Consider the following 57,671-nt stretch of genomic DNA (forward strand, 5'->3'; position numbering starts at 1 on the left):
TGGGAGAACGAGCAGGTCGACGACGATCAACGCCATCAAGACCAGGTTGATCTGGCCGAGCAACAGGTTGCGGATGACCGGCTCGAGGGCGGCCGCGCACACGGCCAGCCATGCCATGACCCAAGGGCTCACCCGCAGGCGGCGACCCACCACGAGGATCGTGATTGCCAGGGCAACAAGCGAAAGGCTGGTCAGAACGCACCTGGACACCGCGGCGGGCAACAGCGCAAGCGGCAAGAACACTGCTGCGGCAAACGGTGAGTAGGTGAAGCGTAGGTCGGCCGCGCTGGCGTCTCCGTAGAGGTCGCCCCCGCGCATCAAAGTGCGGGCGCCCATGACGTAGACGTCGCTGTCGGCCCAGATGCCTCGTGTGACGCCCCGCCACTGCATCCAGGCCAGCGCAGCCGTCGCAAGGATGGCAAGTAGTAGGGCCGGAGCTGTGACTGCGCGGCGTGGCGCGGAGTTGATCAATGCTGTTCCCGAGTTCGAGGGCGTGCACGGCGCGTGGGACACGCGCCCCCGCCATTGTCGACGAGCCAGTGCGACATTTTCGGCAATCCGCCCTTTTGCCTCTAGAGCTCGGCCAACACCTGCTCGCCTATGCGGCGCATGCCGCGGAGGACGGCCCAAACCGTCAGATGGTCGAGGGTGGTGCCGGGCGTCGGGTCCCAGTTGGCGATGACAGCCCACGTGACGGTCCGGGCATCGGAAGTCACGGCGCCGACGTCGGCCCGGACGCCGTCGTCAGTTCCGGTCTTGTTCCAGAACCCGGTCGGTAGACCAAGAGACGTGTGGTGGGCGATGGGGTCGAGGCCACCCTGCTCGACGAGGGCCGCACCGACCATCGACTGGTCGACGTTGGCCGAGAGCCACTGTCGGACCATCCGGTCTGCCGGACCACCCGCTGCCGTGCCCGCGGCCAGACGGCTCATCAGTGCGCTGAGCTCTGAGGCCGTGCCCGTCGACAGGGTGACGGGGTGCTCAGCGCCGCGCACGTCGCGGACCTGGTCGTGCAGGGCGGTTGCGCGCAGGCCGAGGGACGTGGCTCGCGCCGCGACCTCGGCGAGCCCGACCCGGCGGAGCAGGACGTTGGTCGCGAGGTTGTCGGACACGGCACCGACGAGGGCCGCGACGTCGACGAGGGGCAACGTCTCGACCGACAGGGTGTGCCAGAGGCCGGAGTCGCCGACCCATAGGTCGAGCGACCGGGTCAGCGGCTCGTCGGGGGAGAGGTCGCCAGACGCGATGAGCCGGGCCGTCTCCACGAGGAGCAGCACCTTGCCGACGGAGGCCGTGCGCAGCGGCACGTCCTCGCCGACCGCGCCCAACGGCATACCGGAGGTGTCACGCACGGATACTGACCACGTGACTCCACCGGCGTCGGGAAGCTCGAACTCCATGTCAGGCAAGCGAGTTTAGCCACGAGATGAGGGCGGCGTTGACCTGCTCGGGGGCCTCCTCCGTGAGGAAGTGGCCGGCGCCGGGGACTTTGACCTGACGGAAGTCGCTTGGAACGAACGCGCCGGAGCCGTGGGTGGCCTCGGCCAGGACGCACCCGTCGTCGGTGCCCTGCAGTTGCAGCACCGGCACCCGGATGGCGTGACGCATCCGGCGCATGAAAATCGGCCCGTCTGGGCGCACAGAGGATCGACCGAGCCAGCGGTAGTGCTCGGCGGCGGAGTGCGCGACGAAGGGGATCATCATGGCGTCGCCGTAACGGCATACGTCCTCGGCGGTGGGGAACGACCCGGCGGGGGAGGCCCATGCTTGCAAGAGCTCCGCGACGTAGTCGTGGGAGCGGGCCATCTCGCGCTCGGGGACGAACGGCTTTTGCAGGCCGACGACCCAGGAGGAGGCGCGTCGCTGCCTGGCGTTGGTCCACGTGGCGTGCCGCATGATCCGCGGGTGCGGCATGGACAACGAGGCGACGGCCCGCGTCACCTCCGGCCGCAGGGTCGGCATGCTCCACGCGATCCAGCCGCCGAGGCCCTGCCCCATGACGACGGCGTCCTTCTCGCCGAGCGCGCGGATGACGCTGTCGGTGTCCAGGGTGGCCATGTAGGTGTCGTAGCCGCGCGGCGGCTTGTCGGAGCCGCCGTAGCCGCGCAGGTCCATGGCGGCGACGCGGTAGCCGGCCTCGGCCAGCGCGACCATCTGGTGGCGCCACGTGAACCAGAACTGTGGGAACCCGTGGAGCATCACGACGAGCGGACCCTCGCCCATCTCGGCGATGTGGAACCGGGCGCCGTTGGCCGAGACGTAGCGGTGCTCCCAAGGTCCGTCGATGTTGACGAAGGCAGCGTCGACGGACATGGGTGTGACGATAGGCCCTCGGGTCAGGCGTCGCGGGACGAAGTGACGGCGGTGGCACCGGTGGTGTCGGCCGGCACGACGGGGGCAGCAGGAGCCTGCCCGTTCGGGCGGTCCCACTCGGGGCGCGGCGCCGGGACCGTGGTGCCGGGGTTCTCGGCGGCGGACTTGAGGGCGGCGACCGTCTGCTGCGCCTCGGCAATCGTCTTGTCCGGCGACGGCTTGACCGTCTTCATCTTCCGGATGCCGAGCGCGGCCAGCACGCCCGCGACGAGCAGCATGAAGACGGTGACGATGAGGAAGCTGAGCCAGCGCGGCAGACCGAGCGCTTGGATGCCCTCGGCGATGGTGATGAAGATGAAGTAGACGGAGTAGAACGCGACGACGCCGGCTGCTGCGAGCAGGCCTCCGCCGACGCCGGCCTTCTTGAACTGCACCGAGAGCTCCGCCTTGGCCAGGGCGATCTCGCTCCGGACGAGCGTCGAGAGATCCTGCGTCGCGGAGGCGACCAGCTGGCCGAGGGTCCGCTCCTGCCGGGGATCCGTGGTCATCGGCTCACTTCCTCAGTGCTCGTTGGGGGCTGCGGTCGCGCCCTGCTCACGCATGCAGGTGCAACCCTACTGCGCAGCCCGTACCCGAAGGCGAGCGGCCGGACTCACGCCGGGTCGAGTCGCTCGTCGATCTGGTAGACGTCCGGGATGCCGTCGTGGTCGAGGTCGGCGGTCTCGCGCGCCTCGACGAGCCGGTAGTGCCGGTTACGCAGGCGCAGCACGACGGTGGCGAGGAGCGCAGCGATGACGCTGCCGCACAGCACCGCGAGCTTCACGTGGTCGTCCCGCTCGGACCCGTTGCCGAAGGCGAGCTCACCGACGAGCAGGCTGACGGTGAAGCCGACGCCCGCGAGCAGGGAGAGCCCGAAGACATCGGTCCACGCCAGGTCCTCGTCGAGCTCGGCTCGGGTGAAGCGGGCCACCGCCCACGTGCCGCCCAGCACCCCGATGGCTTTGCCCACGACGAGGCCGACGACGACGCCGATCGCCGCCGGGTCCAAGAGGGCCGCGCCGAAGCCGCCGCCGACGACGGTGACTCCGGCCGCAAAAAAGGCGAAGACCGGCACGGCAAAGCCGGCCGAGAAGGGGCGCAGCTTGTGCTCGAGCCGTTCGGCGAGGGAGCGCCGGTCCGGGTCGTCCTCGATCTCCCGGCTCACCGGAACGAGCAAGCCGAGGAGGACACCTGCCACCGTCGCGTGGATGCCGCTCGCGTGCACGAAGCCCCAGGCCAGCAGGGCCGGGATCGCTAGCAGGACTGGGTTGGTGATCTTGCGCTTCAGAAGCAGCCGCCAGGCGGCGAGGGGCACGACCGCGGCGAGGAGCCACAGCAGGTTGACGCTGTCCGTGTAGAAGAGAGCGATGATCGTGATGGCGATGAGGTCGTCGACCACCGCGAGCGTCAGTAGAAAGGAGCGCAGCGCGCTCGGGAGGTGCGTGGCGATAACGGCCAGCACGGCGAGGGCGAACGCGATGTCCGTGGCCGTCGGGATCGCCCAGCCGCGCAGTATGCCGCCAAGCGCGCCCGCGCTCTCGTCTCCCCTCGTCAGCGTGGCCGTGGCGACGTAGAGGATGGCGGGCAGGGCGACGCCGCAGACCGCCGCCGCGATGGGGAGCGCGGCCTTGCGGCGATCGGATAGGTCGCCGGCCACGAACTCACGCTTGAGCTCGATGCCTGCGACGAGGAAGAAGATCGCCAGGAGGCCGTCGGCCGCCCACGTGGCGAGGGACAGGTCCAGGTGCAGGGCGTGCGGACCGACGACGGTGTCGCGTAGGGCCGCGTAACCGTCGCGCCACGGCGAGTTCGCCCAGAGCAGGGAGGCGACCGCGGCCGCCAGGAGGATGGCGCCGCCTACGGTCTCGGTGCGCAGCAGGTCGGCGACGTAGCGGGCCTCGCGCCAGGTACCGCGGCCCAGCAGGCGACTCTTCGCTGGCTTGCCGGACGCGTGGCCGGGGCCGGTGGGGGAGGGGATGTGGCTCACGAGGGGCCTCTCGGGGTCGGGTCGCAGGACGCCGACCAGACTTCCCGGCACACCATGGTCACTCGCATCGCCCGCGAGGAGCGGGTCTCAGTCTACCGAACGTCCTGAATGCCCCTGTGCGTCCACCGAATCGGACTTATCCGGCAACGCCGGTGGCGCACCGCTTGATGGTTCAACATGGTGATTGCGGGAGGGGGAATCCCGCTCACAAGTGCATCCAGTGGGGGAACGATGAACGACAAGCCTGCAGGCTGGTACTACGTCAGCGACGGCAAGCTGCGCTACCGCGACGACTACGGATGGACCGATTACTACATGGACACCAGCGATCCTCGTGCTCGTGATTGGCCGCCCCCTGAGCCCAAGACTCTGCTTCAACAACTCCGCAGCGAGGGGGACGCTTGGGCGAGTCCTCCGAACCCGCGTCGGCAGCGGCGGGCGGGTGCCCTCTTTTTTAAGGGACGGCACGCGAAGTAACGCGATGGATCGGCGCCTACTGTCCCGAGTTCGAACTGGCGCGTGGCCGACTGCGCGGTGTCACGCGACAGGCACGGGGCGAGGCTCCAAGAGCCAGATGGTCCGATACGTCGGTGCGGCGTGGATCCAGCGCGCCAGGTGCCTGGTGCTCCTCATGAACTTCTCGAGGACCCCACTAAGGGTTGAGAAGCCGGGTATCAACTCGGCCTCCACGAGGGCGCGCTGCACGCGGACGTTGCCGTTGGGTATCTCACGGGTGATCCGCCAGTCAGACGGAAGCGCGCACTCCAGCGCCTCGCGATCCGGATACTCCCTCTGACTTAGGTGCTCCGCCAACCATGAGGGAAGCGAAAGACCTCGCCGGGACTGAGAAGCAGCAATCGCCAAGTCCAGTTCCGCGGCTACCTCACCGACTGGGTATCCGACAATGACCCCTCGTCGCGCGACTCGGGTGAGTTCGCGAATCGACGCCGACCGTATAGAGAGCGGCAGGTGCTCCATCATGTCGAGGCTGACGGTGAAATCGAAGGAGTCATCAGCGAAGGGCAGCAAGTCAGCCGAGGACCGCACATAAATGGGCGTGCCTTGATGTTTGTTCTTGCGGGGGCGCTCAGCAAGTAGAAGATCGGTTTGGACGACGCGGCCGTCCCACCAGCGACTCAGACCGTGCCAGCCAGCACCGACATCAAGCACCTCAGTGGCCTCAAACTCCTCAAGCAGCGCCAGGGCGGGCTGATAGCGCAGTAGCCAGTTGAGCACCAAAACTCCGATCCGTGCGGGCCAATATCTTCTGGGCAGTCACAGCACCGGCGCCCCATTTCCGTGATTGAAGAAGTGTCGGTAGGTGACATGTGGAACGTGTTCGATCAGCACCCCCGCCCGCGCCATCCGCTGCCACAGGTTCCAGTCAGCTGGTTCATTCACAAGGTAGCTGCGCCTATTTAGCGCCATGAAGCGGAGATCGCTGCGAAAAAGTACGGATCCGTGGCTAATCCTCCCATGCCTCATCGGAGGTCCAGGCGTGCGTGTCCAGGAGCTGTCACCTTGTTGCATCTCGGCATCGCTCCATATCATTTCCGCCCCACTCTCAAGCGCGTGAGACAGCAGCACCTCGACATGGTCCGCAGTGAACTCGTCGTCGTCGTCGCACGGAGCAATCCAGTCGCCCCTGGCCAGCAGTGAGGCCACGTTCATAGGAGTCGCTCCCGCCACCTGCCACATCTCGGTTCCCGGGGGCGGGTACTGGCCGCGCCGCCCGAGATTGGCGAAGCGGACTCGTGCGTCCGACTCGTACTCTCGGATCACCGCGCTGGTGCGGTCGTCACAGCAGTCACCAACGATGACGACCTCGAGGTTGCCGTACGTTTGAGAGAGGCACGAATCCAAAGCTCGCCGGATGCGCGTGCCCGCGGAGTAGGTGGCGATTCGGACCGATACCAAAGGCTGCCCTGCTGTCCAGGAGCGTTCGGCCCGTACACGCGCCAACTCGTGGCGGTCGAGACTCGTCTCCAAACTTGAGCGCAGGCGTTCCCTCATGCCGGCAGGGCGGGATCTCACGGAGATGTCACGCGCCTTCCACGCGACTTTTCGCGGTAGGCTGGAATCGCTCGAGAGCCGCGTCGATAGTTGAGTCAATTTCATTGGATGTCCGTGGACAACTGTTCGATGCGACCTAGAACTCCAGCCGACATGTCCGAATATATAGGTAGACAAGCGATGCGAGCCGCGAGTGACTCCGTCACAGGTAGTGGCGTGGTCTTTCGGTATCGCGAAAACGCGGGCATCGAGTGGAGTGGGTCAGAGAAGTAGGTGCGCAACTCGATCGCCCTCCGGTCCGCGGACGCCAATAACCGAGAACGCTGCTCCTTCGTCTTACACAGCAAAGGTAGAAACTGCACGGCTCCGGCGCTCATCCCCGGCTGCGGCGAGAGTCCAGCCGCTGAGAACGCGTCGCTCAGGCGAGACCCATAGCCTTGGCGACGCTTCAAAACTTCATCGAACCGATCAAGTACTGCTAGGCCGATAGCAGCGTGCAAGTCGTCCATCTTCGCGTTCATGCCCACGCCGCTGCGGACGATGCGGTCATTGTGGAAGCCAAAGTTCGCCGCGCGACGCAACTCCACCGCGATGTCCGGGTCGCGCGTTGTCACTAGTCCCCCTTCGCCGATCGCAAAGGGCTTGGTCGCATGGAAGGAGAAAACTTCGGCGTCCGCCTGCCCGCCGAGCCGGTTCCCGCACTCATCTCGGGACCCGAAACCGGCAGCCGAGTCCACGATGAGCGGAATATTGGCGTGCTCAGCTATGGCTGACCAGCTGCGGACTGTAGCTCGGGGTGGCGCGACCCCGTAGGTAGAGCAAAGTAGGAGCGCGGCAGGAGTCTCGCGCTCAACGGCCTCTTGTAGCATCGCTGGATCGGCATGCCAGTGATCTTCTGAGACATCCACAAACGCCGGAGTGAATCCTGCCCAGACCGCCGCTGTGGCTGTTGCGGCAAAAGTGTAGCTGGGCATGAGAACCGTCGCCCCGCGACCCGTGCCGCAGAGTGCGCGCAGCGCGACCATAAGCCCAGAGGTCGCGTTGTTCACCGGGACGGCGTGAAGGTCTGATCCCAGGTAGCGCTCAATAGCGGAAGAAAACGCGGCAAGCACCGGACCTCCGTTGGAGTACCAGTGCGCACTGCGAGCGGCCTCCCAGTGAGGCGCTACTTCGTTAAGACTAGGCAGGTCTGGTCGCTGGAATCGGATCCGCTGTCCTGAAGTGGGCAGTTCATACGTCACTGGCACGCCTTTCTTTGAACAGGGTGTATCCGCTCCACGTGAGCAGTGCAACAGCAAGGGCCACATTGACAGGTGATCTCGGGTCCGCTGACCCGACTCGCGGTACGGCCTGGGCGCACATCACGAGGACTCCCAAGGTCAGGGCGATGAGTGCAGGCCTCGGCATTTGATACCCCGTCCGAACCAGGAGTTGCAAGCAGAAGATGGCATTGGCGCTCGCGTACGCAATGCCGACGCCGGACAGGCTTACCTGCGTCAATAAGCCCGTGAGCATCAAAAAGGAAACGCTCCAACTGAGTTCGCTCAGCATGTAGCCATGTCGAGCATGCCGTGCTAGAAGGACGAAGGAAAGGGGCCATGCGACACATTTGAACGCCTCACCGATCAAGAACCAGCGTAAGAGGTCGGTGGCCGGCGAGAATTCGCTTGAGTAAACAAGTGAGAGAGCGACCGGGGCCAAGGCGCTGAGCCCGAATGCGAGAGGCATTCCGATGCGTAGACACGTGAGCACTTGTGAATTGATGGCCTCCGACATCCTCGCAGTGTCGCCAGACAGTGCGGCAATACGAGGAAAGAAGTCAGCGCTCATGGCCGCCAACAGGAAGGTGGGATACAGGTTGGTCAACATCCAGCACGCCTGGAAGTAGCCATTGGCTCTGTCCCCAAACGCGTGGTAGATCCAGATAGACGCAAGGGCTTGACTAGCCGTCATCATCAGGACACCCGAGCTGGCAGCGATGCCCGTCCGCACGAGCGGTCTCAGTAAGTTCCAGCGTTCGCGAGGAGACTGGCGGGCGACCGGTCCCGGCTTGGGGCGGGAGGCTAACTGTAATGCCAACAACAGTGTGGTCGCCGGAAGCGCGAGCGCGGCAAACGGGGTTGCCCAGGGCGCTGCGGCCGCCAGTGCCGCGACTGCAACAGTAGCGCCGAGGGCTGAGGCAATCTGGGCCGAGCCAATACGTCGAAACCGCTGCTGCCCGTTCAGTGAAGCGCTCGCTCCCGTTAGCCCGATCGTGCTGGCTACGGCTAGGCCCAAGGACAGGGCGAAGGCGACCCGGCCGCCGTCGCGCGGTCCTGCGAGGAGCCAAACGGCACAAGCTACAAGCCCGCCAATGACGGCGAGGGTGCGCCCGGCTGCGCTTAGTGCATCCAGCAGTTGGCGAAACCTCGCTCCTTCCGGGCGCAGCGCTGCGACCGCTGAAACCCCGCTCGTGGCAAGGCCCAATCCCAGCATTGTGGCGACGGTGCTACAGGCGGCGAGTGCAACCCCGACCGTTCCCACCCCGGACGGCCCTACGGAGAGCGCAACAAGCTTCATACGGACAGCGCCCAGTCCCACGGCCACCAGGGTGCTCCCACCCACGCTGCCCAAGGAGGATAGGGCTGTCGGCTTCATGTCGCGGACCTAGACGCTGCGATCGTTGGCCAGCTCGAGGATTTGCTTGGAAAGGGACGGTTGGCTCCCCACATTGAGGTGCAGTCGGCGTCAGGCAACGTCATTGGTCGGTCCTTGCAGTGCATCATCCAACTTTTTCGCCGCAATAGCTGCCCGAGGTTGGCTGCCGCGGCTTGCGGTAGCCCCTGAAAGCACCGAGGGACATTGCAAAAGCGACGCGAGCGGGAATTCTTTGCGACTTGGCCTCATTGAGCAGGAGGCGCCCCAGGGTAGGAGTCAGCCGACCCTGACCGATCACTTTCAACGCGGCTGATTCCGATGGTGCAAAGCGCGTCATGAGGGTGCGCGCCATCGACACTCTCCACGTCCACGGATCCGTCGTGAACTTCTGGAGCGTAGCGCGGTGGAAGAGGACATCGGTGGTAGCTGCCCTAATCGCTTGTGAGGGGGGTTGCTCGCCAATTACGTTGCCCGAATGTTGAACGTAGTCCTGCAAGACATCTTCCGTGATGTAGAACCCCTTCATGGCCGTGGAGCAAACGCCGAGCCAATGATCATGGATGGCGGCGTTCGATTGTGGAGGAAACGGGAGTGCCAGAGACAGCACCTCCGGTTTGAAGATGCTCAAGGACCCCGTGACCTCGTTGAAAATTAGGAGCGACATCAGCGGCTTGTGGCGTCTAGCCGTGCGCCTGAGTTCTACGCCTGCAGCCGTGACCACGCGCGCTTGGCAAGATGCCCCCGTAACGTCGAAGCGATCCAAAGCGGAAACGAGCCGCTCCAGCTTCATCTCGTGCCAGTAGTCGTCCTGATCGGACAAGGCAATCCATGAAGAGTCCTTATTCACCATTCCAAGAAGCCGCTCGAACTGCTTATAGACGCCGACGTTGTCTGCAAACTCCACCACCTGGAAGCGCGGATCGCAGCCAATTATTTGGTGTATCAGCGACGCAGTGTCGTGATCTATTCCGTCGATGCCTACGATGCATATCCACTGTTCAAGCGACTGACTCGCGATGGATTCGAGCTGACGTCTCAAGAGGGTCGGCTCTGGACGATGGACGGCAAGCACGATCACGCCCGGGGACTCACTCATCGGGCGCTGGTTCCGTTGGCAGAGAGGCTTCGCACATGCGAGCACTCTGGCCCGCTGAGGCGGTGACGCGAGACGCCGTGCTGCGATTCCTCGCCCGCGACAGGGTGCGTGGGCGGCCGCAAGAGTCGCCAATACGCGGCGACGGCGAGGTTGAGAACGCTTGCGCCCGCGGGAGGCGAAAGCTGGCTCTGAGTGATGCTCGGAGTGAGCAAAAGATCCAGTGCATGGGGATTGAGAGCATTGGCCTGCACCCTACGGCGGCGGTCAATGACGTGCCGGGCTCGTCGAGCAAGCCACCACCAGGCGCGCAACTTTTGTGCGGCCCATTTCTGGCGGACCGCCACGGCAAGATATAGGGGTTCAAAGAGGAGGATCACGGGTAACGCTCTAAGAAGCAGGTGACTCGGATAGTCCCCGAGGACCGTCAATAACCGGTTGCGCTCGAGATAGAACATCTTGTCGGCGTTGCGGGAGAACTCGTAGGCGTGAACCGCCACAGCCGTGGGGCACAGGATGACGTCGAGGCCAGCCAGATGGCAGCGCAGGCTTAGGTCGGTGTCCTCGTGGTACATGAAGTACGAGGTGTCCATGCCGCCTAGTAACTGCCAGGTCTCCCGACGACAGGCGAACAACGCGCCCGCCACGGACGCTAGTCGGCGCGACCTCAAGTGCCGAGGCGCCACAGGCTCCCCATAGCCGTCGCACCAACTCAGACCGGTCAGGTGGACTGGAAGTCCGGCCGAGTTCACGACCTCGGGCTCCCCGGGCAGCAGCACCAATCCGCCGGCCAGGCCCACGTTCAAGTCGCCTACGGCTGCCTCAAGGGCAGATATCGCGCCGGGCCGAAGGGTGGCGTCCGAGTTCACGAATACGAGCACGTCTCCACGGGACGCGTCCACTCCCACCGCGCAGCCGCCGCCGAAACCGCTGTTCTCCGGGGGAGTCACGATGCAGACCCCACCGACGTCAGGTAGCTCCGTGATTCCGTGGTCGACCAGCACCACCTCATCACCCACGCCGATTTGATCGACGATGGACTGAAGGCAGTCCTTGAGGAGGGGCTCGTCGCCGAAGCCGACGACGATCACACTGACAGTCATACGCGCTCCGACGTCCAGCCCGCTGGCCGTACTGCGCTGCCATTAGCCGTCCGGACGATGCGGTTGCTTGGTGCGTTGTCCTTGGATAGGGCGTTGAACGTCGTCACTGCGCTCAGAGCTGGTCCCCGCGGCCTCCGAGGGACAGCTGGAATGGTCATATAGGCAATCCGGGTCGTCTCCTGCCGGACCTTCCGCAGCCCGTCCAGGAGGATCCCAACCACCATCACAATGAAGGCGACGACCACTAACGAGGCGGCACCGAATGCGGTGGGGAACCGCCCGACGAGTCCGGTTCGCAAGTACTCCTGCACTATCGGGGCTGCGATCCCGAGCGCCGTCAAAACCATGAGGCCCGCCAGGGTCGAGTAGAGAGCCAACGGACGCTCGTGGTGCAGGAGACGGGTGATCATCCGAGCAATCCGGAGACCATCGTGGTAGGTCCGCAGTTTGCTCTCGGATCCCTCTGGGCGATCGCAGAACCGAACCGGCACCTCGCCCTGCGGGACACGGTTGTTGATGGCGTGGACCGTCAGTTCGGTCTCGATCTCAAAGGCGCGTGAGACAGCTGGAAAGGACTTGACGAAGCGTCTCGACAGCACTCTGTAACCGCTCAGCATGTCGGTAACAGGCCGACCGAAAATCCTTGAGACGATCCGGTTAAACACCAGATTTCCGAGCTCGTGCCCCGACCGGTAGACGCCCGGGGCGTGCGCGACACGTACACCAGTCACATGGTCGAGTGGCCCCTCGACCAGGGCCTGCAGCATGTCGGGTAAAGCTTCGGCGTCATAGGTGCCGTCGCCGTCAATCATGACGTAGACGTCGGCATCGATGTCGGCGAGCGCGCGGCGGATGACGTTGCCCTTGCCAGGCCAGTTTTCTACGCGCACCTCAGCGCCTGCCGCCTCGGCCACTTCACGAGTGCGGTCTGTGCTGCAGTTGTCGTAGACGAAGACGTCCACGTCGGGGACAGCGTTCTTGAGGTCGCGAACGACACGGCCGACTGCCGCCTCCTCGTTTCGGCAGGGCACTATGGCTGCTATCCGCAACCCGTCCAGGCTCGCGTCGATCACGTCTGCGTCCCCCATCAACCGTTGAACGCCGTCAGCATAAGTGGGAGGTCCGCGCTGCGTCCTGAATATGGCGATTCGGCTGGCGGGCGAGGTTATGACACCAATGAGACGCGTGGTCGCTGCGACACCTGGATGGCAGAGAGAATTCGTCGATAGAGTTCCGGATCCGTCACCAACACACGGGCGTCCCCCTGCACAAGGGCGCGCCGCGCGAGCTCCACTCCCAACCTGAGGTTGCCGCGCTCATCGACAAGCTGGTAAACGGCGTGGGTGAGGTCGGCAGATCGGCGCGTTGACGAGTGGCTGAGGGCATGGAACCACTCGGCGGCATGCACGGGGTTCATGTCGCTCGGGCGTGTGGCGATCAGACTGGTGTGTGCCGCGTCGCGCGGAGTCATGACTGCCGCGAGGTGAAGAGGCAGGGTGGCATCGCCCGCGGCGCCGTTGGCCTCGCGAGCCTCGAGCGAGTGAGGAGTCATCGCAGTCCAGGCCGCTGATGGCGCAGCGGAATCTTGCAGTGCGCTTCCGAGCCCCAGAGCCGCGACCAAGCCGATGACCACGGCACCGATCGCTTGCGGCCGGCTGCCCCGGCTATGACTTGTGCTCCTCACGAAGACGACAACGCCGTGTGTGGCGACCAAGGCGGCCACGATCAGCGAGCCGAGCGCCAACTTCCAGAAGTAGTACCTCAGCTCGCCCACCTGCGTGAGCATGAAGCAGGCTAGTGCCGCCGTAGGCAGAATCGCCGCGACGATCACGAGGATGTGCCGGGTAAGTCGAGGAGCGTCACGGCGCCTTGCGAGCGCCGTCATCAGCAGCAGAGAGGCGCCCATTACGGCCCCAGTCGTGGGTAGCCCTATGCGCGCTATGGCTCCGTCATTGAGGAGGGCTGCGAAGGCGCCGTGACTCAGTGGCCCAATCACGAAGAGCGGAACGATGGCGCCGGCGGTCACGCCGAGTATCCCCAGTGTCAACCAACGGACCAAGCCCTTCTGGCGACGCCAGATCTCAATAAGTGTAGGTAGGAGTGCCGCTGCGGCCATGGGAAGAAGCAGGAACCAGGATGCGGTGACGAGGACGAGCCCCGCCAGGACAAGCAGAAGCCCCGGTCCAACTCGCTCCTTGGGGTAGGCGAGGAGGAACATCACGAGGGGCGCACACGCCGCCACCAAGAAGCTGAGGTGTCCCTGGATCAGGTTGATCGGTCCGGGGACGCCCACCAGCAGGCTGAACACAACCGCGAGGGCCGGTGCCAGAAGGAGCGCCGGGGTGCGTTCGGGCAGGGCCTGAAGGAACGCTGCCGTCACCAAGACCACGAGGGCCACGAAGATGATCCACTCGAGCTGGGCGAACCTCACCAGCTCTGTCGGCGCACTACCGGGATCGCCGAAGCCGATCTGTGCCAAGACGGTGAGCAGCTTGTGGAGCCATTGCGGGTAGTCGTCGAACGCGAACCCGGTGGCGTCGGCGTTGGCGGCCACCAGCGGCGAATTCGCGGTCATCAGTCGCCGTTCGAGGAACATCTCGAAGTGGAAAGCGTTGTCGATGTTCGCACTCAGCAGGGAGAGCGCCCCCCGCGGACCGTCTGGAGAACTCAGAGGTAGAGCCACCAGGCCCGCCAGCAATGCACCCAGCGCGATTGAAGCGTCCCGCCATCGAAGCGTCAGTCTGGCACGCGTCGGCCTGAGGGCAAGCGCTGCGGCCGAGGCTCCCGTGGCGAGTGAGAGCGAGGCGACCGCTGCTGTCCGTGCACCGAGGACCGGAGGCATCGACAGGGCGAATGGCACGAAGCCGAAGGCCAGGGAAAGGTTGGTGGCTATCCGGCGGTCCAGGCGTGAGGAGGTCGGGGCCAAGCAAACGAGGATGACTGCTAACGGCACTTCGAGCAGGGGAGAGTTCGTGCCCGACAGCAGCACCGCCGTCGCGCCAACCGTGACAAGCCCGACTGCCAAGGACAACCAGGCGCGGGTGGTCGCGGGACGCTCGGACGCCTGAATCGCCGTTGCACCGAGTCCGGCGGAGACGTCGGGCATCATCTCGCTTGACTCATCGGGCGGTGAACGGCGGCGAGTGCTCGATTCTCGTCACTCCCGAGCTGCGCCGGAGATCGGCGAAGCACGCAGGTCGGCGGCGATGCATGCCGTCAGCCTAAAGGGGGATCGGCACGGTTAGGGGTGAATGCGAATTAAGGGGCACAGGCGCGTGCGCGCGGCCCTCCTGGGCGTCGTACCGGTCCACCGCCTGAAAGCAGTGCTCATGAGCACTTACTACTACGGCCTCAATCCGGGGACACGGTGAACCTGAACAGGCATCCTGTGATGCGTGCCAGGGGAACCAGGATGGGGGAGGCTCGACACCCACGACAACGCGCTCAACACAGTCCGGCTCGCCTTGGCCTGCGCCGTGGTTGTGGGGCACTCGTGGAACGTCGGCTACGGCATCAACCCGCCTCTTGTCCCGGACCTCGCCGCGTACGCCGTCGATGCGTTCTTCGTTCTGTCGGGCTTCTTGATAGCCGGGAGCCGGGTGCGGCTTCGGTTTTGGCGATTTCTGTGGCAGCGCTCGCTGAGGATCTTTCCCGGGCTGTGGGCTGTTCTCCTGGCGACCGCTTTCGCGTTCGCTCCCTTCGGGGCTTGGCTCACGGGCACCCCGGTCAGCCTGGCCGATGGTGCGAGCTATGTGGCGAGAAACGCTGCGCTGCAAATGGGTCAACCGGGCATCGGCTCGATGCTTGCGAAAGTCGCGGTACCTGGCCAGTGGAACGGATCACTGTGGACGTTGTCCTATGAGTTCGCTTGCTATATGGGCCTGACGGTGCTCTTTTCGCTGTTTCGAGCCAAGGTTGCCGCAGTACTAGCCGTTGTAACGGCCGCGGCGGCTCTCACCGCTGTGTGGCCTTCGGCGATGAACATCTACGTCGTGTCACAGTCAGTGCGATTCGCAGGGTTCTTCGCTGCTGGCGCTCTCATCTTCTTGGTACGTAAGCATGTCGCTTGCAGCGGCCGCGCGGCAGCTATGTCCCGTTCCGGGTTTAGTGGAGGCTCGGAACTGACGCGACGACGTTAACCGCCACGGGATTCTGTCGGTAGTGCTGGTCTTCGAACTCGACCGGAGGGACGAGCCCGATCTCGCCGTGCAGGCGTCGGTGGTTGAACCAGTCGATGTACTCCGCGACCGCGATCTCGAGGTCATCGATCGATCGCCACGGACCACGGTTGCGGATCAGCTCGGCCTTGAACAGCGAGTTGAACGCCTCGGCGAGGGCGTTGTCGTACGAGTCGCCGGTCGAGCCCACCGACGCGACAGCACCGGCGTCGGCGAGGCGCTGGGTGTAGCGGATGGCGAGGTACTGGACTCCTTTGTCGGAGTGGTGAATCAGGCCCGTGGTGTCCCGGCCGGCGCGGGCCCGGTCCCACAACCCCATCTCCAGGGCGTCCAGCGCCAGGTCGGTGCGCAGGTTCTTGGCCAGCTGCCAGCCGACGACCCGGCGGGAGAAGACGTCGATGACGAAGGCCGCGTACACCCACCCGGCGAAGGTGCGGCAGTAGGTGATGTCAGCGACCCACAGCTGATCCGGTGCCGTGGCCGTGAACGCCCGTTGCACCAGGTCCGGCCGGGTGTCGGGTCCACTGCCGGGGATCGTCGTGCGCGGGCCCTTCGCGCGGCTGACCCCGCGCAGCCCGGCCTGGCGCATCAGCCGGTGCGTCGTGCAGCGAGCCACCAAGTGACCTTGCCGGCGTAGCTCGGCGTGGACCTTCCGGATCCCGTACACGCCGTAGTTCTCGGCGTGAACCTTCTCGATGACCGCCAGCGTCGCGGCATCGCTCACGGACCGGGCCGACGGCGCGCGCCTCTTGGCCGCGTAGTACGTGCTCGGGGCGATCTGCGTGCCTGCCTCCGTCAAGGCTGTGCAGATCGGCTCGACCCCGAACCGGTCGCGGTGCTCGTCGATGTACTCGACGAGCACCGCTGTGCTCACTTGAGCTTGCGGTCGAGCTCCGCCGCGGCGAAAAACGCGGACGCCGTCCGCAAGATCTCGTTCGCCCGGCGCAGCTCCTTGACCTCCCGCTCGAGCTCGGCGATCCGCCGCACCTCAGCCGTGGTCACGCCCGGCCGGTGGCCCTCGTCCACCTCGGCCTGCTGGACCCAGTTGCGCAACGTGTCGGGGTTGATCCCGAGCTGGTCACCGACCCGCTTCACCGCGCCAGCCTTGGTGTCTGGGTCACGCCGCAGATCCACAGCCATCCTGATCGCTCGCTCCCGAAGCTCCTCCGGGTACTTCCTCGGTGCTGCCATGACTCTCATCCTTCCGTGGAATGAGAGCCTCCATCAGACCCGGAACGGGACACTATGTGCTTACTGCTCGTCATAGCGGCTTTCCTGCTCGGCAACAGAGTCTTTTGTGCCGTCGCTCCGCTGCCCCTTGGATACGCCCTCCTGTGGGCCAGCGTCGCAGCACCGACACGCATCGGTTCCCGCAACGACATCTCGTACGGGATGTACGTCTATGCCTTCCCGGTGCAGCAGACCCTTGTCCTGCTCGGCGCTTCAACTCTGGTGCCTGCTCCGGTCTTCGCACTGCTCGCACTTGCGTTGGCGGCTCCCCTTGCCTGGGCCTCGTGGCGGTTCGTCGAGAGCCCAGCGCTGCGCCTGCGAAGGCTGCGTCTCAGCCGCCGTTGTAGGCGCACTGACCTCGAAGGCGAACCGGCAGGCGTCCCGCTCATGCGCACGAGTTGAGCCCCACGCCGCTGGCAGGAGAGAGCGGTGTTGGCCCGCAGCCTGCACGTCGATTGAATGGTGTGACTAGCTGCGCTGACTCATAATGCCGTGTGCCCCCAACTCAGTCTGGGAGGCGGATCACGCGCTCTGATGTGCTTCTGCCGCTCGCCATATGGCTCGTCTTCACGGCAATCGGTGCCGCTTTTCTCGCGGTTGCCGCCTCGCACCAGATAGCGCTGGAGCGGACGGCCCCCGGGTACCACGTGACCGCCCCGTCGCCTGCCTCTCCTGGCTATCTCGGTGTTATCGGCAACTGGGACGGGCAGTGGTATCGCTCCATCGCTGATCACGGCTACCCGAGGATTCTGCCGGTCGACGAGCACGGCGTCGTGAAGGCCAACGAGTGGGCGTTCTACCCGGTCTACCCCATGGTCGTCCGGGGCGTCATGGCAGTGACGGGCGCTTCCTTCAACGTCAGCGCGTGGGCTGTCAGCCTGGTTTTCGGGGCGGTGGCCATGGTGGTCCTGTTCCGCTTGGTCAAGCCTCGGGTCGGCACCTTCAACGCCGCCGCCTTGGTGGCATCCTTGATGGCATACGTGACTGCACCGGTGCTGCAGGTGGCCTACACGGAGGGAGTGGCGCTTCTCCTCGTCGTGCTCTTCATTCGCGCTGTTCAGCGACGCCAGCTCACGGTCGCAGTCCTCTTGACGGTGGCCCTCTCGCTCACCCGCCCGGTGGCATTGCCGTTGGGGCTCGTGCTGGCGTGGGTGGTGCTGTCCGACTGGCGAGCTAGCCGCCGCCAGGAGGCCGCGCGCCGCATACCGATTGGTCCTTTGCTGGCGACGTGCGCGGTGCTCATCACCGCTGGCCTGTGGCCGATGATCGCGTGGGTTGTCACGGGCCGACGAGGTGCCTTTTTCGAAACGCAGGCCGCTTGGCCAGTCAACAGGAATGGCCTGGGCGGCTGGCTCGGGGACATGGCGCACCTCACCTCCGCCGGTGTCCTCGGGATAGCCGTTGTGCTCCTGGTCGCACTGGTCTCGGTTCGCCCGAAGGGCGCCTTATGGGGGCAAGAGCTGCGCGTCTGGTCAGTGGCCTACCCGCTCTACCTCCTGGCAGCCAGCCGACCTAGTCCCAGTATCTTCCGCTATCTCATGCTCGCGATCACGCCGCTGTGGCCGTTTCCTGAAGTCGGGCTGAAGTATGCGGCCGAGAAGCGATGGGTCCGGTGGCTGACTCTTGGGGTGGTCGTGGCCGCGGGCCTCGTGCTCCAGTTCGTGTGGGTCTCACGCGCCTTCACGGTGGCTCGTGACCCGGGCGAGCAGCTGTTCCCGTAACCGCGAAAGCTGCAGATGTCGTAAACGCCGGACACGGCCCAAACGCGAGGCTTACGGTGCCGACACGGAACTACGGCAGATGGGGCGCTCATGATCTCCGTGCGGACTCTGGTTCGATTTGTGCTGGCTGGCGGAGGCAACACCCTGTTGACCGCGGTCGTCACGAGCCTGTTGGCGCTGGTCGCGCCGACACCGCTCGCGTATGCCGTCGGGTATGCCGCTGGTTTGGCACTGTCGGCCGTGACGGCCAGTAACTTCGTGTTCCGCCGTCGACTGACGGCGAAGCGTGCCGTCGGCGTCTGCATCGTCAATGTCACCGCCTTCCTCTGCGGGCTGGCTGCGCTGTCCATCGCCGGCCGGATGGGCCTGCCGAGCGGATTGTCCGGGCTCACCGTTGTCGTGACGGCGCCGGTCAGCTTCCTTGGCGCCGCCGTGGTCTTCAAGGACCGAACACCGGCTCCGCCCATGGCTACCAGCGTCTTCCCCGAACTGTCGGAGGCCGGGTCCTCTCACGTGTGAGGCTTCCGCTCCATTACCCCCGTCCGAACAGGGTGAACCCACCGACGGTTCCTATGCGGGTGTAGCCGCTCCCCATGGCGGCTCGCGCCTGCGGAGTGTGCGGCTCGGTGACAACCACGTCTGCTTGGGTCAGGGCGCGGGCAGCGCCGGCAGCGTCTCCTCGCAAGAAGGCCAGGTATGCCGCCTGGTCGGCTGGCGCAAAGGCATCGAGGGGGTTACTGGCCCACACGACCGCGCCGGCAGCCGCGAGCGATTCAACCAACGGCTCCGGGGCCAGAACGACGTGGCCCCTGGTGGCGGCGGCGATGGATGCTGCCTGAGCATCCGCGGCACGGAACTGCGGCGCTCGGTGCGCGAGCATGGTGACGCCTAGTGCGGCCGAGGCCAGGGCAATGGTCGCCGTGAGCGCGTCTGCCCGCTTGGTCCTCCAGGGCGCGGGCCGATCGCGATGCACAGCGGTGGCCGCAGGGACCGCGAGGAAGATCAGCAGCCACAGCCCGTGCCGGGCAGCTGAGAAGGTGGCGAGGACGAGACCAAGCCCCGCGGCGTACTCCCAGAGGGGACGGCGTCGCCGCAGCGCGGCGGTTCCGAGAGCGACCGCGGCGAGGACGAGCAGGAGGTCGAAAGGATTGCTGATGTCCACGCGGCTCCACATGCCCGACTCGTCGCTCGTAGCGCCGCCGTTGAAGACGCCGAGGTAATAGCGAGGGGCCCGGAGAAGTCCGGGGTTGAGGCAGGTGGCCATCAAAGACCCGAGGGCAACTGCGATGGCGGTCGCGGGCGACTGCCGGAGTCGGGAGAACATCAGGTAGCAGCCGAGAACGGCGACGCCGATCAGGACCGCCCCGTGCAGGTTCCCCCACAGCGCGAGGAGCGGCATCGACCACCAGACGGCAGCTGTGGGTCTGTCCTGCTGGCGCCGGAGCAGGACGAGCAACGCCGAGAAGGGGACAAGGGACAAGAGCTGGGCTCTTGCTATGAAGAGAGGCGCAGCTGCTCCGGCCGAGACGGCCACGACGACCAAGGCTGTGGAGGAGGAGCGCGCTCCTCGGCATAGTGCGTCGAAGGCGATCAGCAGCAAAGTCCCGACCGCAGCGACGACCTGGGCGATGACCAGACCCAGACTCCCCTGTCCATGCAATGCGGAAAGCAGCAGCTGGCCCAGGACAGTCGTATTGACCCATTCACGGGATGGTGCTGCGCCGTAAGGGATTCCGGATGGAATGGCCCCGCCGGCCCAGATGTGGTCGCCCAAGGCCGAGAGCCACAGGGCGTCAGATCCGACAACCGTCACCGCGCTCCCCACCAGCCCCGCAATACCCAGTGCCACAACGACAAGGGGAGGCATCGCCACCATGGGAGGACGCCTCGCCTGTGCCCTGTGCAACGTTCCTCCATGCCGTTCTGTCGGGTGACGCGGGACTGTACCCAACGCTCTCACCGAGGGCGCCCGAATCGGGTGCTTTCAAACATTCGTGCGGAGTTCAAGCATTTTCAGGACACGGCGTGTTGTGCCACCTAATCTTCCACTTGCGGGGGGCACATCGGGTGGCCCTGCACATACGGGAGGAACCCTTCATCATGACCAAGATTGCTGCCAAGGTCCAGACCCTGCTCAACAAGGAGCGCGGTGCGACCGCCGTCGAGTACGGCCTGATGGTTGCCCTGATCGCTGTCGTGATCATCGCCGCCGTCACCCTGCTCGGCAACAACCTGTCGACGACGTTCCAGAACGTCGCCTCGAAGGTCTGAGCTTCCACCGGGGTGCGGGGTCCTTGGGGGAGGGCCTCGCACCCCGTCTCTTGCTCGTCATGGGCGTGAAACGAGTTCGCCAACTCATGAGAACGGGACCAGTCGGTCCCATCAACCAGGGAGAGATACCAATGACCAAGCTTGTTGCGAAGATCCAGAGCCGGCTCGTGTCCGAGCGCGGCGCCACCGCCGTCGAATACGGCCTGATGGTGGCCCTGATCGCTGTTGTGATCATCGCCGCCGTGACACTGCTCGGCAACAACCTGTCGACGACGTTCCAGAACGTCGCATCACAGGTCTGACACTTGGCTCGCCGTCCAGGAAGGGGTCCCTGGGCGGCAGCACACAGACTTTTCGAGGGGAGGGCGATTGGCATGGCCAGACGTGAGCATGGAGCATCCGCGGTCGAGTTCGCCATCGTCTTCCCTGTCTTGTTCTTGCTGCTCGCCGCCATAGTCGACTTCGGTCGGGCGTACTTCTACCAAGCTCAGCTCACCAACGCGGCGAGGGAAGGTGTAAGAGCGGCAGTGGTGAGCTCCCTCACCGCTGCTGAGATCAAGGCCCGCGCCGCGGCATCAGTGCCTGGCTTGGCTTCTGCCAGCCTGACCTATCCGGTCCTGGATCAGTGTCCATCGGCCAGCGGCAATGCCAAGATGACGGTCACGGCACCGTTTGAATGGATCGTCCTCAAGCCTGCCATCTCGATCATCGGCGGTTCATGGGGCATGGGAAACACTCTGAGTTCCACGGCGGTGATGAAATGCGGCGGATAAGCACGCTTCGCAGATCCAGGCGGCGCAGAGATCGTGGTGCGGTGACGGTAATCACCGCAGTCTTCACTGCGACCGTTGTCCTGGGGATGCTGGCTTTCAGCGTGGACATGGGCAACATCGAGTACGAACGCCGGCAGTTGCAGAATGGTGCGGACGCGGCGGCCATGGCCCTGGCGCAGACCTGCGCTTTGGACCCGTCCAGCTGCGATCCCACGGGGACCGGGCCCGCACTGAATGCGCTGGCAAGCGCCAATGCGGCCGACAACATGTCTCAGCTTGATGGGTCTCGGGGCACCAACGGACAGTGCGCCAGGAACGCAACCCCTGCCCTTGCTTTTCCTGCCAGCATGCCCCTTTGCTCGTCCGCCAATGTCGACGCCAGTGTCACGGATCTGAGTCAATGCCCGCCGCTTTCCGCGGACTACCACACGCCCAACGGCTCCAAGCTCGCATACGTGGAGACGTACGTACAGACCAAGTCGGACCCCGCTGGCAACACCATCCTTCCAAGCTTCTTCGCGAAGGCAGCCGCCGGGGTGGACGGCGTACGACAGACGGCGTGTGCTCGGGCAGCCTGGGGTCCAGGCGCCCCCACTAGCAAAAAGGTCATCTCGTTGACCATGTCGGAATGCGACTGGGCGGCTCAAACCGGCTACCCAACCAGTGCCAACTATGCGGAAGCGCCGTCCGGAGCTTCGCCTGGCTACTCCGACACCGATGACAGGCCTGACTGGCCGAGCGTCGAAATCGGGGTTTACTCCAAGGACAATCCAGTCCCCAACTGTGACACCTCGAGCCCGGGCGGAACTGCGCCAGGAGGGTTCGCGTGGTTGGCGGGCCAAGGGTGCTCGGCGACCATAAGCGAGGGCTGGGTGCAGACTGATCCGGGAGCGAACCAGGGATGCAGTCAGACGGATCTCACGAACATGCGCGGCACGGTCGTCTATATCCCTGTCTTCGACTGTCGAGCAACGGCGCCGACGAATCCAATCCCGGCTACGCCCGTGAACTTCTGTAGCCAATCCAGCGGGTCGAACACGTACTACCACATCTCTGGCTTCGCCGCCTTCTACGTTTCTGGCTGGTTCTTCGGCAACGATGCAGGGTCGAAGATGGAAAGCATCAAGCCGCCAGCCGGCAGGTATCTGTGTTCAGGTAACGCCAGGTGTCTGTTCGGGTGGTTCACCCGCGGTCTGATCGCTGAGGGCGACTTTCAATGGTCGGACTCGAGCGACCCGAACTACGGCATCACCCTCGTGAAGCCAGCTGGCTGATTAGTAATGAACGCCTTATCTGGGGGGACCTCAGCATGAACCGTCGCATCCTTGCCATCGCGCTGGCCTTGGCCCTTGCTGTCACCGGCGGCGCGCTCGTCATCATGTATGCACGCAACGCCGACGCACGCGCTATTGCGGCGGAGTCGCCGGCGCAGGTATGGGTGGCACAGCAGCCGATTCCGGCTGGGACGCCGCTCAAGGACGCGCAGCGCACGGGGCTCATCGTCCAGACCGCTGTGTCGTCCAAGGCCGTTCCGGTGGGCGCGCTGCAGGAAATCAACGCCGACAACAACAGCCTTGTCGCAACGACGGACGTCGCTGCTGGCGAGTACCTCTTGGCGGGTCGCTTCGGGGTCAGGCCATCGGGCACCAAGGCCATTGAGATCCCCAGCGGGATGCTGGCCCTCTCGTTCTCCCTGTCGGACGCCGAGCGGGTGGGCAAGTTCGTCACGCCGGGGTCCCACATCGCACTTTTCCAGACCTACACGCCCAATGGATCGACAGGCGCCGCTGACGCCAAGGCTCAGAGCAGCAACGGCGCCAGCGCAACCAGCCTCCTGATGCCGGATGTGCTGGTCATCGCCATGGGAGACGCGCCGCTTGCCGGTCAAGCGGCAGCGCCACCAGCGGAGGGGCAGTCCGCCACCGCCGCCGGAGCGAGCGGTAACTACCTGATCACCGTTGCAATGAAGCCGGCAGATGCCACCGTTCTCATCCACGCCGTGAGCAGCGGCCGTTCTCTGTACGCGGCTCTGAAGGGATCCGACGTGAAGCTGGACCCGTCACTGCAGGTCACCGACGTCCAGCTTCAGCAGGGGGCGACAGGACGATGACGATTCTCTGGGACTTCGACCAATCAGCCGTCGACACTTACCGTTTCGCTCTCGGTGGCGATGCGCTCCTGATCAACTCCGCGCCTCGTGTCAGCCGGGCCCTCGAAGAGGACCCGACCCAGCTGCTCGTCGTCATCGGCCCCGACATCGACCTCGACGCCGCCTGCGAGCTCGCGGACCGCGAGCGCATCGACCGCCCCGAGCTGGGCGTCATCCTGCTGCGGCACCGGCTCGACGTCACCGCCCTGGCCCAGGCCCTGCGTAGCGGCGTGCGCGAGGTCGTGCAGGCGGACGACCAGACGGCCCTCGCCGACGCGGTGCGGAGATCACTTGCTCTGACTCAGCAGCTGGGCGGCCACGGCACGACCGTGGGCAGCCAGGACGGCAAGGTCATCACCGTCTTCAGCGCGAAGGGCGGCGTGGGCAAGACGACGATGTCGACCAATCTCGCCACCTACCTTGCGTCGACGGGCGCCAAGACACTGCTCGTCGACCTCGACCTGATGTTCGGCGACGTGGCGATCAGCCTCCAGCTGCTGCCGCACGGGTCCGTGCGCGACGTAGTTGCCATGAGCGGCCACCTGGACGACCAGGGTCTGCAGTCGGTGGTGACGCGCCATGAGGAGAGCGGCCTCGACGTCGTCGCCGCCCCTGCGGACCCAGCCGACGCCGACCGCGTGCCGTCCCACGTCGTGATCGAGCTCCTGAAGGTGGCGCGAGGGAAGTACGACTACGTCATCGTCGACACGCCACCATCGTTCACCGAGCACGTCCTGGCGGCATTCGACGTCAGCGACCTGACTGTCCTCATCGCAACTCTGGACATCCCGGCGGTGAAGAACCTCCGCATCGCCATCAACACCCTCGACACGCTCGGTGCCGCCAAGGAGGCGCGGACCATCGTCCTCAACAGGGCTGACGCCAAGGTCGGCCTCAAGCCGGATGACGTCGAAGCCGCCCTCAAGGCGCCGATCTCCGCGAACGTCCCCAACAGCCTCACCGTCCCTGCGTCCGTCAACCGTGGCGTCGCGCTCGTCCTCGACGACCCGCGCAACCCGGTGTCCCTGGCCATCCGCGAGCTGGCCGACCAGGAGATCCGACGCCGCTTCGGCGAGGAGCTGCAGAACGGCGCCAAGCGCAACTTCAGCCTCTTCGGGAGCAGGCGATGAGCAACCTTGCCGAGCGCCTGGACCGTGCCCGTCAGGCCCAGCAGATCACCGAGCCAGCAGCCAGCAACGGCGGCCAGGTGCGCATTATCAACGGTGCAGAGCCCAAGCGGCGCCGGGGAGCCGACCCCTTCGCAGGAGTGAAGGAGCGCGTGCACCAGGCACTCGTGGCCTCGCTCGGCCCGCGGCTCTACGACCCGAACCTCAGCGAGAGCGAGCTCGCCTCGCAGGTGCGCACCACGCTTCAGGAGGTCATCGACTCCGAGCAGACGCCGCTGTCGCACGCCGACCGAACCCGCATCGCGCAGGATGTGTCAGACGACATCCTTGGTCACGGTCCCCTCGAGCCCTATCTGCGCGACGCAGAGGTCTCCGAGATCATGGTCAACGGAGCGGACGACATCTACATCGAGCGAGGCGGCAAGATCTACCCTGTCGACGCCCGCTTCTCTGACGAGACACACCTGCGCCGCACCATCGACAAGATCGTCGGTCGCGTGGGTCGTCGTGTCGACGAGTCGAGCCCGATGGTGGACGCTCGACTTCCCGACGGGTCTCGTGTCAACGCGGTCGTGCCACCGATCGCTCTCGACGGCTCAATGCTCACCATCCGCAAGTTCTCCGCTGACCCGTTCACCGACAAGGACCTCATCTCCTTCGGCACGATGACGCCGAACGTCCGGGACTTCCTCGACGCCTGCGTCAAGGGCCGCCGAAACATCATCATCAGCGGCGGTACGGGCTCGGGTAAGACGACGACGCTCAACGTCATCAGCTCCTTCCTGCCCCACGACGAGCGCATCGTCACCATCGAGGACGCCGCCGAGCTCCAGCTGCAGCAGCAGCACGTGCTGCGCCTCGAGGCGAGGCCGGCCAACATCGAGGGCCGTGGTCTTGTCTCCATCCGCGAGCTGGTCAAGAACTGCCTGCGTATGCGCCCCGACCGCATCATCGTCGGTGAGATCCGTGACGGCGCCGCGCTCGACATGCTCCAGGCCATGAACACCGGCCACGACGGGTCGATCACGACCGTCCACGCCAACACGCCGCGCGACAGCCTCGCCCGCCTAGAGACCATGGTGCTGATGGCCGGAGTCGACCTGCCGGTGCGCGCCATCCGCGAGCAGGTAGCCGGAGCGGTCGACCTCATCGTGCAGCAGTCGCGCCTGAAGGACGGTTCACGCCGCATCGTCGCCATCTCCGAGGTTGTCGGCATGGAATCCGATGTCATCACGCTGCAGGACATCTTCACCTTCGACTACGGCGCCGGGCGTGACGAGAACGGCAAGTTCCTCGGTGGCCTAGTGCCGACGGGCATCCGCCCCAAGTTCACGTCCGACCTCGCCGACGTCGGTGTCGAGCTGCCAGTGCAGCTCTTCTCCCGGATGGCGCGATGAGCCTCGTTCGCCGCGTCGTCACCGGCCTTGCAGCACTTGCCGTCGGGTTCGTCGGTGTGCCGAGCGGAGCCGTCGCCGCGTCCGACGTCACTGTGGGGTTGAGCAACGTCAAGGCAACTACGAACGGGTCGGGCTCAACCCTGTCCGGCGTCATCACCTTGCGCAGCAAGGTGGACGTTCAGGTGGACCCCGCCTCTCTCAAGGTCAAGATCGATGGCCAGGAGTATCCAGCCATTGTGAAGCAGGCAGCCAAACTCGACCGCCGGGCGATGCTGGTCATCGACACCAGCGGCTCGATGGGTGCCCAAGGCATGTCCACGGTCCGCAAGGCCTCAGCGACCTATTTGAAGACGGTGCCGGCGGACGTCAAGGTCGGCGTCGCCTCCTTCGCCAACACCGCGGGGGTGGACCTCGCGCCGACGCTCGACCGGGCAGCTGCCCAGCGCGTGATCAACGGCTTGGATTCGCGCGGAGACACCAGTCTCTATGCCGGCATGCAGAGCGCCGCTGCGGTGCTCAGCGGTGCAGGCGATCACAGCATCGTGCTCCTGAGCGACGGCGCCGACACCATGGCGGACAACAAGGCGAAGGCGCTCCAGGAGGCCCTTGGCAGGCTCAAGGCCGCCGGCATCCGCGTCGACGTCGTCCGCTTCAAGACGAACGACCCCGACGCCACCGGGGCCCTGCAGTCCTTCGCCGGCGTCAACGGCGGCAGCGTCGTCTCGGCCGACGACACGGCGGGCGTCTCCGCGGCCTTTCAGGCGTCAGCCCAGGCGCTCAACCGCCAGGTGCAGTTCTCGGCGGCCACCCCCAAGGTGCTCATCGGTCAGCACAACTACGAGGTCACGGGTCGAGCGGGGAGCACCGGCTTCGGTTTCAGCCGCAAGATCGGGTTCGGGTCGGCGGCGCAGGCGCCGTCGTCCCCCGCTCCCGTGGCTCCTGGCGGACCAGGGCCAGCTCAGGCGGCCGGCGTTGGAGTGATCACCGTCCCCGACAGGACACCGTTCATCGCGGCGGCACTGTTGGGACTGGGCCTGCTAGTCGTCACGAGCACTCTTCTGATGCCGACGCTCCAGACGAAACGCGAGCGCCGTGTCGCCGCCATCGACGCCTATGTCGTCGGTGACACCGTAGCCCTGTCCCGCCAGCAGATGAAGGCGGCGCAGAGCACGATCACCGCCCAGCTGCTCGACATGGGCGACCGCGTCATGAAGGACCGCAAGTCCACGAGCAAGACGATGGCCCTGATCGAACGGGCCGACCTTCCGTTCCGGGCTGGGGAATGGCTCGTCCTGCGCATCGTCGCGGTCGTCGTCTGTGCTGCCGTCGGGATGGTGTATGCCGCCGAAGCCAAGTTCGTCGGCCTGCTGATCGGTGGGCTCCTCGGTCTGCTCATCATGCCTGTGGGGCTGAAGTTCGCCGCCTCCCGTCGAGCCCGCAAGTTCGAAGCCCAGCTCCCGCAGATCCTGCTCCTCATCTCGACGAGCCTCCGCAGTGGATTCGGCCTGCCGCAGTCCCTGGACGCCGTCGCACGTGACGCGGCGGAGCCCGCGGGCAAGGAGTTCAGCAGAGCGCTGGCGGAGACCCGGATCGGTACCGACATCTCCGACGCGCTCGAGCGGGTCGCCATCCGCATGGAGAGCAAGTCGATGCACTGGACCGTCATGGCCATCCGCATCCAGAGAGAAGTCGGTGGCAACCTCGCCGACACGCTGCGCACGACCGCCGGCACGCTCCGCGAGCGCGAGTCCCTGCAGCGTCAGGTCGCCACCCTCTCCGCGGAAGGGCGGTTGTCCGCATACATCCTCATCGCGCTGCCGATCTTCATCTTCTTCTACATGATGAAGGCGAACTACGGCTACGTCAGCCTTCTGTGGACGACCATGCCGGGCCTCTTCATGAGTGGTTTTGGTGTCGTCTCCCTAGGAGCCGGCATCGTGTGGATGCGCCAAGTCGTGAAGATCGAGGTGTGACGTGACGTTGAATCTGATCTACGTCGGAGCCGGCATGTTCGGCCTTGCCCTGCTGATCGCCGCCCTCAGCGTGAGTGTCAGCGGTGGGGAGCCGCGTGGCGTGGCGAAGTCACTCATGCTCATCGACCAGCAGATCGAACGTCGTGAGGTGGTCACGACCGAGCTGGCGGCCAAGGACCGTCTGCTCGTCCCGATCCTCCAGCAGACCAAGGGCCTGGCGCGGGCGCTGTCGCCCGGAGGAGTAGACGAGCGCTACACGAAGCTGCTCGACCAGGCCGGCAACCCAGGCTCGTGGACCGTCGAACGAATTCTCGGGGCGAAGGGTGCTGCCCTGCTGGTCGGGTTGGTCCTAGGAGCGTTCTACGCCAAGTTCCAGCTGCCGACCGCTTTGTTCTATGCCCTCATCGGCGGAGCGGCACTCTTCTTCCTACCTGACCTGCTCATCAAGAACCTCGCCCAGCGCCGCCAGGAGGAGACGAGCAAGAGCCTCGCCGACGCCCTCGACATGCTGAGCGTATGTGTGGAGGCGGGCCAGGGCTTCGACGCGGCCCTGCTCCAAGTGGCACGCAACGTCGACGGCCCCATCTCCGGTGAGTTCGCTCGTGTCATCTCGGAGATCCAGATCGGCAAGTCCCGCGGCGAGGCCTTCAGCGCCATGGGCGACCGTGTCACCCTGCCCGAGGTCAAGAACTTCATCACCGCCCTGGTACAAGCGGATCGTCTGGGCCTGCCGATCGCCGGCGTGCTGCGGGAGCAGACCGTCAACATGCGTTTGGTCCGCCGCCAGAAGGCAGAGGAAAAGGCCCAGAAGGTCACCATCAAGATCCTCTTCCCGCTGATGTTCTGCATCCTTCCGGCGCTCTTCATCGTCATCATCGGCCCTGGTGGCATCCGCATGATGTCGGCCTTCGGCGGCTGACGAGACCTGTGCAGGTCGCCACCGAGCCCACCGAGCGGGTCAACGGCCAGACGCACGCCGACTCACTCGGCGCGCGAGTCGGATGGCTGCTGCCTCCGCTCGTCCTCGCCTTATACGCCCTGAAGCCACTCGGGCCGGTCAAAGATCCGGACGCCTACTGGCACGTCGTCGCTGGCGAACACCTGCTGCAGTCCGGAGAGTTCGTCCTCGAGGACCCCTTCGGAGCCGCCACGGACAAGGTCTGGATCCTCAACCAGTGGCTCCCTGAGGTCGCCATGCAATGGGGGCACGCGGCCTACGGACTGCCTGGGGTCGCCTTCCTGCTGTGCCTGGGCTCCCTGCTCGTCGGGCTGAGCGTGTATGCGGCATGCCGGCGTCGAGCGGCACCGCTGGCGACGGCGCTCGTCTTGGCGCTGGTCTTCGTCGCGCTCAGCGGAAGTCTGTCCCCGAGACCGCAGCTCGTGACCTTCGCACTGGCGGCCGTTACGACGAGCGCGTGGCTGCTCACTCGCGAGGATGACAGGGCGCGCTGGTGGCTGATTCCCCTGACGTGGCTCTGGGCCTGCAGCCACGGGATGTGGTTCGTGGGTCCGGTCGTGGGCGGCATCGTGGTGGTGGGACTGGCCCTGGAGCGGCGGCTGCCGGTCCGGGCACTCGGCAGGTTGGCCCTGGTGCCGGCGCTCTCCGTGGCGGCAGCCGCTGTGACGCCGGTCGGCCCGAGGCTGTTCACCTCGCCTCTGCAGGTCGGGGGAGTGACCGCCTACATCAGCGAGTGGCAACGGCCACGCCTCGCCGACCCTGCCGTGCTGGCGGCGCTCAGCCTGGTGCTCGTCGTCGGGCTGTACTTGCTGCGTCGGCGACGGGCGGACTGGATTGCGATCCTGCTGGCTCTCGCGGCGGCGGCTTTCACCCTGACGTGGGCTCGCACCGTCGGGCTGGGCGCGATCATCGCCGCCCCTCTGGCTGCGGCCGCGCTGCAGGAACTCATTCGGCAGCCGGTGACGTCGGCCCCGCAGCGGGAGCGCTCCGCCGCTGGAGTCGCTGCCCTGCTGAGCCTGCTCCTCGTCGTTGTCGCGGCACCAGCCGTAGCCGGCAGCCCAGCCCTCGGTCCCAACGCCCTCGACGGGGCTCTCGGGGCGCTGCCGGACGGCACAGTGGTCTGCAACGACCAGGTCGACGGTGGCTGGCTTTTGCTGCAGCATCCGGGTCTGCGGCCAACTATGGACACCCGCGTCGAGCTCTACAGCGTCGAGCACATCCAGGCATACCTCCGCTTCATGGCCGGGGATGAGGGGTGGGAGAACTACCCCCTGCGAGTGGGTTGCGCGTATGCCGTGCTGCCGAGGAGTGCCGCGGTCGTCGCCCAGATGCGCGCCTCTGGGAGATGGCCGGTCACGGCGGAGTCGGCCGGCTACGTGCTGATGAGGTTGTCGTGATGACGATGGGTGACGGCTCTGTCGACGAGCAGCGGGATACCGACGTGATGGCTGCTCCGGCCGTCGGGGGGCATTCGCGCGACGGGTCCGAGCGCTCGATGGCCGACGTGGCGCGCGGTGCGCTCTGGCTTGCCCTGCCGCCGACCCTGTGGATCCTCTTCGGCAGTCGCCTCTCGAGCTTCGGCATGGACTCGGCGCACGCCTACTGGAATGTCTGGAAGGTGGGCCCCTACTCCCTGCCGCCAGGATCGCCGGATGCCTTCAACTACTCACCGGCATTCGCCCAGGCGATCTACCCGCTGACGATGTTGCCCTGGCCGCTCTTCCTTTCGGTGTGGTCTGTACTGCTGGCAGGGACGCTCACGTGGCTCCTCTGGCCGATGCCGGTGCGGTGGCGGTGGCTCCTGCTGGCCTACGTCGCACCGCCAGCCCTTCTCATCGGCAACATCGAAGCATTCCTCGCCGCCGCCGCCGTCATCGGGGTGCGGCACCCGTCGGCCTGGGCGTTCCCGCTGCTAACGAAGATCACGCCAGGACTCGGGCCGCTGTGGTTCGCCTTCCGCCGCGAGTGGCGCAACGCGGCGATCACAGTCATGGCCACGGCGCTTGTCGTGCTCGTGTCCTACGCCATCTCGCCGGGGCTGTGGACGCAGTGGTGGCACTTCGTCATCGGGGCTCCGACGCCGCCGACGCAGGCGCACTACCCGCCCCTTGCGGTGCGTCTGGTGTTGGCTGTGGGCGTGCTGGTGTGGGGAGCCCGAGGGGGCCGCCGGGAGGCGCTTGCTCTGGCCATGGTGTTCGCGATGCCACTGTGGTCCAGTGGCGTCTTGGTCCTGCTTTCGGCGGTCCCGCGGCTGCGAAGAGTTGGGTCGCCGGTTCCGCCAAGGTAGTGCGTTTTGACCGTTTCGAGAACTTTATCTAGCGCCGAAAAGCGTTTTATGACGGAATTTTTCGCGTTTTGGCGAGCCCCTGTCGCCAGGTCATGCACCCTTTTTCCATGGTGGTCGGGGGAAAGCCGTGGCCGACGATTCTGCCTTCCCGGCAACGTGCGGTTCTGAGTCATGCGAGGCGGCGGACTGTCGCCGTCGACCTGACGACTCTTGCGCTGGGCGCGACGCTGCTTGCTTGGCCCTCCTTCGGCTGGCCGCTCACGTCTCTCGACGAGTCCGTGCTGCTGGTCTACGCCGAGCAGGTGCGGGCCGGCCTCGTCCCTCATCGTGATTTCTTCACCGTCTACGGCCCCGCACCCTTCTACCTGCTGGCCACCCTCTTCGCCGGGTTCGGCAGCTCGCTGGGAGTCGAGAGGGCTCTGGGGCTGGCCCTGCATCTCGCGATCGCGCTCGGCTGCTACGGCGTTGGCCGCTCCCGGGATCGCACGACTGCCCTCTTGGCAGGTGCGGCGAGTCTGGTGCTGCTCGCCCCGCTGGGCACCGTGCCGTACGCCTGGCTCGGAGCCATGGCCTGCCTCGCGTTGGCGCTCGCAATGGTCGGAAAGCACACGCGGCACGCGGGCTTGGCGGCTGGCGTGTTGGCCGGCCTGGGTCCTGCCTTTCGTCCAGAACTGCTGGTGGTCGTGGTGCCGGTGCTGTTGCCCTACCTGTGGAGATGCTCCCGGTGGCGATGGATCGCAAGCGGGTTGGCCCTGGGACTCGCGCCACTCGGCGGCTTCTCCCTGGCGGCGGGGACACGGATGTGGTGGAACATCGGCCCGGGGCGGGCGGGTGTCAACGGTGCCATGAGCTTGCTCGACGACCCCGTCCGTTCGGTTGCCATTCTCGCCTCGGTGCTAGGAGTCACCTCGACCCTTGTCTGGTTGGCCTGGAAGCGGCGCAGCCGGGCGTCCATGAGCCATGCGCTGCTCGCCCTCGGCATACTGCCCCAGACGCTGCAGCGAGTGGACCCGGACCACGCCCTCTATACGCTCTGTGTCACCGTGCCGCTGGTGATCGTCGTAGGGGCGACCGCAGACCGCTCAGCAGACGCCCTTCGCAGGCGCAAGATGCTTGCCGCGGCCATGGCCGTCGCCTTTGTCGGCGGCCTCGCCGCCATGGTGCTGCGTCCGTCGCCCGCGACCGTCACAGTGCGCTTCCAGGACCGATCCGCAATCGTTGCCGCCTCCGAACTGCCGGACCTGACGGCTACCAGGACGGAGCTGTTGCGGCACGCACCACCAGGTGGCTCGCTCTTCGTCGGTTCGTCGGACATGAGTACCGTGTCGCTGTCGCGCATCATCGTCTACTACTTGTTGCCGGAGTTGCGCCCGCGCGCCTACTTCCTCGAGCTGGCGGTGGGCGTGTCCGAGCGTGCAGGCTCGGGTCTGGTCAACGACGTACGCAACGCCGACGTCCTGCTGCTGACTCGCATGCCGGACGGACTCATGCGGCAGCTCTACCCTTACCTCCCACCAGGCTCTGACGAAGCCAACGAGGTAGTTCGACGCGAGTTCTGCCCCGTGTCCGAGACCGGATGGGGAATGCTGTATCAGCACAGGCCGTGCACAAACTAGGTTTCCGGGGCCGACCCTGCAGCGCCACATCAATCCACGGGAGAGCATCGCGATGGTTTGTGAGGTGACTGTCCGTCCGCAGCACGCGGCGAGCGCTGAAGGGCAGCTGAGCCAGCGTCTGGCCGGGAGGGGCAACGCCCTCAATGCGGTACGTCTCATGCTTGCTTTGTTCGTTGTCGCGGACCACTCCTTCAAGGCGGCGACCGGACAGCCAGGGCCGTGGCCCTACCTCGGGGGCTTCGCGGTCGACGGCTTCTTCGCGATCTCGGGCTATCTGATTGCCGGAAGTCGAGCTCGCATGGAGATAAAGCCATTCCTATGGCGCCGGGCTCTACGCCTCATGCCGGCGTACTGGATGCTCCTGATCTTCACGGCTCTGCTGGTCGCTCCGGCGTCAGCGATGCTCACGTCCCGCCCCTACGACTGGGGAAGTGCTGCGGGCTACGTGCTGCGAAATGCTCTGCTGTTCACAACCCAGATGGGCATAGACGGCACGCCGGCCGGTGTCCCATATGAGGGCCTCTGGAACGCGTCGACCTGGAGCCTGCCCTACGAGGCAGCCGCATACGTGCTCTTCGGCCTGGTCATTGCGCTCCCGCGCTTCCGCGAGCGCTGGGCCGCTGCCCTATGTGCCGGCCTGACCGGCTGTGCCGTAGCGACCAGCGTGGGTTCGGGGGTGGGCACCGCCACCGAGCTCGGGCGTCTCTGGTCGTTCTTCACAGCCGGCGTGCTGCTGTGGTTCCTGCGCGAGCGGCTGCCGAGCAGCGCTGGGCTTGCACTGGTTGCCGGCGGCCTGGTTGCGGTGGGCTTGGCCGTCGGGCACACGTGCTACCTCGCGGTCGCTCCGCTACCCCTGGCTTATCTGCTCCTGTGGCTCGGAGCCAACCTGCGGGTCCGCATCGGTTCGCGTAACGACATCTCGTATGGGATCTACCTCTTCGCGTTTCCCCTTCAACAACTGCTGACGATCGCCAAGGTGCCTGACGTGGTCGGAGCAGCTGGCTTCGTCGCGGTCTCAGTAGCGGTCACGCTTCCGGTCGCCTGCGCGTCCTGGCTGTTGGTCGAGCGGCCATCACTACGGCTACGTCAGCTCGTCAGGTCCGATCAACCTGCCTGAACGACCGGTTTGAGGGGAATCATCTGCTTCGAGTGCAGTGGGCCAGTTGGGGACTTAAGTTAGGGGTATGGGGGTCGGCACTAGCACGAGTGACATGCGTGCCGACGTCGCGCGACAGCGATCCGAACGGTCCAAGACATCGCGCCTGTCCTGGGGGCTGGCTTGGCTGACGCTACTGCCCTTGGCCAGCCTGCGTGCAGGACTGCTAGCGGAGACCGACACGTTCTGGCAGATCCGTACGGGACTCGTGACCTTGGCGAACCACGCGATTCCGCGCGTCGACCCCTTCTCGTGGACTGCCAGAGGCGAGCCCTGGACCTTGAACTCATGGGGGTTCAACCTCATCGTGGCCATGGCCTATCGGCTGGCGGGACTTCCTGGAGTGGCGCTGACCTGTGCCGCGTTCATCATGCTCAGCGTGGCGTTGGCTTTCCTTCTGGCCAAGAGACTCGGGAGCACTCCCTGGATTGCAGCAGCGACGCTGTTTGTCGTCGCGCCGGTGCTCATCGCATGGTTCTCGGCGCGACCGCAGTTGTTGGACTACGTGGCCGTGCTCGTCCTGGCACTCGTCTTGCGCCGACTGGTGGACGGTCGAGCACCAACTGCATGCGTTCTGTCAGTTGGCGCGGTCGCGATCATGTGGGTGAACCTTCACTCGGCCTCACTACTGGGCGTGGCGATCGTCGGTGGCGCCGCCGCGTTGATGCTTGCCCGTCGCTCCACGCGACGACGTGGTTACACCTGCCTGGCAGCGGCCGCTGCAGCCCTGGCCGGATCACTGGTCAACCCGTATGGCGTTGGAGTCTTCGCTCAGACGGCCGGGGTGAAGAGCGCCTCGACCGACGTTGTCACGGAGTGGCAGCATGCAGACCTGACCAGCTTCACCCAAGTGGTGATGCTGCTCCTGGGGCTCGCTGCACTCGCCATCGCGGTACGTCGCCAGGATCCAGTCTTCACTTCGGCCCTCGGCGTGACGTTCGTCGGCTCCGTGGTTGCCATACGGATCCTGCCGATGCTGGTGCTGCTGGCCGTGCCCGTCATCGCAGCAGCGCTGTCCGTTCCCGCAGTTGTCGACTACGCCCGTCGCATGCGCCTCGTCCTCGTTCCAGGTGCCACGATCGCCGTGGTGGCCCTGGCGGCGGCGGCCGTGCCGAGCCTTGGTCACCTCGGCCAACCGGACGCTGCGCTGTACCCAACCGACGTCGTGCGGCAGATCCCGTTGGGCTGTCGGCTGTTCAACTCCTACCAGATCGGTGGCTTCGTCATGCTGGAGCGGCCAGATGTCCCGGTCGCCATGGACTCACGCAACGATCTGTACGGAGCCGACCGGGTGGTCGAGAACGATCGACTTGTGCGTGGTCAGGGTGACCTCGAGGCCGGGCTCGCCGGCGCGGGATGCGTGCTGGTTCCGCCGAGCAGCGGCATGGCAAAGAGACTCCAAGGCGACCCCCGGTGGCGGCTTCGGACATCTGAGCCCGCTGGAGCGCTCTATGTACGGGCTTAGCGGCTCGGTAAAGCACGCGCCGTGTGCTGACGTCGCGGATCAGCTGCGGCGTTGCTTCGGGCGGTCGTGGCCACCGCTCGAGCGAGGGCCGTCGTCGCGGGTCAGCTCGATGAGCTGGCCCGAGATGCGGGTCGAGCGAAGCTTCTCCCAGGCGCCGGGCGGCAGCGTCGCCGGCAGCTCGACGATGGAGTGGTCGGCGCGGATGTCGATGTGTCCGAAGTCCTGCCGGCCAAGGCCCCCCTCGTTGGCGATGGCGCCGACGATCTGGCGTGGCTCGACCTTGTGCCGTCGCCCGACCGAGATCCGGTAGCCGACCAGCGGCCCGGCCGACGAGCCGCGAGCCCCTCGTCCACCACGCTCGCCGCGCGCCCCACGGTCGTCGCGGTTCCGATCGCCACGACCGCGCGAGCCCCGGTCGTCCCGACGCTCGCGGCCGCGGTCGTCGAAAGTCCTTGCCGGGCGGACCGGCTCGGGCTCGAGCAGCATCGGCTCGTCGCCCTGGAGCACGACGGCCAGTGCGGCCGCGACGTCGACCTCGGGGACGTCGTACTCGTTGACGTAGTGCCCGATGACGTCGCGGAAGGCGTCGATCCTGCCGGTCGCCGACAGGGCCTGCGTGATCGCGTCGTCGAAGCGGGTCAGGCGGCTGGCGTTGATGTCCTCGACGCTCGGCATCGTCATCGGTACGAGGGACTGCCGGGTCGCCTTCTCGATCGCCTTGAGCAGGTGGCGCTCGCGCGGCGTGACGAACGAGATCGCGTCGCCGCTGCGGCCGGCGCGCCCGGTGCGACCGATGCGGTGGACGTAGGACTCCGTGTCGGTCGGGATGTCGTAGTTGACGACGTGGCTGATCCGCTCGACGTCGAGCCCGCGCGCGGCCACGTCGGTCGCGACGAGGATGTCGAGCTTGCCGGACTTCAGCTGGTCGACGGTGCGTTCGCGCTGGTTCTGGGCGATGTCGCCGTTGATCGCCATCGCCGAGAAGCCCCGCGCGCGAAGCTTCTCCGCCAGCGTCTCCGTCTCGTTCTTGGTCCGGACGAAGACGATCATGCCCTCGAAGTTCTCGACCTCGAGGATGCGGGTCAGGGCGTCGACCTTCTGCGGATACGACACCGTGAGGTAGCGCTGCGTGATGTTCGGCGCCGTCGACGTCTTGGACTTGACGGTGATCTCGACCGGGTCCTGGAGGTACTTCTTCGAGATGCGCCGGATCTGCGAGGGCATCGTTGCGGAGAAGAGCGCGACGTGCTTGTCGTCCGGGGTGTCGGCCAGGATCGTCTCGACGTCGTCGGCGAAGCCCATCTTGAGCATCTCGTCGGCCTCGTCGAGCACGAGGAAGCGCAGCTCGCTGAGGTCGAGCGTCCCCTTCTCGAGGTGGTCCATGATGCGGCCCGGGGTGCCGACGACAATGTGGACGCCGCGGCGCAGCGCGCTCAGCTGCACGCCGTACGCCTGCCCGCCGTAGACGGGCAGCACGTGCACGCCCTTGAGGTGCGCGGCATACCGCTCGAACGCCTCGCACACCTGCAGCGCCAGCTCACGGGTCGGAGCCAACACCAGCGCCTGCGGCGTCTTCTGCTTGAGGTCGAGCCGGCTGAGGATCGGCAGCGCGAAGGCCGCCGTCTTGCCGGTGCCGGTCTGCGCCAGACCCACGACGTGGCGGCCCTCGAGCAGCGCCGGGATCGTCGCCGCCTGGATCGGCGACGGGTGCTCGTAGCCGACGTCGCGCAGCGCCTTGAGCACCTTCTCGTCCAGCCCGAGGTCCGCGAAGCTCGTCTCCGCCTCGGCCGCGCCCTCCGCCCGAGGGGCCTCCACAGAAGGGCTCTCGGTCTCGGCAGTCATGGTCTCGGGGGTAACAGGCTCGGTGCTGGGCTCACTCACCCCCCCGACGGTAGTGCGTCAGACGGGGTGGGCGACACACGCCCGGTCAGTGCCCGATGGCCCTGGCGACCCGATCCATCTCGATGACGAGGTCATCGACGCGGTTGATCGGGTGCTCGCACGAGGAGACGGACCCGTGCGTGCCGGCGAAGGTCCACGCGTACCCCACCGACGTGCCGTCATGGTTCGCCGCGCAGTCAGGCATGCCGGTCGCGTTGGCGAGCTGGGTGACCGCTGCCGCGTTGGCGAGGGCGACCACCTGGGCGCGCGTCAGAGTGCCCTTGGTGCTCTTCCCGTCGGCGCGGTAGATCCACGTGCCCTTCGCGTCGACGAGGAGCAGGGTCTCGCACGGCCCGCCGGCGCACATGCCGCCCCACGTGCGGCGCTGCACCTCGAAGTCGGCGGGCACGGCGGCGCTCGGCGTGTGTGTGACCGGCGGCGACGGGTCGACCGCGACGACACCGAACCCCGTCGTCACGAGCGGCGACTGAGGCTCGAGCGCAGACACGCGCCCGCAGCCGGCGAGCAGCGCGACCGCCGCGCACACGGCATACGCCCTCGGTGTCTTGGGTGTCCTCGATGCCCGCGCCCCCGCGGCGCGTCGCGAGACGTTCGCCATCGTGCCCCCTGCTGCTCATCGGCGTCCTGCGCCGATGGTGGCACCCAGGGGGCACGAACCGTGCGGGTTCGCCCGAAAAGGGCGCTCAGGCGTTGGCGCTGACCGGCTCGTCCACCTTGGCCGCGAGCGCGTCGAGCAGGGCCAGCAGCTCGGCGCGGCGCTCGTCCGTGACGTCGAGCTCACCGGCGGGGGAGACGTCCTGCGTGAAGACGAGCCCGCTCGAGCCGACGACGTCGGCCTTGACGTGGCCCAAGACCTTGGTGAGGTCGGCTGTCGCGTCGGTCGCGCCGGTCCAGCCGTAGCCGACCAGGGCGATCGGCTTGGCGTCCCACTCGGCGAAGAGGTAGTCGATCGCGTTCTTGATCGGCGCCGGAAAGCTGCGGTTGTACTGCGGCGTCACCACGACGATCGCGTCGGACTCGAAGACCTTCGAGGCCCAGTCCTTGGTGTGCGGCTTCGCGTAGTTGCCGTTGCGCGGCATGTCCTCCTCGTCGAAGAACGGCAGCGACGACAGGTCGAGCAGCTCGACCTCCCACTCGTCGGCGGGAGCCTGGACGGCCACCCACTCGGCGACCTTCGGGCCGATGCGGCCGGGGCGGGTGCTGGAGACGACGATACGAAGTTGCTTCACAATTCAACTAACTATCACGGTCCCAAAGGCATTCCCAAAACGAGCGTATGCCGTCCGCTCCCTCGTCCCTGCAGCGACCTCAGCCCTCGGGCTCGGAGGAAGAGCTCTCCGGGCCCGTGCCGTTGTGGACACTGGCTCCCCGGGCGACGATGAACCTGATGACCTCGAGCGCCGCCAGGTGACGCTGGCTTCCCTTGGACAGGATCCACTCCGCCACGGCAGTCATGACGAGCTCGACCTCGTCCGGGTAGCGCACGTCCGCCTGGTCGAGCTCCAGGCTGAGCGCCTTCCGAACCGCCTCGAGGTTGGAGTCACGAACCGGCCGACCGTGCTCGATCTTCGTGACCACCCCCGTCGACACCCCTGCCGAACGAGCCAGTTCCGCGTTCGAGAGCCGGAGCTCCCGCCGTCTGTGGAGGGCGCGAGCGCCGAAGATCGTCCGCTGACGCTCATCCCAGGTCATCGCGGCACTCACCTCTTGCTGTCGGATGGCTTGATGGTACGGGGTGATACGTCTACCTGCCCTGCCATTTGGGTCGCTTGGGACACGTTCGAGTGTCGGTCCGGCGACAGGGGGCAGCGGTAGCATGAGACCTGTCGACAGGTGGGCGCGATCGGGGCCAGGTGATGCCGATGCAGACCTTCCGCTCGTGGGTGAAGCTCGCGGCGACCGGCGCCGTCGTCCTCGGCGCGATCGTCGTCTCCCTCGTCGAGATGGCACCGAAAGTGCAGTCGGCCCCCGGCGTGCTTGCCTACACGTCGGTCGCCCAGCAGCGTTGGTCGCTGGTCTTCGACGACGAGTTCGCCGGCACGACCCTGAACCAGTCCAAGTGGCGGTCCGGACGGTTCAGCGCCACGAGCGGGGCCGATGCCCCCTACGACCGCCGACGTGAGGGGGCCTACTTCACCTCGTCAGGGGTGCAGGTGGCCGATGGCAACCTCAACCTCGTGCTGCACCCCTCTGTCAGAAGGATCAACGGGGTCACCTACACCCACAGCTCCGGGGAGGTGAACACGAACGGACGGTTCTACCTCCAGCCCGGAATGTATGTGGAGGCCCGGGTCAAGGTCCCCAGGTGCGCGGGTTGCTGGCCGGCGTTCTGGATGGTCCCAAGGTCCCAGTACCCGCCCGAGCTGGATGTGTTCGAGTTCTTCGACACGTCGGTGCCCAATGTCTCCCGGCCACGGTTCAACTTCCACGCCGCCGACGGCAGCGAGACCGGGACGACCCCTTACGGCGAGTCCAACGTCGACTATCGCGACGGCTACCACGTCTACGGGCTGTACTGGACCGGCTCCGCGGCCATCCCCTACCTGGACGGACGGCCGTACGACGTCGGGGTACGGGCCACGACCTCCCTGCCGGAGTACCTCATCCTGAACCTCAGCATGTACGCGCACCGGACGCCGCCGGATGGCAGCCGGATGAGTGTCGACTGGGTCCGAGCGTGGAAGCCGAAGGTCAGCCCCTCAGGAGCAACCGGCCCCTGAGCCGGCGCGGGTCGGCGCCCGGGGCCTCGGGCCTCAGTGCGCGCACGGCCACCCGCGCGGCCTGCAGTGGCAGCGTCGAGACCCCCGGCTCGGACAGCCCGAGCAGGGCGAGCAGGTCCCGCGTCCGAGCCGGCAGGGCGGGGACGCGACAGACCGGGCACCGGCCCGGACGGTGACCGAGCACTGCCGCGCACGCGTCGGCCAGCCCCCATTGGTAGGAGCGCCTCGTCAGTGGAACACCAGCGGCACGCACGACGTCGTCGGCGTTGCGGGGTGCGCGCGCGACCGAGGCGGCTCGCAGCATCGTCACGTCGGCTGCGGTGTCGCCGATCGCGAACGCGATGCCATCGGCGTGCAGGGACTGGGTCAGGTGGGTCAGGCCGGTGCTCTTGTCGAGCCGGGCGGCGGTGACATCGGTCTGGCCCTGGCCGTGGACGAGGCGCAGCCGGGGATCGGAGAGCAGCGGGATCTCGGCCACCAGGTCCGGTGGCAGGGGGCCGCCGTGCAGGCGGGCCCGGACGGTGTAGACGTGGGTCGGCAGGACCGGCACCCCTCGCCGCATGAGCTGGCTCCGGACGTCGTCGAGCAGCGCCTGTTCCTGCCTGTCGCGCAGGTCGATCGTGGTCCCGTCCTCGTGCAGGTAGACGGCGGCGCCGTACTCGACGACTGCGCCGGACAGTCGCAGGGCCTGGCAGCGGTCCCGTGCATCGTCGAGCCCGCGGCCGGTGGCGAGCACGACTCGATAGCCATGAGCAGCCAGGGCCCGCAGAGCCATCATGCCGACGGGCGTGGTGCAGGGGTAGCCGAGCCGGTCGGTCTCCAGCACGCCGTCGAGGTCGACGGCGCACACCGGCCCGGTGGGCGCGCGGAGGTCGTCGAGGTAGCAGGCGGCAAGGAAGTCGTGGACCGCCGCAGCCGAGTGCCGATCCACCGCGTGAGGCTCGAGGTCGCCCGAGCGACCGAGCCGCCACAGCTGGGCGATCCGGTAGAGCAGCCACCGCTCCTCGTCAGGCCGCTCGCCGGTCAACGCCTCGTACCGCTCGCGCAGGAGGTCGGCGAAGCCGGGGGAGACCGGCTCGCAGGCGGCGCCGGCAAGGTCGAAGACCGCGTCGTAGCAGGGCAGCGCCCAGTGCCCCGTCGCGCCCTGGTAGAAGTCCACCTTGCGCGACCGTCCGGGCTCCGCCGGGTCGCCGAACCAGCGCGACGGTGTCGTGGCGCCGTCCACCACGCTGAGCCGGCTCGGCGTCAGCAGACGACGCGTCGTCGGCTCGAGCAGGCCGCGGATGGCTGGGGAAGCCCAGCCGAGCGGCCGGCTCAGCAGCTCGGCGGCGAGCTCCCAGACCGGTTCGCGGCCGCGCATCCGTGGGGTGCAGTCAGTGTCCGCGGGCAGCGCCTGCTGCCGGTGCGTCACGTAGGCGGTGATCGCTGCCGACAGTCCCATCTCGTCAGCAGCGGAGGGTGGCCCCGGGAGCCAGTCCCGGTACAGAAGTCCGGCCACGACACCGTAGACACGCGGTACGTAGTCCCGCAGCGGCTCTGCCACGGCGAGTGCGTGTTCTCCCAGGTAGCCCAGCCCGGCCCCCTCGACCACCAGCTCGCGCTGCTGAGCCTCTCCGGTGCTCCGCCTCGTCAGCTGCGCGGTGTAGCGGCCCCGGACATGGTCGCGGGCGCCGGTGGTCGCGGCGTCCTCCTTGCGGCGGACACACCGGTCGACGGACCAGTCGGCGCCCAACAGCTCGGACAGGGTGCCGCTGACGGCGTCCTCCGCCAGCCGGTCGTGCACGCTCCACTGGCGCCACGGCAGGAACGCCCCGGCGTAGCTCGTCAGCGGCGCGGGCAGCGCCGCTTCGTCGGTGAAGAGGGGCAGGGCCAGTGCTGTCGCGTCGTGGGGCACTCCCGTCGCGGCGATGGCCTTCAGCGTGGTGGCCAGTGCCGTTCCCGTTGCCGGTGGGTCGTCGATGACGATCACCTTCCCGCCCGCCCGGGCGGTCCTGCGCAGCGTCTGGCCTTCCCACGAGAGGAAGGGGTGCGTCGGGCGATGGGTCAGGATGCGGACGTCGCTCACTCCCAGGTGCCTCAGGGCCGCGGCCAGCAGGGGTGCCAGGTAGCTGCCGGAGGTTCGCACGCCGACGACGCACACCGGTCCGCGCGTCACCTCCGGCAGCTGGTGCAGCTTGCCGGCCAAGGCCCGGACGTCGTCGGGATGGAGGTCGAAATCGCCGAAGCAGGCCGGTATGCGGGCCACATCGGCTCCCAGCAGCGGAGCCGCGGCCACCGCCTCGGCCACGAGGACACCCAGCTCGGACGACTCCGGCGTGATCGGTGCGGGACGCAGGAGCGTGCTGGCCAACAGCGACGTCAGGTCGGCCAGGACCGAGCTGGCGGCTCGCAGCCGTTGCGCACATCTGTCCCACTGGCGGACATCGAATGCGCCGGCGAGGGCCGCTGCTCCCAACCCGGCGGCCTTGCCGCCCCACGACGCCCGCTTCCGCAGGTAGCTCGCGGCACGGCGCAGCTGGAAGGGGTCCGGATGCAGCCTGTCGTCCGCCAGTTGGAGCATTCCGGCGCTGACCAGGAAGGCGTCGCACCATTGCTCGCTCGCGACGGCGCGTTCCAGGAGCGCGGACAGCTCGGTGCCGGTCAGGAGCAGGTTCGTCACCCGGAGGGGTTCGGATGCGATGCGCACCGGAGCAGGCGTCGTGCAGTGGCTCATGATCGATCTCCAGAGGCCGTGGCGACGAGCCGGAGGCGTCGGTACGCGCGCCAGCCTCTCGTGAGGAGACGCTCGTCGCGCCCTCCGGTCGGCGCCGAGCCGTTGACCCAGGCTCGGATCGTGTCGTCGCTGACGCCGGCGGTCACGGTGAGCCGGCTGATGCTGAACCGGGTGTCGCGAGGTCCGCTGAGCGCGTTCTTGACCGAGCATGCCGAGTCGTACCCGGCCTCCATCACCTCGCGGCGCACTCGAGGGCTGGAGTACCCGTGCGGATAGGCGAAGCTGCGAACGGGCACGTCGAGCCGCTCCTGCAGCTGCTCCCGCGACGCCCGGACCTCGTGTCGGGCCTCCGGCCGGGACAGCGTGTCCAGCTGACGATGGCTGACCGAGTGACCGCCGATCTCATGGCCCTGGTCGACCAGCTCCCGTGCCTGGGCCCAGTCGAGCATGCGATCCCCACCGGGACTCACACCGCCGAGGAACCCACTTGTCAGGTAGATGGTCCCCGCGACTCCCCGCCGGCGCAGGATGGGCGCTGCGACGGTCAGGGTGTCAGCGAAGCCGTCGTCGAAGGTCACGACGACAGGCCTGGCCGGGAGCGGTCCCCTTCCGGAGAGGCCGTCGTGGAGCTCGGAGACGGTGACCGGCGTGCGCCCGGCGGCAGCGACGATGGCCAGGTGCCTGTCCAGGCACTGCGCCGTCACCGTGAAGGGTGCGATCCAGGAGGACGCGTCCGGGGACAGGCAGTGGTAGAGCAGGACAGGGATCCCGGTCACGGCGCCCACCGCCGGCACAGGATGGCGCCGATCCCGAGGCCGGCGACTCCGACGATGACCAGGTCCGCGCTCCAGACCCCCGCGATGGCCAGCGACTCGGACAGGATCGCCGTCAGCGAGAGGCTGATGGCAACGGCGATCACGACCCGTTGCACCGAGCCGCTGGCCGGCAACCAAGGCAGCAACGCGACCCCGGGGACCAACCCGATCACGGCCACCACGGCGAGTGCACGCAGCGGCGCGCTCAGTCCCGCGCCGGCGATCGCGACACCCGCCAGCACGGCGATGAGCAGGATCGCCCGGTAGCGACTCCACACGGCGCTCATCGGCTTGGCTCCGGGTGCGTGTGGGGCTGTTCGAAGATGATGGCGTCGGGGTTGTGGTAGACGACGCGGAAGGACGGATCGCGGTGAAGCGCGGTGGTGAGCGCCGTGATCGCAGCGGCCGGCAGCACCCCCGTGTAGCCGGCGTAGATGGTTTGGGAACGGTTGAAGATCACGTAGGTGGGGCCCGGGTGGTTCTGCATGGCGCGGTTGATCTCGACCATCGGCGACGTCGTCAACGCGGCCCGCTGCGGTGTCGGCAGTTCCTCGAGGAACCTGTAGTAGTAGTCCTCGTAGTGCGTGAAGCCCCACGGCTGCTGCGCGTCCGCGCCGATCAGCAGCGAACCGGCCGGGGCATGCGAGTAGAGCCACTCGGAGGCGGCGACCTCCTGAGGGCTGAAGTAGTTGGCCCGCTCCTTGCCGTAGTAGGCCAGGCAGAAGGGTGCGGCCAACACGAGAGCCAGGGTCGCCGGGACCACCGCACCGAGCCAACCTCGAGAGGCGCTCGGGTAGAGGATTCCCGCTGTCAGCAGGGCCAGGAACGGGAGCGCGAACAGGTAGACGCGAAATATCATCTCGCCGCCGTAGTTGTTGGCGGCCAACAGCGGCACGGTACTGGCCGCCAGCAGGGCCGCGCCCCGCCGGGGAGCGCTCGCCCTTCGCAGGCGCAGCCAGCCGACCCCGGCCAGGACGACGAGGCCCGCGGTCAGCCCACGGTCGGCGTACGACACGAGCCGCTGGTCGATGGAGGTGCGGCTCAGGTCCACCAGACCCGCTTGTGCATTGGCGCCCGGGCGGCCGAACGACTCGACGATCCAGTAGAGGTTCTGGGCCAGGAAGGTGCGGCCCATCGTCACCATCCACGCAGCGGCGAGCACTGCGAGCATGACGGGCAACCACGCAGGGCCGATGTGGCGTCCCAGCACGAGCAGGCAGAGCGCGGACAGCAGCATGAAGGGGGTCAGCTGGTGGCTGCTCACGACCGCCAGCATCAGCAGGCCGACCAGCGCGAGCACCGCCCGGCGCTGCACGGGTGAGGTGGCTTCTGCGGTTCCGAGATCAGGCCCCAGCCAGCGACGCCAGCGCCCCAGTCGCGCGTCCGGGTGCGAGACGGGCAGCCACCGCAGGCACGCCCAGAGGATGACGAGGTAGAGCAGGTAGGCGAACGCCTGGGGACTGAAGTAGTCCTGGCCGACCCAGTTGCCCAGGTAGAAGATCAGCACCGCGAGCCAGACCTGCCGCCGGTCGCTGGACAAGGTGGAGAACAGCAGCCGTAGCGGGAACAAGGCCGCGAGCTCGAACAGGGGTGGACCCCACGCCGCGTAGGACAGTGCGCTGGAGAGCCCAGCCGCTTTGACCAGTACCGCATTGAGCGCGAAGAAGCCCGGCCATGCCTGGTAGGCGTTGAACGGCCCACCCGTCTGAGGGTCGACGGAATGGTTGCGGACGATGTAGTCGACGACGCCCTCGTGCTTCCAGGCCCAGCCATACCGCAACGAGTCGTAGAGGGCGGCCGGGGTCCCGTGGAACATCAGGATGAGCGCGGCCAGGTAGGCGACCAGGAGGACGGTGGGCGTGCGGTCGCGGTGGATGAGCACGGGGATGGTGGCCACCAGCAGCGTCAGGGCAGCCCAGTAAGCAGGGGGTAGGACCGACACCAGCCCCAGGTCGGTCATGGCGGCGAGGTCGACCGACCGCAGCGACAGCAACCACAGCACCATCGCCAGAACCAACGGCGTGGTCGTCGCCGCTGTCCGGAGGAAGCGGCCGCGGGCGCCTGCTGCGTCCTGGTGTCGGCGGGCGAAGCTCCCGACTGCATAACCCGTGGCGGTGGCCGAGAGTCCGGTCACCAGAGCCACCCCTCGAGCGGGGTTGATGCTGGCCGCCGCCTTGGCGAGTCCCCGGGGCAGCACCCGGCTCACGTAGGCTCGTTCGCTCGACAGGGCCCGCTGGGCACCGGTCACGCGCGACACGGTCGCCTTGGACAGGCCCTCGGCATAGCAGCGCGCCCTGAAGTAGCGCCAGGTGGCGCGAGCCTCGGGCACGTGATGGTGGACGGTGGCCTGGGGCTGGTAGCAGAGGACACCGCCCGGGAACTGGGCGGCCGCGCGAATGCACAGCTCGGTCTCCTCACAACCGGCCGGATGCGACCCGACCCGTCCCAGGTCGGCGCGGAATCCGCCCACCGCCGCCAGAACGTCCCTGCGGAAGGACATGTTGGCGCCGATCAGGTTGCGAACGGGCGCCGTCCCGGACGGCATGCCGGCGTGGCTGCACCCGACCACCCAGTCGAACTCGGGGGGAAACCACGCAGGTCGTTGGGAGTCCCACAGCGGAGAGACCTGGCCGCCCACCCCGAGGACGCAGGGGTCCGCGTACTCGGACGCGAGGCGGCCCAGCCACTCCGATTCGGCGACCGCGTCGTCATCCAGGAAGGCGACCACGTCGCCGGAACTCGCCTCGACCCCGACGTTTCGCGCGCTGGACAGTCCCGGTGGCCCGTCGTTGTGGAGGACCCGCACGCCTGGCAGCTCTCGGATGGCGCGCTCGCGCAGGGGTGGGCAGTGGTCGACGACAAGCAGGATCTCGGTCGGCGGCAAGGACTGTGCGTGAAGGGACTCGGTGGCTGCGACGATGTGCCGCCACCGCTCCATGGTGTAGCAACAGAGCACGACGGACACGCGCACTGCCGCCTCCACGCGCGGGGCCTCGGTGGCAACCTCACTCATCGGGAACCTTCCGCAGAACGGGAATGACGTTGCGGCGCAACCAGATCACGTTGCTCCGGTAGCGATCCGACTTGACGAGGTTGGTGTCCACGTGGCGCAGCCAGCTGAGCAGGAGCAGGACCGGGCCGGGCAGCTCGCCGCCGCCGGGTGCGAGGGACAGGAACTGCATCTCGTCCTCGGACCAGCCGGGCCCGCTGCCCAGCCGGGCCGCCACACGGGCTCCGATCGGGCGGCGCCCGTCGCAGCCGGGGAGGGTCAGCAGCAAATGAGCCAGGTCGAGCACCGGCAGGTCGCGCTCCTGTGCCTGCCCCGGATCCAGGACCCCACAGACGGCCCCCCGCCCGTCGAGCAGGAGATTGCCGGCGTGGAAGTCACCGTGCACCCACCCCAGGGTCAGCGTGCGCTCCGACAGCTGTCGGCCCAGGAGTGACTCCAGCCGCCCCGTGTCCGCGACGAGCCGCCTGCTCGAGGAGACGGTCGCGCGCAGCCTGGCGACGGGATCGCCGACCCAGCGGCTGAGCAGCTGTTCGTCGACCGGGAACTGGGCGCTCTCGAGGGAGTGCAGCGGCTTGATGGCAGCGGCTGCGGCGAGCGCGTCCCCATGCTGTGCGAGGGCGCTCCTGCCGTCACGGCCGTCGATGCGGCTCGTCAGCAGGGCGAGAGCGCCGGGCGTCTCGAAGGAGTCGAGGACGGCGGGGAGCATCTGCCGCCAGGCCCCCAGACGGTCCTCCGAGGCGAGCCGGCTCAGCACCTCGCGTTCCCGAGCCAGGGCAGCGATGCCCTGCGGGGTGCTGGCGACCTTGAGCACCCCGGCCTGGTGCTCGGCCTGGTGCTCGGCCTGGTGCTCGGCCTGGGGCTCCTTCGAGACGAGCAGGACCGCCGTGTCCGAGGCCGTGGGCAGACGCCGGTCGAGGTGCCAGCCCGCAGCGCCTGCGGTGCTCAGGGCCTGGGCCCGGACCGCGGCCGGCACCGGGCCCCGGGGGGACCTGATGATGCGTCGGCTGGCCCGCTCGACGCCGATCAGGGCGGCCACCACCGTCTGGCTCACGAGCCAAGCCAGTGCCGCCCCGACGATGCCCATGGAGGGCACGAGCAGCAGGGTCAGCCCGAGGGCCAGGACGCACAGGCCCCCGAGGGTGGAGGTCACGGTGACCATGTGGCGACGGACCCGTGCGTGACTGACCGTGAGTGTCACGACCGTGCCTGGCAGGGCGGACAGCGCGAGCAGCCGCAGCGTGCCCGTCCCCTGGCTGGCGTACCACGGGCCGAACGGGTGCAGCAGGATCGGGGCACCGAGCACGAGCACGGCGACGGCGGGGGTGAGCAGCGCCAGGGAGGACCTGACCAGCTGCCCGTGTCGCTCGTCGAGCCGGGCCGGTTCGCGGGAGGTGTGGGCGACCAGCGCCTGACCGAAGGCCTCGGGAACGCCGTACAGCACCAGGCAGACGGACCACAGGAGAGCGAAGACGGCGGCGTGTGCCGCTCCGGTCAGGTTCAGCACCAGGATGGGCACGACGGTCGTCGCGGCGATCCAGGACAGGGAGGCGAGGTAGTCCGGCGCGGCAAAGCGGGCGAAGTCCGAGAGCGCGGGGATGTTGCTCGGCTCGTCGGAGAACGTGTGCGTCGCCTTGGCGAACAGGACCCAGGCGCCGACCACCACGACGAGCGTGCCGGCAGTCACCCAGGAGAAGTAGACCCCGGACTCGGGCAACCAGGCGGCGAAACCAAAGAGCAGGAGGACCTTCAGCACGTTGAAGGCCTGGTTGGCCAAGGTCGCGGTGCCGGCACGCCCGACGGCCACGAACGCGCTGGTCTGCAGGACGAGCACCGAGCATCCCGCTGTGGCCACGACGAAGCTGATCGCGGTGGCCGGTGTTCTCAGCAACGGGGTGAGGGCGGGGGCCCAGAGGTGCAGGCCGGTCAGGAAGCCCACCGCCGCGACGGCGCTCAGAGTTGCGGCGACGACGTACGAGCGGGCCACCATCCGCCGCGCCCCGCGGCCGGCGCCTGGGACGAAGCGCAGCAGGGAGCTCATCAGGTTGAGCTGGGCGATTCCGGCGAGGAGCATCATCGCGGACAAGGCCGCGGAGTTGCGGCCCACCACGGCGGGCGAGTAGCGCCGTGCGGCGAGAAGCCAGAACCCGACGCCGACGACCGCAGTGACCATCGAGTTGAGGACCAGGGTGTAGCCGGAGCGGTAGACCGGTTGGGCCAGCTGGGACCTGAACCGGTACCGCGCCTGCTCGAGTGTCTGGGCGGCGCTCATGACACGGACGTCCCGCCCGGCAGGGGACGAGCCAGCGGCGCCCCTCCGTAGTAGGAGGCCTGGGTGCGGGACGGTCGAGTCAACCGCCGGTAGTGCCAGCGGCTCACGGCATACGCGAAGGGGCCGGTGAGGAGGCCGGCGCGCTCGAGCCAGGTCAGCTCTGCCGGGAAGTCGGACTCCTTCCCGCGGTTCTTGACCGAGTCGGCGGCCAGCAGGTGCCGCATCGCGGGACCGGCCCGGCGGCCCATCGGGCCGAGGAGCGAAGGTTGGGCCCAGAGCGCGGCGGTCAGGTAGGCGCCGAGTCCCCGACCGTAGCCGAAGGCCTGCCGGCGCAGCCCGTCGTAGTCACGACGGTGGGCGTGCCGGATGATCGCGGCAGGTTCGTACACCAGCTCCGCCCCACCCAGGACCACCCTGAGGAAGGCGTGCAGGTCATCCCCACCCCTCGCCGGTGAACCGGCGCCGGTGGCCCGGTCGAAGCCGCCGACACTGCGCAACCACGTCGCTCGGAACGCCATGTTCGCTCCCGACCCGAATCGGCCGGCAGCGAAGGGAAAGGTCGGCTCCGGTGCTGGGTGGCGCAAGCTGAACCGACGGCGGTCGTAACCACGAGCGAACCCGCCTGACTGCTCGAGCCAGAACTGGGCCGGTGTCTCCAGCTCGGACGGGAGAATGAGGCCGGTCACGCACGCGACCTCCGGGTCGGCGAAGGCCTCGCCGATGGCGGCGAGCCAGTACCGGTCCACCTGGACGTCGTCGTCCGTGAAGGCGACGACCTCCTCGGTGCCGCACTCGAGGGCCACGTTGTGGGCGAAGGCCAGACCGGGCGTGGACGTGGCGACATACCGTAGCGGGAACGGCCACGGGGCGGCCGCGCGAAGTGCCTGCTCGGTGCCGGGTGTACTGGGGGAGCTGTCCACGACGAGCACGTCGAAGACGTCGTACTCACAGCCGGCCAGTGAGGACAGCGTCCGCAACAGGCTGTCCGTGCGGTCCCGGGTCGCCACCACGACGGTGATGCGAGGGCGCTCCTCATGGCGCCTCGACAGGCACGGCGGCAGGCTGGGGAACGTCGCGCCGGACGGCAGGCCCTCCACCGGCAGCACGTCGGGAACGGGACGCCCGTCCCGGACGAGATGTGCGGTGACGGCGTCGGACACCTGTGGCCAGGCCTCCTCGGCCACCTCGCACGCCGTGAGCCCACGGGGTGGAACGGCAATCCGCGCCTCGCCCACGGGTCGGGTGTGCACCCGCACGAGCAGCCGCGCCTCCCGGCCTCGGGGACCGGCCTCGAGGCGAGGGAGCGGCGCGTCGAGATCCAGGTCGCCGAGGAGGACGGGGTCACGCCTCGTTGGTGAGACCGGCCCCATGGGTGCCGCTCCGATCGTTGCCGAAGGTGCGCTGGAGCTGCGAGGACCCGTTCCTGGGGCGGTCGCGCAGAATGGTGCGCAGGACGCACTTGCCGTCGGAGTAGGCGTGCAGGTTGGACCGTCCACTCCGGCGAGGCAGCTCGAGGCTGGGGACCTCCGCGATCCGCAGTCCGGCCTTGAGCGCGTGGATCGTCATCTGCGCCTCGATGTCGAAGCCGTCCGCGGTGAGGTCCAGATGCTCCATGAACCGACGGTCGAACGCGCAGTAGCCGTAGCACAGGTCAGTGAGGTTGCTGTGGTACAGGAGGTTGACTGCGGTGAGCAGCCCCCAGTTGCCAGCATGCCGGAGCCGGGTGATGTCCAGGGAGCCGCCGCCGCCCATGAACCGCGACCCCTTGACGAAGTCGTAGCCGTTGTCGAGGAAGTGCACGAAGTGCGGGATCTCCGTGGGCGACATGCTTCCGTCTGCGTCCATCATCACGATCCGCTCACCGTGAGCGGCGGCGAAGCCGGCCCGGAGCGCGTTTCCCTTGCCGGGTCCCGTCTGGTCGACGACCCGGATGTCGGGAAGGCACGCGTGGGCCATCGTGCGGGTCGCGTCGATAGAGGCGTCCACCAGCACGACCTCGTCCACGCACCGTGGAACCTGCTCGAGGACCCAGGCGAGATTGCGAGCCTCGTTCTTGGTCGGTATGACAAGGCTCACGGGACGAGGCCGTCGGGCGCGGTCGGCGTGCCGGTCGAGCTCCGTGGAGGTCCGCTCGTTCCGTCTGAGCTCCGACCGCCTCCTGGTCCTGGTCGCGGTGGTCATGGCGCGCCGTGCCGGCTGGAGCGCGATACGGACGGCCCAGGGCCGTCGCAGCGCGACGAAGGAATTCTGGTCATGTGTCCCCCTTCATGCTGTTCCTGACACCGTCAGTGGGCCTTGCCGTGACGGTGCGTACGCGGAGTGTGCGGGCACATCGACACGACGTCATGCCCCGTGGCGGCTGCGTCGGCTCTCCACCGAGTGGCCTGGCGGCGTCTCGCCGCACGCGTCACTGGATGGATGGCCAAGTCCCTTGTGCGCTGCCATGTGTCCCCCGCGCATCCCCTCCCGAGCTTTCGCTCAGATAGCAAGAGCGTCGCCCGCCGGTTTGGACGGACGACGTGAACCGTCTGCGAAACGGCTGCGAATGCTCCAGAGCTGATGCGCCTGACCCGCCGAGTGGTCAAGAGCGCCACCGGAGTGGGCACCACTGGGGCGGGAGTCAGGCATGGTTCCTCCAGGCAGACGACGTCGGCTCTGCCGCAGTCCGAACGGTCCTGGACCGTCAGCCAGCGGCTCAGCACCGCAACTTCATCGTGACACCCGATGGACCCTCAGGCGGATAAGTTCTCGAAAAGAGAAGCGAAAGATCTCGCGCAACGCAACATATTGCAGAAAATCACGCACTCTGAACCCCTCGGGTCGGTGGCGCCCAAAAGTCCCCGGCGCAGCCACCGAGCAGTGCTCCCACCGCAGTCGCCGTGCTGCGACTCGCGTCGTGAGCGCATTGCTCCGACTCCCGCGTGTGCGCCGGGACGTATGGCGCCCTCGTCCGAGCTGCACCTTTGGTTCTCCGCCACCAGCGAATTGTCTTCGCCAAACGCGGTGTCGGTACCCGCCGACGTTCTACGGTGAATAGCGGGGGAGGTTCACTCGCTCGATGGCGCCGTCCAGGTGTGCCGAGTCGCAACGAGCTGGTGACTTTTCTATGCAACCGAGGGTGAAATGTACGACTGCACCGTTATTTTCGGTCGTGAACGGGCGCAGAAGCTTTGGGAGTTGATGCGTGAGGCGAGCGGGACCGCATGCCCGTGCGCACGCGGTGGTCCGTGCATCTTCGACTGGGCCCACCGGGACAGCTTCTCCGTCGTCACGCATGCGTCGGAGGCTCCGGGGTCGGAGCGGAACGGCTGACAGCTGACCTGCGGCATGAAGCAGCTGCCCGAATGGTCCAGCAGCACCGCCCGCCTCACCACGAGGGCGAGGCGGGCGGCATACGTGCTCGGACACGGCGACGGGCGCGGAGGTCAGCTGGGAGTCACTCCGAGCTCATGCCCGTCTTGATGAGGTCCATGACCGAGCTGTCGGCCAGCGTCGTCACGTCACCGACCTCGCGGCCCTCGGCGACGTCGCGCAGCAGGCGGCGCATGATCTTGCCGGAGCGCGTCTTCGGCAGCTCGCTGACGATCATGATCGAGCGCGGCTTGGCGATGGGACCGATCTCGTTGCCCACATGGTTGCGCAGCTCCTGCACGAGGTCCTTGCCCTCGCCCGGCTCGTCGGCTTCCTCGACGAACTCCTGGCGCAGGATCACGAAGGCGCAGATGGCCTGGCCGGTCGTGTCGTCGGTGGCGCCCACGACGGCGGCCTCGGCCACCTTCGGGTGCGACACCAGTGCCGACTCGATCTCGGCCGTCGAGAGGCGGTGGCCCGAGACGTTCATAACGTCGTCGACGCGGCCGAGCAGCCAGATGTTGCCCTTGTCGTCGTACTTCGCGCCGTCGCCGGCGAAGTAGTACTTCTCGCCGAACCGCGACCAGTAGGTCTGCTTGTAGCGCTCCGGGTCGCCCCAGATGCCGCGCAGCATCGCTGGCCACGGCTTCGTCAGCACGAGGTAGCCGACCTTCTCGGCTTCGGTGAACGGCTGCCCCTCGTCGTCGAGGATCTCGGCGCTGATGCCCGGGATCGGCTTCTGCGCCGACCCGGGCTCGAGCGTCGTGACGCCGGGCAGCGGGCTGATCATGATCGCGCCGGTCTCGGTCTGCCACCACGTGTCGACGATCGGCGCGCGGTCGCCGCCGATGTTCCGGTGGTACCAGAGCCACGCCTCCGGGTTGATCGGCTCGCCGACCGACCCGAGCAGGCGCAGCGAGCTCATGTCGAACTTCGCCGGGATGTCGGTGCCCCACTTCATGAAGGTGCGCACCGCGGTGGGGGCGGTGTAGAGGATCGTCACCTTGTGGTCCTGGACGATCTCCCACCAGCGGCCCTGGTGCGGGGTGTCCGGCGTGCCTTCGTACATCACCTGCGTCACGCCATTCGTCATCGGCCCGTAGACGATGTAGGAGTGGCCGGTGACCCAGCCGATGTCGGCCGTGCACCAGTAGACGTCGGTGTCGCGGTGCACGTCGTGGACGACCGCGTTCGTGTAGGCGCACTGCGTCAGGTAGCCACCGGTCGTGTGGAAGATGCCCTTCGGCTTCCCGGTGGTGCCCGAGGTGTAGAGGATGAAGAGCGGGTGCTCGGCCTCGAACGCCTGTGCCTCGTGGGTCGGGGCGGCCTTCTCGAGCGCCTCGTGCCACCAGAGGTCCCGGTCGTTCCACGCGGTGTCCTGGCCGGTGCGCCGGACCACGAGGACGTGCTCGACGGAGGTGTCGCCGTGGTCGAGGGCCGCGTCGACGGCGGGCTTCAGGGCCGACGGGGCGCCGCGGCGGTAGCCGCCGTCGGCGGTGATGACCACCTTGCACTCCGCGTCGTTGATGCGCGAGTGCAGCGCCTCCGCGGAGAAGCCGCCGAAGACCACCGAGTGCGGGGCGCCGAGGCGGGCGCACGCCAGCATCGCGACCGCGGCCTCGGGGATCATCGGCAGGTAGATCGCCACGGTGTCGCCCTTGCCGATGCCGAGGTCGGCGAGCGCGTTGGCGGCGCGCTGCACCTCGGCGTGCAGGTCGGCATACGTGATGTCGCGGGTGTCGCCCTCCGGCTCGCCGACGAAGTGGATCGCGACCTTGTCGCCGCGCCCCTCCTCGACGTGCCGGTCGACGGCGTTGACGCAGGCGTTGAGCTCGCCGTCGGCGAACCACTTCGCGAACGGCGGGTTGCTCCAGTCGAGCGACTGCGTGAAGGGCTTGCTCCACGTGAGGTAGGTGCGGGCCTGCTCGGCCCAGAAGCCTTCAGGGTCCGCATCCGCCTTGTCGTAGAGGTCCGCCGTGCCGTTCGCCTGGGCGGCGAACTCGGCCGGCGGTGGGAAGGTCTGTCCCTCGTTGACGAGGTTCTCGAGCGGCTTCTCGCTCACGGTGTCACCCTTTCGCATCGACTCTGGTGCGGTCCCGCCGCCCGCGGCGGCGTTCCTTGAGCACAGCTCAACTTCAGGCTAGTTCGCGCACCCGGCGCAGGAGCGGCGGGTACCGCCATTACCGGCGAGTAGTCGCCCAAGGGCGCGCAGACTGTCGACGAGCGGTCGGGAAGCGGCGGCCGTCCGGGGCGGGGCGGCCGCCGTCGCGACGTGGTGCCAGGTGCCGCTGGTGCCGGTCGTGCGTGACGCTCTCGTCGGCGAGCGGCTGCGGCCCCCGCTGATGCCGACCCGACCGGGCGTTCGCCGCGCGGGGCCGCCCCAGGACGCCCGCTCAGTAGCTCATCCCCATCACCGCCCGCACCGTCGCCAGCGTCCGCTCGGCCACCTCGTTCGCCCGGGCGTTGCCCTCGTGCAGCACCGAGGTGACGTATGCCGGGTCGCGGGCCAGGTCGATCCGCCGCGCCCGGTGCCCGGCCAGCGACTCGTTGACCGCCTCGGTCACGAGCTCCTTGAGCGCCCGGGCGCCCCCGTCGCCGACCCGCTCGGCCACCGACTCCGGTGACTCCTCGAGGAAGAGGCCGGCGATCGTCAGCAGGTTCGTGACGGCCGGACGACCGCTGGGGTCGTGGGTGATTCGTCGCTCGGAGTCGGTGCGCGCCGCGCGGATCCGGGCCGCCGTCTCGTCCGCCGTGTCGCGCAGGTTGATGACGTTGCCCTTGCTCTTGCTCATCTTCGTGCCGTCCGTGCCGAGCAGCAGCGGGACGTCGCTGAGCAGGGCCTCGGGCTCTGCGAAGACACCCTGCCCGGCGGCATACCTGCTGTTGAAGCGGCGGGCGATGGCCCGGGTCTGCTCGAGGTGCGGCAGCTGGTCGCGGCCGACCGGGACGATCCGGCTGTGGCAGAAGAGGATGTCGGCCGCCTGGTGCACCGGGTAGGTCAGCAGCAGCCCGGACAGCGGGCGCCCGTCCGAGAGGGCCAGCTCGTCCTTGACGGTGGGGTTGCGGCGCAGCTCCGCGTCGGTGACGAGCGACAGGAACGGCAGCATCAGCTGGTTGAGGGCCGGGACGGCGCTGTGGGTGAAGATCGTCGTGCGGGCCGGGTCGAGGCCGGTGGCGAGGTAGTCGAGGACGAGGCCTCGCACGTTGGTGCCCATCTCGCCGACGGAGTCGCGGTCGGTGATGACCTGGTAGTCGGCGATCACGACGAAGGTCTCGACTCCCTTGTCCTGCAACCGGACCCGGTTGCGCAGGCTCGCGAGGTAGTGACCGATGTGCAGTGGCCCGGTGGGCCGGTCGCCGGTCAGCATCCGGAAGCGGGCAGGGTCCTCGGTGGCGTGATCGTCGATGAGCGCGTCGAGCACGGCGCTGCGCTCGCGCGCGGCGGCATACGTCCTGCTGTCGTCCGTCTCGACGGGGCTGACCGGGCTGACGGTCGGCGTCGTGGTGGGGATGGTGGCTGTCATGGGTCTCTCCTTCTCGTGGTGCCCACGGGAGAGGCCGGTGCCGGGACGGTGCGCCCCGGACATGCGAAGAGCCGCCCGTGGGCGGCTCCGGATCTCGGGTTGGTTCGATGGGCCGCCTCAGCTGGGCAGCCACCACGCGCGGGTCGGTGCGAGGCTCGAACACATGTCAGTCAGGATACGCGAGGAGCACGCGCTGGGCGACCAGCGTGACCCAGCGGCTCGGCTCGCCGGGCCGCTCGTTGGGCACGTAGGTCCGGCCGGGGTAGGCACGGCCGGCGCTCCAGCGCCCGTCGTGACGGCGGCGGCTGCGGAGGACGTCGAGCGCGTCGTCCATGCGCGTGTCGCGTGAAACGCCTGCTGCTGCAAGGGCATCCAGCCCGCGGAGGATGTCGAAGTGCCACCGGGCCGGGTGGTGCAGGCGGGTCAGCTCGGCATCGATGACCTCGCCGGTCCGCTCGCTCCGGAAGAGCCGGTGACGCAGGAGGAACTCCACCGATGAGGCGCGGGCGTCCTCGAGCTCGTCCCGGCGGTGGTGGAAGCCCGACTGCACGTAGGTGGTGATGCCCTCGATGACGCACACCGTGGTGTGCACCGAGGAGTGCTGCACGTCAGCGCCGGGACGGTTGTGCCGGCAGTTGAAGCCGCCGTCGGCGACGCGTTCGCGCAGCAGGAAGTCGACGACGGACCGCAGCCCGTCGCCGTCCGCCCAGAACCAGCTGGCGTAGTTGAGGAACATGCCGTTGACGCAGGCGTCGCTGGGTCTGCGTCGCGAGGACGGGTTGATGCCGCCGTCGTCGCCCTTCTCGCTGGCCAGGACGAGCGCGACCGTCTCGTGGGCCGCGGGCTCGGTCGCCGGGCAACCGATCTCGCGCAGCTGCAGGAGGGTGTAGTGACTCGAGGTCCACTTCGGCGAGTAGAAACCGCGGCCCCAGTGCCCCTTGGGGCCGCGTCCAGCAAGGAGCGCCGCGCCGACTCCCTCGGTGGCGATGCGCTGCTGCAGGCGCGGGTCCTCGTGCCCGAGCAGGTCGCGCGTGGCGAGGTAGGCCACCGCCACGTCACCGTCGAGCAGCCAGTCCAGCACCTCCGGAGTGGGCACGATCTCATCGTCGCAGGGCGGCCGGGCCCGTGTGGCGGTCCTAGGCTGGAAGCCGTGCCAGAACCGACCGCCGCCCGCGCCATCCCCGCCCCGCAGCCCACCCAGCAGGCCGCGCGGCAGGCCGCACTGGTCGACCAGCTCGCCGCGCTCGTCGAGCTTCCCGACGTGCGCGAGCGCGCGGACGCCGCCCGCGAGGCGTGCACCCGGCTGCGGTTCCACGAGGCGCTGCGACGGCGGATCCCCGAGGCGTCGGCCGAGTCCCGCGTCCGCGGGGCCCAGGCCAGCGCCGCCCTCGACGGCGCCGAGTTCCCGGTCGACCTCGTGCGTGAGCTGATCAGCGGCGCCCGCGAGTGGCCCGAAGAGCTCGATCCGGGCCTGCGCACCCTCAAGGGCGCAGTGGCCGCCTCGGCCGAGAGCGAACGCGTCGTCTCCCTCGTGCGCACGGCGCCCCTGCAGGCACTGGCCCGGCTCCACGTCGCTGCCGCCGCCCCGTTCGTGCAGGGCGACGCGCTCGGCCGCCCGCGCACCGGCACGGAGGGCTGCACCGAGCTCGTCGACCTCGGCCTCGCACCGGAGCCGACGGTCGTCGCCGCCCGGCTGGCCTCGCTCTCGGACATCGTCGTGGCCGCAGCCGGCACCAACCGCGTCCCGGCCTCCGTGGTCGCCGCCCTCGTCCACGCGGAGATCGTCGCCGTCCGCCCCTTCGTCCACGGCAACGGCCTCGTCGCACGCGCGATGGAGAGAGCCCTCGTCCAGGCCCTCGGACTCGACCCCACCGGCGTCGC

The 57,671-nt window shown here is 67.6% G+C and carries 48 protein-coding genes and 1 other annotated feature (1 of these 49 cut by a window edge); of the genes, 19 read left to right on the forward strand and 29 right to left on the reverse strand.

Annotation, left to right across the window (positions count from 1 at the left end):
* From ABD194_RS01485 to ABD194_RS01545, 13 genes are all read right to left on the reverse strand, one after another.
* On the reverse strand, positions 1-390 hold a 390-nt coding region (locus ABD194_RS01485; RefSeq protein ID WP_343986431.1), incomplete at its 3' end, for a glycosyltransferase family 87 protein.
* A gap of 182 nt (positions 391-572) precedes the next feature.
* On the reverse strand, positions 573-1,400 hold the full coding sequence (locus tag ABD194_RS01490; RefSeq protein ID WP_343986434.1) for a serine hydrolase: 828 nt from the start codon (positions 1,398-1,400) through the stop codon (positions 573-575).
* A 1-nt stretch (position 1,401) separates the two neighbouring features.
* Entirely contained in the window at positions 1,402-2,313 is a 912-nt protein-coding gene (locus tag ABD194_RS01495; protein ID WP_343986437.1) for an alpha/beta fold hydrolase, read from the reverse strand.
* 23 nt (positions 2,314-2,336) lie between these two features.
* The gene (locus ABD194_RS01500; protein WP_343986440.1) at positions 2,337-2,861 is read right to left on the reverse strand and encodes a phage holin family protein; all 525 of its coding nucleotides are present in this window, start codon (positions 2,859-2,861) and stop codon (positions 2,337-2,339) included.
* A 104-nt stretch (positions 2,862-2,965) separates the two neighbouring features.
* Positions 2,966-4,330 carry a Na+/H+ antiporter NhaA gene (gene nhaA / locus ABD194_RS01505; RefSeq protein ID WP_343988159.1) on the reverse strand — a complete coding sequence of 455 codons (1,365 nt, stop codon included), beginning with the start codon at positions 4,328-4,330 and terminating at the stop codon, positions 2,966-2,968.
* A gap of 546 nt (positions 4,331-4,876) precedes the next feature.
* Positions 4,877-5,575: a class I SAM-dependent methyltransferase gene (locus tag ABD194_RS01510; RefSeq protein ID WP_343988164.1), complete on the reverse strand. Its 699-nt coding sequence runs from the start codon at positions 5,573-5,575 to the stop codon at positions 4,877-4,879.
* 39 nt (positions 5,576-5,614) lie between these two features.
* A complete protein-coding gene (locus ABD194_RS01515) occupies positions 5,615-6,352 on the reverse strand; it encodes a glycosyltransferase family 2 protein (RefSeq protein ID WP_343986443.1) in 738 nt (245 codons plus the stop codon).
* 101 nt (positions 6,353-6,453) lie between these two features.
* Positions 6,454-7,659, reverse strand: coding sequence for a DegT/DnrJ/EryC1/StrS family aminotransferase (locus tag ABD194_RS01520; RefSeq protein ID WP_343986447.1), 1,206 nt, complete (start codon positions 7,657-7,659; stop codon positions 6,454-6,456).
* Positions 7,583-8,932 carry an oligosaccharide flippase family protein gene (locus ABD194_RS01525; RefSeq protein ID WP_343986449.1) on the reverse strand — a complete coding sequence of 450 codons (1,350 nt, stop codon included), beginning with the start codon at positions 8,930-8,932 and terminating at the stop codon, positions 7,583-7,585. Before ABD194_RS01525 ends, ABD194_RS01520 begins: the two co-directional genes overlap by 77 nt.
* A 181-nt stretch (positions 8,933-9,113) precedes the next feature.
* Positions 9,114-10,085 (reverse strand): glycosyltransferase, encoded by a 972-nt coding sequence (locus ABD194_RS01530; protein WP_343986451.1) that lies wholly within the window; start codon positions 10,083-10,085, stop codon positions 9,114-9,116.
* On the reverse strand, positions 10,082-11,185 hold the full coding sequence (locus ABD194_RS01535) for a glycosyltransferase family 2 protein (protein ID WP_343986454.1): 1,104 nt from the start codon (positions 11,183-11,185) through the stop codon (positions 10,082-10,084). Before ABD194_RS01535 ends, ABD194_RS01530 begins: the two co-directional genes overlap by 4 nt.
* Complete coding sequence (locus tag ABD194_RS01540; RefSeq protein ID WP_343986457.1) at positions 11,182-12,258, reverse strand: glycosyltransferase; 1,077 nt, start codon at positions 12,256-12,258, stop codon at positions 11,182-11,184. The genes ABD194_RS01535 and ABD194_RS01540 overlap by 4 nt, the downstream gene beginning before the upstream one ends.
* A gap of 92 nt (positions 12,259-12,350) precedes the next feature.
* Entirely contained in the window at positions 12,351-14,294 is a 1,944-nt protein-coding gene (locus tag ABD194_RS01545; RefSeq protein ID WP_343986460.1) for a hypothetical protein, read from the reverse strand.
* Between the two features lie 286 nt (positions 14,295-14,580).
* Here ABD194_RS01545 and ABD194_RS01550 point away from each other — a divergent pair, with 286 nt between their 5' ends.
* Positions 14,581-15,324, forward strand: a complete 744-nt coding sequence (locus ABD194_RS01550) for an acyltransferase family protein (protein ID WP_343986464.1) — start codon at positions 14,581-14,583, stop codon at positions 15,322-15,324.
* Here ABD194_RS01550 and ABD194_RS01555 read toward each other — a convergent pair.
* Positions 15,290-16,554, reverse strand: a protein-coding gene (locus ABD194_RS01555) for an IS3 family transposase (protein ID WP_343986467.1) whose coding sequence is annotated in 2 segments (ribosomal slippage) — positions 15,290-16,263 and positions 16,263-16,554 — 1,266 coding nt in all. Because the reading frame shifts where the segments join, the coding sequence is not laid out codon by codon here. The genes ABD194_RS01550 and ABD194_RS01555 overlap by 35 nt on opposite strands.
* Positions 16,133-16,276 (reverse strand) — a sequence feature (AL1L pseudoknot). It overlaps the preceding gene by 144 nt.
* 575 nt (positions 16,555-17,129) lie before the next feature.
* On the opposite strand from ABD194_RS01555, the gene ABD194_RS01560 reads away from it, so the two are divergent.
* Together ABD194_RS01560 and ABD194_RS01565 are read left to right on the forward strand one after the other, a co-directional pair.
* The gene (locus ABD194_RS01560; protein WP_343986469.1) at positions 17,130-18,314 is read left to right on the forward strand and encodes a hypothetical protein; all 1,185 of its coding nucleotides are present in this window, start codon (positions 17,130-17,132) and stop codon (positions 18,312-18,314) included.
* 90 nt (positions 18,315-18,404) lie between these two features.
* On the forward strand, positions 18,405-18,833 hold the full coding sequence (locus ABD194_RS01565) for a GtrA family protein (protein WP_343986472.1): 429 nt from the start codon (positions 18,405-18,407) through the stop codon (positions 18,831-18,833).
* Positions 18,834-18,846: 13 nt separating this feature from the next.
* On the opposite strand, the gene ABD194_RS01570 is transcribed toward ABD194_RS01565, so the two are convergent.
* Complete coding sequence (locus tag ABD194_RS01570; RefSeq protein ID WP_343986474.1) at positions 18,847-20,190, reverse strand: hypothetical protein; 1,344 nt, start codon at positions 20,188-20,190, stop codon at positions 18,847-18,849.
* A 224-nt stretch (positions 20,191-20,414) separates the two neighbouring features.
* Between ABD194_RS01570 and ABD194_RS01575 the strand changes: the two genes are divergently transcribed.
* From ABD194_RS01575 to ABD194_RS01640, 14 genes are all read left to right on the forward strand, one after another.
* Positions 20,415-20,585 carry a Flp family type IVb pilin gene (locus ABD194_RS01575; RefSeq protein ID WP_343986478.1) on the forward strand — a complete coding sequence of 57 codons (171 nt, stop codon included), beginning with the start codon at positions 20,415-20,417 and terminating at the stop codon, positions 20,583-20,585.
* A 131-nt stretch (positions 20,586-20,716) separates the two neighbouring features.
* Positions 20,717-20,887, forward strand: coding sequence for a Flp family type IVb pilin (locus ABD194_RS01580; protein WP_343986480.1), 171 nt, complete (start codon positions 20,717-20,719; stop codon positions 20,885-20,887).
* Positions 20,888-20,959: 72 nt separating this feature from the next.
* Positions 20,960-21,358, forward strand: a complete 399-nt coding sequence (locus ABD194_RS01585) for a TadE/TadG family type IV pilus assembly protein (RefSeq protein ID WP_343986482.1) — start codon at positions 20,960-20,962, stop codon at positions 21,356-21,358.
* Positions 21,359-21,399: 41 nt separating this feature from the next.
* The gene (locus ABD194_RS01590; protein ID WP_343986485.1) at positions 21,400-22,632 is read left to right on the forward strand and encodes a pilus assembly protein TadG-related protein; all 1,233 of its coding nucleotides are present in this window, start codon (positions 21,400-21,402) and stop codon (positions 22,630-22,632) included.
* Positions 22,633-22,667: 35 nt separating this feature from the next.
* Positions 22,668-23,468 carry a Flp pilus assembly protein CpaB gene (gene cpaB, locus ABD194_RS01595; RefSeq protein ID WP_343986488.1) on the forward strand — a complete coding sequence of 267 codons (801 nt, stop codon included), beginning with the start codon at positions 22,668-22,670 and terminating at the stop codon, positions 23,466-23,468.
* Entirely contained in the window at positions 23,465-24,637 is a 1,173-nt protein-coding gene (locus tag ABD194_RS01600; protein WP_343986490.1) for a CpaE/TadZ family protein, read from the forward strand. Before cpaB ends, ABD194_RS01600 begins: the two co-directional genes overlap by 4 nt.
* Positions 24,634-26,031 carry a TadA family conjugal transfer-associated ATPase gene (locus ABD194_RS01605; protein WP_343986493.1) on the forward strand — a complete coding sequence of 466 codons (1,398 nt, stop codon included), beginning with the start codon at positions 24,634-24,636 and terminating at the stop codon, positions 26,029-26,031. Before ABD194_RS01600 ends, ABD194_RS01605 begins: the two co-directional genes overlap by 4 nt.
* On the forward strand, positions 26,028-28,004 hold the full coding sequence (locus ABD194_RS01610) for a type II secretion system F family protein (RefSeq protein ID WP_343986495.1): 1,977 nt from the start codon (positions 26,028-26,030) through the stop codon (positions 28,002-28,004). Before ABD194_RS01605 ends, ABD194_RS01610 begins: the two co-directional genes overlap by 4 nt.
* 1 nt (position 28,005) lies before the next feature.
* On the forward strand, positions 28,006-28,923 hold the full coding sequence (locus ABD194_RS01615) for a type II secretion system F family protein (protein WP_343986497.1): 918 nt from the start codon (positions 28,006-28,008) through the stop codon (positions 28,921-28,923).
* 8 nt (positions 28,924-28,931) lie between these two features.
* On the forward strand, positions 28,932-30,359 hold the full coding sequence (locus ABD194_RS01620) for a hypothetical protein (protein ID WP_343986500.1): 1,428 nt from the start codon (positions 28,932-28,934) through the stop codon (positions 30,357-30,359).
* The gene (locus tag ABD194_RS01625) at positions 30,359-31,249 is read left to right on the forward strand and encodes a glycosyltransferase family 87 protein (RefSeq protein WP_343986503.1); all 891 of its coding nucleotides are present in this window, start codon (positions 30,359-30,361) and stop codon (positions 31,247-31,249) included. Before ABD194_RS01620 ends, ABD194_RS01625 begins: the two co-directional genes overlap by 1 nt.
* Before the next feature lie 107 nt (positions 31,250-31,356).
* Positions 31,357-32,865, forward strand: coding sequence for a hypothetical protein (locus tag ABD194_RS01630; protein ID WP_343986506.1), 1,509 nt, complete (start codon positions 31,357-31,359; stop codon positions 32,863-32,865).
* Positions 32,866-32,929: 64 nt separating this feature from the next.
* Entirely contained in the window at positions 32,930-33,982 is a 1,053-nt protein-coding gene (locus ABD194_RS01635) for an acyltransferase family protein (protein WP_343986509.1), read from the forward strand.
* 94 nt (positions 33,983-34,076) lie between these two features.
* Complete coding sequence (locus ABD194_RS01640) at positions 34,077-35,486, forward strand: hypothetical protein (protein ID WP_343986513.1); 1,410 nt, start codon at positions 34,077-34,079, stop codon at positions 35,484-35,486.
* Between the two features lie 39 nt (positions 35,487-35,525).
* Here ABD194_RS01640 and ABD194_RS01645 read toward each other — a convergent pair whose 3' ends face one another.
* The 4 genes from ABD194_RS01645 to ABD194_RS01660 all read right to left on the reverse strand — a co-directional run bounded on the left by ABD194_RS01645 (position 35,526) and on the right by ABD194_RS01660 (position 39,080).
* Positions 35,526-37,328, reverse strand: a complete 1,803-nt coding sequence (locus tag ABD194_RS01645; protein ID WP_343986516.1) for a DEAD/DEAH box helicase — start codon at positions 37,326-37,328, stop codon at positions 35,526-35,528.
* Between the two features lie 85 nt (positions 37,329-37,413).
* The gene (locus ABD194_RS01650) at positions 37,414-37,986 is read right to left on the reverse strand and encodes a hypothetical protein (protein ID WP_343986519.1); all 573 of its coding nucleotides are present in this window, start codon (positions 37,984-37,986) and stop codon (positions 37,414-37,416) included.
* Between the two features lie 85 nt (positions 37,987-38,071).
* Positions 38,072-38,617 carry an NADPH-dependent FMN reductase gene (locus ABD194_RS01655; RefSeq protein WP_343986522.1) on the reverse strand — a complete coding sequence of 182 codons (546 nt, stop codon included), beginning with the start codon at positions 38,615-38,617 and terminating at the stop codon, positions 38,072-38,074.
* 79 nt (positions 38,618-38,696) lie between these two features.
* Positions 38,697-39,080, reverse strand: coding sequence for a helix-turn-helix domain-containing protein (locus ABD194_RS01660; RefSeq protein WP_343986525.1), 384 nt, complete (start codon positions 39,078-39,080; stop codon positions 38,697-38,699).
* 170 nt (positions 39,081-39,250) lie between these two features.
* Between ABD194_RS01660 and ABD194_RS01665 the strand changes: the two genes are divergently transcribed.
* Positions 39,251-40,108 carry a glycoside hydrolase family 16 protein gene (locus ABD194_RS01665; protein WP_343986528.1) on the forward strand — a complete coding sequence of 286 codons (858 nt, stop codon included), beginning with the start codon at positions 39,251-39,253 and terminating at the stop codon, positions 40,106-40,108.
* Here ABD194_RS01665 and ABD194_RS01670 read toward each other — a convergent pair.
* From ABD194_RS01670 to ABD194_RS01715, 10 genes are all read right to left on the reverse strand, one after another.
* The gene (locus tag ABD194_RS01670) at positions 40,080-42,821 is read right to left on the reverse strand and encodes an HAD family hydrolase (protein ID WP_343986531.1); all 2,742 of its coding nucleotides are present in this window, start codon (positions 42,819-42,821) and stop codon (positions 40,080-40,082) included. The two genes, ABD194_RS01665 and ABD194_RS01670, sit on opposite strands and share 29 nt — an antisense overlap.
* The gene (locus tag ABD194_RS01675; RefSeq protein ID WP_343986534.1) at positions 42,818-43,597 is read right to left on the reverse strand and encodes a polysaccharide deacetylase family protein; all 780 of its coding nucleotides are present in this window, start codon (positions 43,595-43,597) and stop codon (positions 42,818-42,820) included. Before ABD194_RS01675 ends, ABD194_RS01670 begins: the two co-directional genes overlap by 4 nt.
* Complete coding sequence (locus tag ABD194_RS01680; RefSeq protein WP_343986537.1) at positions 43,594-43,923, reverse strand: hypothetical protein; 330 nt, start codon at positions 43,921-43,923, stop codon at positions 43,594-43,596. The genes ABD194_RS01675 and ABD194_RS01680 overlap by 4 nt, the downstream gene beginning before the upstream one ends.
* The gene (locus ABD194_RS01685) at positions 43,920-46,649 is read right to left on the reverse strand and encodes a glycosyltransferase family 2 protein (RefSeq protein ID WP_343986540.1); all 2,730 of its coding nucleotides are present in this window, start codon (positions 46,647-46,649) and stop codon (positions 43,920-43,922) included. The genes ABD194_RS01680 and ABD194_RS01685 overlap by 4 nt, the downstream gene beginning before the upstream one ends.
* The gene (locus ABD194_RS01690) at positions 46,642-48,915 is read right to left on the reverse strand and encodes a phosphotransferase (protein ID WP_343986543.1); all 2,274 of its coding nucleotides are present in this window, start codon (positions 48,913-48,915) and stop codon (positions 46,642-46,644) included. The genes ABD194_RS01685 and ABD194_RS01690 overlap by 8 nt, the downstream gene beginning before the upstream one ends.
* Positions 48,912-50,285 (reverse strand): glycosyltransferase family 2 protein, encoded by a 1,374-nt coding sequence (locus ABD194_RS01695; RefSeq protein WP_343986546.1) that lies wholly within the window; start codon positions 50,283-50,285, stop codon positions 48,912-48,914. The genes ABD194_RS01690 and ABD194_RS01695 overlap by 4 nt, the downstream gene beginning before the upstream one ends.
* Positions 50,257-50,991 (reverse strand): glycosyltransferase family 2 protein, encoded by a 735-nt coding sequence (locus tag ABD194_RS01700; RefSeq protein WP_343986550.1) that lies wholly within the window; start codon positions 50,989-50,991, stop codon positions 50,257-50,259. Before ABD194_RS01700 ends, ABD194_RS01695 begins: the two co-directional genes overlap by 29 nt.
* Before the next feature lie 1,360 nt (positions 50,992-52,351).
* Complete coding sequence (acs, locus tag ABD194_RS01705) at positions 52,352-54,346, reverse strand: acetate--CoA ligase (RefSeq protein WP_343986554.1); 1,995 nt, start codon at positions 54,344-54,346, stop codon at positions 52,352-52,354.
* A gap of 313 nt (positions 54,347-54,659) precedes the next feature.
* Positions 54,660-55,790: a tryptophan--tRNA ligase gene (trpS, locus tag ABD194_RS01710; RefSeq protein ID WP_343986557.1), complete on the reverse strand. Its 1,131-nt coding sequence runs from the start codon at positions 55,788-55,790 to the stop codon at positions 54,660-54,662.
* 166 nt (positions 55,791-55,956) lie between these two features.
* Positions 55,957-56,886: a prenyltransferase/squalene oxidase repeat-containing protein gene (locus ABD194_RS01715; RefSeq protein WP_343986560.1), complete on the reverse strand. Its 930-nt coding sequence runs from the start codon at positions 56,884-56,886 to the stop codon at positions 55,957-55,959.
* Positions 56,887-56,940: 54 nt separating this feature from the next.
* Between ABD194_RS01715 and ABD194_RS01720 the strand changes: the two genes are divergently transcribed.
* On the forward strand, positions 56,941-57,671 hold the 5' portion of the coding sequence (locus ABD194_RS01720) for a Fic family protein (RefSeq protein ID WP_343986563.1). 184 nt of this gene lie beyond the right edge of the window; 731 of the gene's 915 nt are visible here — the first part of the coding sequence; it begins with the start codon at positions 56,941-56,943; its stop codon lies off the right edge, out of view.

The sequence above is a fragment of the Terrabacter terrae genome (assembly GCF_039529575.1).
Lineage (GTDB): Bacteria > Actinomycetota > Actinomycetes > Actinomycetales > Dermatophilaceae > Terrabacter > Terrabacter terrae.

Coding starts and splice junctions, on each gene's coding strand:
- ABD194_RS01490 (WP_343986434.1), bottom strand. CDS start 1,400: ATGGAGTTCGAGCTTCCCGACGCCGGTGGAGTCACGTGGTCAGTATCC.
- ABD194_RS01495 (WP_343986437.1), bottom strand. CDS start 2,313: ATGTCCGTCGACGCTGCCTTCGTCAACATCGACGGACCTTGGGAGCAC.
- ABD194_RS01500 (WP_343986440.1), bottom strand. CDS start 2,861: ATGACCACGGATCCCCGGCAGGAGCGGACCCTCGGCCAGCTGGTCGCC.
- ABD194_RS01515 (WP_343986443.1), bottom strand. CDS start 6,352: ATGAGGGAACGCCTGCGCTCAAGTTTGGAGACGAGTCTCGACCGCCAC.
- ABD194_RS01520 (WP_343986447.1), bottom strand. CDS start 7,659: ATGTGGCCCTTGCTGTTGCACTGCTCACGTGGAGCGGATACACCCTGT.
- ABD194_RS01530 (WP_343986451.1), bottom strand. CDS start 10,085: ATGAGTGAGTCCCCGGGCGTGATCGTGCTTGCCGTCCATCGTCCAGAG.
- ABD194_RS01535 (WP_343986454.1), bottom strand. CDS start 11,185: ATGACTGTCAGTGTGATCGTCGTCGGCTTCGGCGACGAGCCCCTCCTC.
- ABD194_RS01545 (WP_343986460.1), bottom strand. CDS start 14,294: ATGATGCCCGACGTCTCCGCCGGACTCGGTGCAACGGCGATTCAGGCG.
- ABD194_RS01565 (WP_343986472.1), top strand. CDS start 18,405: ATGATCTCCGTGCGGACTCTGGTTCGATTTGTGCTGGCTGGCGGAGGC.
- ABD194_RS01570 (WP_343986474.1), bottom strand. CDS start 20,190: ATGGTGGCGATGCCTCCCCTTGTCGTTGTGGCACTGGGTATTGCGGGG.
- ABD194_RS01575 (WP_343986478.1), top strand. CDS start 20,415: ATGACCAAGATTGCTGCCAAGGTCCAGACCCTGCTCAACAAGGAGCGC.
- ABD194_RS01580 (WP_343986480.1), top strand. CDS start 20,717: ATGACCAAGCTTGTTGCGAAGATCCAGAGCCGGCTCGTGTCCGAGCGC.
- ABD194_RS01585 (WP_343986482.1), top strand. CDS start 20,960: ATGGCCAGACGTGAGCATGGAGCATCCGCGGTCGAGTTCGCCATCGTC.
- cpaB (WP_343986488.1), top strand. CDS start 22,668: ATGAACCGTCGCATCCTTGCCATCGCGCTGGCCTTGGCCCTTGCTGTC.
- ABD194_RS01600 (WP_343986490.1), top strand. CDS start 23,465: ATGACGATTCTCTGGGACTTCGACCAATCAGCCGTCGACACTTACCGT.
- ABD194_RS01605 (WP_343986493.1), top strand. CDS start 24,634: ATGAGCAACCTTGCCGAGCGCCTGGACCGTGCCCGTCAGGCCCAGCAG.
- ABD194_RS01610 (WP_343986495.1), top strand. CDS start 26,028: ATGAGCCTCGTTCGCCGCGTCGTCACCGGCCTTGCAGCACTTGCCGTC.
- ABD194_RS01625 (WP_343986503.1), top strand. CDS start 30,359: ATGACGATGGGTGACGGCTCTGTCGACGAGCAGCGGGATACCGACGTG.
- ABD194_RS01630 (WP_343986506.1), top strand. CDS start 31,357: ATGGTGGTCGGGGGAAAGCCGTGGCCGACGATTCTGCCTTCCCGGCAA.
- ABD194_RS01640 (WP_343986513.1), top strand. CDS start 34,077: ATGCGTGCCGACGTCGCGCGACAGCGATCCGAACGGTCCAAGACATCG.
- ABD194_RS01645 (WP_343986516.1), bottom strand. CDS start 37,328: ATGACTGCCGAGACCGAGAGCCCTTCTGTGGAGGCCCCTCGGGCGGAG.
- ABD194_RS01650 (WP_343986519.1), bottom strand. CDS start 37,986: ATGGCGAACGTCTCGCGACGCGCCGCGGGGGCGCGGGCATCGAGGACA.
- ABD194_RS01660 (WP_343986525.1), bottom strand. CDS start 39,080: ATGACCTGGGATGAGCGTCAGCGGACGATCTTCGGCGCTCGCGCCCTC.
- ABD194_RS01665 (WP_343986528.1), top strand. CDS start 39,251: ATGCAGACCTTCCGCTCGTGGGTGAAGCTCGCGGCGACCGGCGCCGTC.
- ABD194_RS01670 (WP_343986531.1), bottom strand. CDS start 42,821: ATGAGCCACTGCACGACGCCTGCTCCGGTGCGCATCGCATCCGAACCC.
- ABD194_RS01680 (WP_343986537.1), bottom strand. CDS start 43,923: ATGAGCGCCGTGTGGAGTCGCTACCGGGCGATCCTGCTCATCGCCGTG.
- ABD194_RS01685 (WP_343986540.1), bottom strand. CDS start 46,649: ATGAGTGAGGTTGCCACCGAGGCCCCGCGCGTGGAGGCGGCAGTGCGC.
- ABD194_RS01690 (WP_343986543.1), bottom strand. CDS start 48,915: ATGAGCGCCGCCCAGACACTCGAGCAGGCGCGGTACCGGTTCAGGTCC.
- ABD194_RS01695 (WP_343986546.1), bottom strand. CDS start 50,285: ATGGGGCCGGTCTCACCAACGAGGCGTGACCCCGTCCTCCTCGGCGAC.
- acs (WP_343986554.1), bottom strand. CDS start 54,346: ATGCGAAAGGGTGACACCGTGAGCGAGAAGCCGCTCGAGAACCTCGTC.
- trpS (WP_343986557.1), bottom strand. CDS start 55,790: ATGACAGCCACCATCCCCACCACGACGCCGACCGTCAGCCCGGTCAGC.